This is a genomic window from Luxibacter massiliensis, assembly GCF_900604355.1.
GTDB classification, from domain to species: domain Bacteria; phylum Bacillota; class Clostridia; order Lachnospirales; family Lachnospiraceae; genus Luxibacter; species Luxibacter massiliensis.
In genome coordinates this window covers 2,533,601-2,591,271 of sequence record NZ_UWOE01000001.1, presented here as the reverse complement: position 1 = coordinate 2,591,271, position 57,671 = coordinate 2,533,601, and the positions used below count along the sequence as shown (strand labels likewise).

The following is a 57,671-nucleotide window of genomic DNA, read 5'->3' as shown; positions in this document are numbered from 1 at the left end:
AGTTCCATAAGCTGGATATTAAAGATATACCTGCACCCCATAAAATAAAAGCCAGGCTGGATGAATATGTGGTGGGACAGGAATATGCTAAGAAGGCCATGTCAGTAGCCGTGTATAACCATTATAAAAGAGTGGCCACAGATACAATGGATGATATTGAGATTGAGAAATCCAATATGCTTATGATAGGGCCCACAGGAAGCGGTAAAACATATTTGGTCAAGACGTTGGCTAGATTGTTGGATGTACCCCTTGCCATTACAGATGCGACCTCCTTAACAGAGGCAGGCTACATAGGAGATGATATTGAAAGTGTGGTTTCTAAACTGCTGGCTGCGGCAGACAATGATGTGGAGAGAGCCGAGCAGGGAATTATCTTTATAGATGAAATCGATAAGATTGCCAAGAAGAAGAACTCCAGCCAGAGAGATGTGAGCGGTGAATCCGTGCAGCAGGGCCTTTTAAAGCTGCTGGAGGGCAGCGAGGTGGAAGTGCCTGTAGGGGCGAACAGTAAGAATGCCATGGTACCCCTGACTACTGTTAATACAAAGAACATATTGTTTATATGCGGAGGGGCGTTCCCTGACCTGGAGGAGATAATAAAGGAAAGGCTTTCTAAAAAGACCTCTATGGGTTTTAATTCAGAGCTAAAGGATAAGTATCAGAATGATAAAGAAATCTTATCCCAGGTAACAGTGGAGGATCTCAGGACTTTTGGCATGATACCGGAATTCATTGGACGGCTGCCGATTATCTTTACCTTACAGGGACTTGATAAGGACATGCTGGTGAAGATTCTGAAAGAGCCAAGAAATGCAATCCTAAAGCAGTACAAAAAGCTGCTGGCCTTAGATGAGGTCAACTTGGAATTTGACGGCGGGGCATTGGAGGCCATTGCGGAAAAGGCAATGAAGAAAGATACTGGAGCCAGGGCGCTCCGTGCAATTATTGAAGAGTTTATGCTGGATATTATGTATGAAATTCCCAAAGATGACGGCATTGGACAAGTGACAATAACAAGAGAATATATTGAAGGGACAGGCGGCCCCCTCATTGAGCTGAGAGGCCAGGAGGTACCGCGCCTGCCGTCCTGATAATATGGCAGCAGTTAGGCTTGTAAAGGCCGGACTGCTGCTTTATAATTACCCAGGAAATCCAACAGAATTTCCTGGGTAATTATAAAGCACTCCGTGCTGGATTGCACTGGCAGAGTGGGATTATATCGCTCATGGAACCCGCCGCAGGCGGAGAATCCTGCTGTTGCGGAATTCTTTCTTACTTATTGATGGCCTCTTCTTTCCGGCAGTCTTTTTCTTTGACAAGATTTTGTCAAAAATAGAGTGAAATGCTTGTAAATTTTAGTAGGTAGGTGTATTCTGATAATTGTTTGAATAGCCAGACTAAGGAAAGAGGAGCGGGACGGATATGGACAGTTATAGTTATTTATTGGATTTGGCAATCATTTTACTATCTACAAAGGTGCTGGGACTCTTGACAAAGAAAGTACAGATGCCCCAGGTGGTGGGGGCACTTTTAGCAGGGTTAATTCTGGGCCCGGCAGGGGCGGGGATTCTCAGCGAGACTTCATTCTTACATGAAGTGGCAGAGATTGGTGTTATAGTCCTGATGTTCTGCGCAGGCATGGAGACAGATATTAAGGAGCTGAAGGCCAGTGGTAAGGCATCTTTTGTGATTGCACTTTGTGGCGTGATTGTGCCTCTTGCCGGGGGATATGGGGCGGCATACTTTTTTAACAGGCCGGATATGATTGCCTCAGATGCCGGCGCCAGCGTGTTTCTGCAGAATATTTTTATCGGTGTTATTTTGACGGCCACATCTGTGAGTATCACGGTGGAGACACTTAAAGAATTGGGGAAGCTGAAAACGCGTTCAGGGAATGCAATACTTGGGGCTGCTATTATAGATGATATTCTTGGGATTATTGCCTTAACAATTGTGACCAGTATGGCGGATTCGTCAGTCAAGATAGGGACCGTCATGCTCAAAATCTTAGGCTTCTTTGCATTTGCAGGGGTGGTCGGGTTTTTGTTTTACAGATTGTATAAAAACTGGGTGGACACAGCAAAAAAGGAACTGCACCGCCACACAATTATCGCATTTGTTTTCTGCCTGCTGATGTCTTATATCGCAGAAGTAGTATTTGGTGTGGCGGATATCACAGGTGCCTTTATAGCCGGATTAATTATTTCTAATGTCAGACGTTCTACTTATTTGCAAAGCAAATTTGACACTATTTCATATTTGCTTTTGTCGCCAGTATTTTTTGCCAGTATTGGCCTGAAAGTTGTATTGCCTGAAATGTCCTCAGCCATTATTTGGTTTTCCGTGGTTCTGACTATTGTAGCTATTCTGACGAAAGTGGTGGGGTGCGGAGTTGGAGCAAAGCTGTGTAAATATCAAAACTATCAGGCTAAACGTATCGGCGTGGGAATGATCTCCAGGGGTGAGGTGGCGCTGATCGTGGCAAGTAAAGGGGCTGCCCTGGGACTGCTTAGTTCAGCTTTCTTAGGCCCTGTCATTATTGTCGTAGTAATGACCACAATTATCACCCCTGTCATGCTGAAATTGGTGTTTAAACAGGGAACCGCAGCAACTGCAGAGCAGTTAGTGCCTGAGGGCGAGAGGGTTACAAGTTATTACGAGAATGCAAATGAAATACGGGGGGAAGGGCGCTGACGCAGGCTGGTTTCCCAGGTTTAAAGTGCTTCAGAAATTTCTGGATTCTTCGAAGGTGTTATACAAGTTTAGCTGCCCGTATCCCCATTCTCTGTTTGGGAAAGTCATAGATGGAGGGCGGACAGCTCCCAGAATAAACAGGCTTTTAATCTGATATGCATCTATGCCGGGGGTTCCCAGCTGGTAGATTACCCATTCCATGAGAAGGGCTGCTGCGCCTGATGTAATACCAGCGGAGATACTGGAGCCTGAGCGTATGGCAAACCGGCCTCCTGGCAAGGCCCCTTTGACTTGGATGCCAGGAGCGGTTATATCAGGGTTAATCTGTTCATCCCGCGTATAACCCCTCCCCGAACTTAGGGCAATGCCGTTATTGCTTCCATCATAGTAGGAAACTACAATCGTACTTTTTGTGTTAGAGGGATTCATCAGTGTGTAGTAGGGATTAGAGTTCAGAAAGTAAACTTCCCCGTCCAAAAATTCGGTCTGGGGCAGCCAGATATGGTACAGGCCGCTGATGACGCGGATGGGTTCGATGACTAGTTTCCATATTCCCGGAGCCGGGTCACTGAAGCGGAAGAAAACCAATTCTGAAGTGCTGCGCTCCACAATAAAACGGTAGTTGACGGTGACTTTAGTTTTTTCAAATATAAAGTTAAATACGGATTCCGTATCAGAATTTATTGGGATTCTGGAGGTGGTTTCACCTGATGGAGAAATAATAGACAGGGAAAGGATATTTGGAATATCTGCCCACAGCTCCATAGTAAAACCATCTATATTTTCCCCCACCCTGACTTCCACTGTATCCGTGCTGGAAGACGTGTTGATTTCATGGGAGTAGTGATGTCTCTGATCTGCCTCATTGCCCACACCTATTACGGGAATGCGGTTGGCAGCAGTGCTGTAGCGCTCCAGTACTGTAGGAAGGGGCAGCATGCCGGTATGGCCCCCCATATTTGTCCCCAGGGCCATGCATATAACAAGAGGCAAATTATGTTGGGCAGCCAGTTCATTGAGGTAACAAAGTCCAAGGAGAATGTCTGTTTCCTGGTAACAGGGGACGGAATTTGGAATGTAATAATAGTCCCTGAGATATTGCTTTGCCTGCTTAAGGCGTACAACTGCCAGGGTTGATTCTGGGGCGGCCCCAAGGAAGTCTTCTTCTGGCACTCCACTTCCTGCTGCTATGCTGGCCAGGAAAGTACCGTGCCCGATATCATCCTGGGTGGGGATGAGCGCAGCCGGATTTTCAAGCTTCAGTGCATCATTCAGCATATCCATCGTATACTCACTCCCGTAGGAGAACCCCTGGGGCGGTTCCCCGGATTGAATGGTCTGATCCCAGATACCTGCAATTCGTGTAGTGCCGTCAATGTTCCGAAAAATAGAGTTCTCGTAGTCAATACCTGTGTCAATAAATCCGATCATCACGTTTTTTCCCTTGAGCTGCAGAGTAGGATAGTTCTGTATGGGCAGAATCCCAGCCTGATTCAGTGATTCCATACTCAGGAGAGAATAGCATCTGGGGATAGAACTGTAATAAAACCGGTTCAGGCTGACAGGGTCGGCCATAACTTTTGAAATATAAATACAGCGGTATCCGTAGTCTGCATATTGTTCACATAGCTGATCGTCTGAAATGCCATTGAGTGTAAATGGCCTTGTGTCAGAGACAATGAAGTCCCGATAATCTTCTGATAAAATCCGTTCTTTACATATATTAGAATCCATAAAAATATCCATTTTATTTTTTATAATCAGTATATGAATCCAATGAAAGATTTATAATATATCTTAAATAAAAAGGAAAGCGGTTGAAGTTGGCAGTTAATGGGGTATAATAGATATAAAATGTGAAGGGAGACACAGGCATGAAAACATTTTTTGAGGACTTAGGCAGAAAAATCGGAGAGACTGCCGAGACAGTAACAAATAGGGCAAGTGAGGCCGTTGAAGTACAGAGGATCAGGAACCAAATCAGAAGTCTTGAGAGAGGAAATGAAAGGGATTACATGGATTTGGGCAGGATTGTTTATCGGTACTACAAAGACGGCGGAGATGTGGGCGAAGAGGCAGAAAGCTATTGCCAGGCTGTGAAAGACAGGAAAGAGACTATTCTTGAGTATGAAAAGGAGGCAGCGGAGATTAAGGGAAATACAAGATGTAAAGATTGCGGGCAGTCCGTTGCAAAGGATATGGTTTACTGTCCATACTGCGGCACAAAGGTAACTGAGGGCCAGGGTGACGGGAGCTTTTCAAAGGAGGCTAGGAAAATGGCGGAAGATATGGAGGGACATGTCAGGGAAACAGCCGAGGCAGTGGCTGACACGGTAAAGGAGAAAGCTGGGGATGTGGCTGAGAAGGCACAGGAAGCAGCAGGTAAAATGAAGGATAGGACTGAGGAGGCTGCCAGCAGGGTAATAGATAAGACAGAAGAAGCAGCTGACAGAATGTGGGATAAAACTGCCAGTGCAGCGGATACTGTGAGGGATAAAGCAGCAGAGACAGCAGATATGATGAGAGACAGGGTTTCGGGAGCAGCAGATACGGTAAAGGAGAAAGCAGCAGAAACAGCAGACACTATGAAAGAAAAGACGGCAGACCTGGCGGAATCTATGAAAGAAAAGGCAGCTGACGCGGCAGAGACAGTAAAAGAAAAAGCAGAAAAACTGGAAGAGAAAATGAAAGGGTTTACGCAGGAGTAGGGGGACTATTATGGCAATACTGATTTTAATGAGCCTGACACTTTGTCTCACCCTGCTTGATATTGTGATTAAATCGCTGATAGAAGGGGCAATAGAAGAGGGGGAAGAGCGAAGGATACTCGGCGGCCGGGCCATGATCCGCAAAGTATATAACAAAGGGATGACTCTGAATCTGCTGGAAGGGCGTCCTGAGACTGTCAGGCTTCTGTCTGCCCTTGTGACGATGGTCATTACTATTTATCAGTTGTTTACCTTGATGAGAAGAGGGATGCGGCTTAAAAAGGCAGGCTTGTCCCTGATGACTGCAGGGGCCTGGAGCAATACATTTGACAGATGGGTGAGAGGATATGTAATCGATTATGTAGGGTTTAAGACTAAATGGGAAAAAATCACGCGAATTACGTATAATTTCGGTGATTTTTTCATTGTGGCAGGAAGCATACTTATGATGCTTTCCTCTATCTTTAAATCTGGGAGAAAAAGTCGCTGATTTGTCCTGCAATAATAGATATAAGCTGAGTTCTGGCTTCTATACTGGCCCAGCCAATATGTGGGGTGATGAAAAGGTTGGGGTTATCTATGAGATCAAGCAGCGGCGAGTCCTCTGACATTGGTTCCACGGCAAGCACGTCCAGGCCTGCAGCCGCGATCCAGTGATGCTTAAGTGCGGCTGCAAGTGCATCCTCTGCAACAATCTGTCCCCGGCCCAGATTCAGAAAGATTGTGTGTGGCCGCATTTGCCGGAAAGCCTGCTCATCCAGAAGGTTTTCAGTAAATTTATTGAGCGGTGCGTGGACGGAGATTATGTCTGAGCTGGCCAGCAGATCATGAAAACTGACCTGGTCATAGCCTGGCTGAGGAGGGGCGCCTGAGGGAGAACAATAGATGACCCGCGCACCAAACATCCTGGCAATATCAGCCACCCTGCGGCCAATGCTGCCCAGGCCAATAATCCCCCAGGTCATGGAGTTAAGCTGGTGGAATACCTGTTCAAAATGTGTGAAAAAGGTGTCGTTTACATAGCGCCTGCTTTTAACATACTGATCATAGTAAGGGAGTTTTTCCAAAAGATAAAAAAGCATGGCGAAGGTATGCTGGGCCACAGATTGTGTAGAATAACCGGCAACATTCCTCCAGGCGATGCCCCTTTCCTCTAAGTATTTTTTGTCTAAATTGTTAGTCCCGGTGGCGGTGACACAGACAAGTTTTAATTGGCCGGCAGTATGGATAGTCTGTTCATTTATCTGAACCTTGTTCAGGATGACCACATCAGCATCCCGCACCCGTTCGGGCACATCCTTGGCAGAGGAAAAGGGGTATTTAATTACTTCCCCCAGTTTGTCGAAGGGGGATAAGTCAAGATCCTCCCCTATAGTTTTAGCATCCAAAAATACAATTTTCATAGCATCCTCCTTTCCGTTTCCAGGTTTCAGGCTGGTTATGGTTTTATTATTCCTCAGTTTATGGGGGAAGTCAATAGGAGGCTGGCGGAAGTGGGGAATTATTGTATTTTTATATTTCAGTTGGGAAGAAAATGTGGTATGATAAGTACGGAAATTTTAAAAGGCTAGGGAGGACAAATGATTCAGGATATTGCACCCCATGTGTACAGAAATGAATATAATCCAGTGCCGCCCGATCGGACAAGTATTGCGCTGTATTATGAAAATCATACAGCACTTGTGAAAAAGACACGGCAGGGAATAGAGTTTCCTGTATTTAAGGACCTGGAGCATCTGAATGAGGATATTTACGATCATTATACATATCTGTTTTCCATAGATGGAGAAAGATACTATCTTGTGAAAGATATAAACAGAGAACCTATATCCTTATTTTCACTGGAGAATATAGAGATCTTCCGGACAGCCAAACCTCAATACCGGGCCTTTGCTGGCATCACAGGATACCAGCTGTATAATTGGTATAAAAACCGCCGGTACTGTGGCAGGTGTGGTTCTGTGATGAAGCCGGACACGAAGGAGAGGATGCTGTTCTGCGAAAAGTGCCGTAATATGGAATACCCCAAGATCTGTCCAGCCGTAATTATCGGGGTTTTGGACGGCAACCGTATTCTGATGTCAAAATATGCAGGAAGAGTTTATAAAAAATATGCCCTTCTTGCAGGCTTTGTGGAAGTTGGGGAGACTGTGGAAGAAACCGTGAAGAGGGAAGTCATGGAAGAGGTTGGCCTGAAGGTGAAGAATGTCCGTTATTACAAGAGCCAGCCGTGGTCGTTCAGCGATACAGTGCTTATGGGTTTCTATTGTGACTTAGACGGCGGAGATAAAATTACACTGGATGAGGATGAGCTGGCGCTGGCAGAATGGTTTGACAGGGAAGATATTCCTGTAGAGCCGGCAAGTGACAGCCTGACAAATGAAATGATTATCAAATTTAAAAATGGTGAAATTTAGGAGGTAAAAACATGAGAGCAGAATTTGACGAGAGCCTTGTAACAGGGAATGAGATGATCGATACCCAGCATAAAGAGCTTATTGACAAGATTAATAAACTTCTTGACAGCTGTGAGACTAATAAGGACAAGCTGGTTGCGGTAAAGACGCTGGATTATCTTGCGGACTATACAGATTTCCATTTTAAGGCGGAGGAAGGCCTGCAGGCAGAAATCCAGTACCCTGGCATCAAGGAGCATAAGGCTGAACATGAGCATTTGAGAAATGTAGTCAATGAATTATATGAGATGCTGGAGGAAGAGGAAGGGCCTTCAGACGCTTTTGTTGAGCAGGTGAATAAGAATGTGATTGAATGGCTTTATAGGCATATCAAAGGCTTTGACCGTTCTGTTGCAGAATATAAATTTATGAATGACAGCAGTGAACGCCTGTAGGCACGGCCAGCCTGCTATGGACGGCGGCAGTAATGCCGATATTTTTGCCCAGTAGAAATATATTGTCCGGGTGTTGACAAAAGTAAAGAAATGGAATACACTGATTAAAGAAGAGCACATGCGAATTATATTTTATAATTTGTAGGTGTTCTTTTTATGTTTAATTGGGAAAATATTAGAGAGAGGAGATAAAGAATGAAAACAATTAATCTGAAAAAACTGGCATATGACATTATGATAGACATTCTTGGAGGACTGCTGATTGGGGCGGGGATTTATAATTTCGCAGTGAATGCTGAGTTTCCTTTGGCAGGAATCTCAGGTATAGCCTTAATTTTTTATCATTTGTTCCAACTGCCTATTGGATGGGTGACGATGATTCTAAATGTACCCATTGCCATCGGCTGCTATAAAACACTGGGGAAAGAATTTTTTATCAGATCTGTGCGTACTGTGATTATTACCTCCCTGATTATAGACTATGTAGTCCCGCTGTTTCCTGTATATACAGGCGACAGGATGCTGGCGGCTATATGTACGGGGATTTTCTCAGGACTTGGATATGCCTTGATCTTTATGAATAATTCCTCGACCGGGGGGATGGATTTTATTACCGTGGCCATTAAAGTGAAAAACCCCCATCTGAGCCTTGGGAAAATTGTCTTTATAACAGATGCGATTATAGTTACTATAGGCGGCGTCATGTTTGGGGATGTGGACGCCACTATTTATGGATTCATCATTACCTATTTGCTGACTGTTGTGATTGATAAGATTATGTATGGTATTGATGCAGGCAAGATGACATTGATTGTCACAGAAAAAGGAAAGGAAGTAGCAGAAAAAATCGATCAATATTCAGGCAGAGGCTCTACTTTGCTGAAAGGCCAGGGAAGCTATTCAGGCATTGAAAAAGAGGTGGTTATGTGTGCCTGCAATAATAAACAGATGTATACGATACGAAAACTTGTGAAGGAGATAGATCCCCTTGCATTCACGGTGATAATGGAATCCAATGAGGTGGTTGGGGAAGGATTCAAAGAAGAATAGGACAGCTTGTCTAAAAATATATTCTATGGTATATTATTGTCAGATTATAGGGAAATCTGAAAGGAATATATGGTGTTATGAGATGGTCGGGAAAAGTCAAGGTTAGTTCTGTCTTTCTGGCAGTAGTTCTGGGAATGTTTCCAGTACAAGGGGTCCATGCACAGCGGGCCCTGGACGTGGCGCGGGACAGGGGGTATCAGCTGGAGGAGCGGTATCAGCCTGCAGGATCTATTATAACAGAATTCCATACAGGGCAGATTCTATGGCAGGAGGCAGCGCAGAAAGCCTGGCCTCCTGCCAGCATGACTAAGCTTATGACGGTTCTGGTAGCTTATGATGCAATGGCAGAAGGGAAGTTTGCTTTAGATACGCAGGTAGAGGTGACGGCAAAATATGTAGACATTGCAGGCAGATATGCTCTAAGTAATAATAAGATGACTTTAGGTACGTCTTATACGGTCTCAGAATTAATTGATTTAATTATTGTACCGTCTTCGGCTGCAGCTACCTATATGCTGGCAGATTTAATAGAACCGGATCCTGACAAATTTGTAGGCCTGATGAATCAAAAAGCTAAATCTCTGGGAATGTCACAGACAAAATACTATAATTGTGTGGGGGTTAGGAATGATCTTCTTCAGCCTTACCAACCCGCCCAAATACCTATTAACAGTGATAATGTAACATCACCGGAAGATTATGCGCTGCTTTGCAGTTATTTTGTGAAAACTTATCCGGATATTCTGAACCACACCAAATATCCCAAAATTGTTGTGAAAGAGGGTACCCCTTATGAGGAGAAGTTTGATTCCTATCAGATCTCTTTGGAGGGCGCCAAATATGGGCTGAAAGGTACAGACGGCTTAAAAACAGGATCCAGCGATACCGCGGGTTTTAATTATTCATCCACTGCACAGAGAGGAGATACCCGGCTTATAGAGGTAGTTATGGGGGTATCTTATTGGGAGGACCAGACGGGAGAGGAGATCCGCCACCTTGTGGGCAATGCCATTATGGAGCAGGCCTTTGAAAAATACGAATATCGGTTAGTGCTAGAAGAAGGAAAGCATACAATTGGGGGAAAGGAAATTGTCACAGAAACGGATTTTTGGGACTGTGTACCTAAAAAGGTGAAAAAGATACCTTTTAACTTAAAAGATGGGAAGGTTTGTGTGGATCTTGAAAGGGAGTATCTTCCGGGATATGAGGCGCCCTCTGTGCCGTATCAGGCAGCTGGGACAGCCATTCCGGGAGGCAGGATTGCAGGGACAATCCTGAAAATAACTGCAGGTATTTTTATAGCAGCAGTGCTTGCCGTAGCAGTAAGAATAGGATATGTATACTACAAAAAGCAGCAGAGAAAGAGGAGGAGAAGAAAACACCAGGAGCGATCGCCCGGGCGGGGCCAAAAACATTTTCAATAATCTCATAGCAGGAGTATATTGTATAAACAGCCTGTAATATTCTGGCTGGCCATTGGCTTGTGGGATACAAAAAACTGCCGCGAAATGCGTGTTTCGTTAAACTCTGCATTTTGCGGCAGTTTTAAATTTGATTTTATTTCTGAGAGCAGCCAGCCAAGCGGACATGTAAACATGTCTATTGGGTGACTGCGGCGAGGGCCTAATATCCCGGTGCTTGCATCGCTGCTAGTTTGACATCCCTTATGCTTGCATCGGGGTCTTTGGGCCTGAATAAATTTTAATGAGTTCCAGTATAATTTTTACGGCCAAGTCCATTCCTTCCGCTGTTATATGCTCATATGGGCCGTGGTATCCGTGGCCGCCTGTGCCCAGATTCGGGCAGGGAAGTCCTTTGAAACTTAATTGTGCCCCATCTGTACCTCCGCGTATAGGGAGGATTAAGGGGGCGATGCCCGCTTTTCTGCAGGCTTTTTCAGCGTTTTTAATAAGATGCTGGCAGTCTTTTATAATTTCAGCCATATTGCGGTATTGTTGTGTGATAGTAAGACGGACAGTTCCCGGGCCCCATTTCTCGTTCAGAAGTTTTTCGATATGGCTTAGAGTCTGCTGACGGACTTCAAATGCAGCGGCATCGTGATCCCGGATAATATAGTTGAGCTCTGCATGTCCTACATCCCCATTCATATTTACAAGATGGTAAAAACCTTCATAATCTTCGGTATTCCTGGGTGTATCGCCAGAGGGCAGCATAGAATTGATTTCCATGGCCACGAGGCTGGCGTTTACCATGGTATTTTTACTGGAGCCAGGGTGCACGCTTACCCCTTCAATTTCAAAGACAGCCTTGCAGGCGTTAAAATTTTCGTATTGTATTTCTCCTTCTGTATCGCCGTCCAGAGTATAGGCATAGTCTGCTCCAAATCTTTCCACATCAAAATGTGCCGCCCCGGCGCCAATCTCTTCATCAGGAGTAAAAGCAATGGATAGCGGGCCATGGGGAATGTTTTCTTTATCCAGATATTCGACCATAGTCAGGATCTCTGCAATCCCAGCCTTATCGTCTGCCCCCAGTATGGTTGTCCCGTCACTGGTGATCAATGTGCGGCCTTTCAGGCTGGGCAGATGTGGGAAAGCGGATGTGGTGATTGTACGTCCGCTTGTGCCGAGGGCAAAATCCTTCCCATCGTAATTTTTAGTGACAATAGGTTTTATGTCGCAGCCGCAGAAATCAGATACGGTATCCATGTGGGCGATAAAGCCAAGTTTAGTTTTATCTTCATAACCTGGGGTCGCTGGGATATGGGCATAGACATAACACTGCCCGTCTACTGCTGCATCGGATACCCCCAGATCTTTTAGCTCCTGTACAAGCAAATGTGCCAATTCAAACTGGCATTGGGAGGATGGTACACTCTGGCTGTTTTCGTCGCTGGGTGTGCGGACAACAACATACTTTAATAATCTTTCATAAGCTCTCATAATGACATATCTCCTTTTATGTGATTGTTATATTATTATAACACCTTTGAGAAAGAATATAAAATTGAATAAAATGAATACATAACCAGAAAAACAAAGAAAATTGTAGAAAATGTTCAAAAAATCATACATTTCATTGACAAATTAGTGTATTATGCTATATAGTGAAAATACTAAAAGTTAAGATCAGGGGGATACAATATGAGAAATTTTTTGGCGAAACAAAAGTTGACAACCAAAATTGCAATGGCTCTTTCGAGCCTATTGGTGGTTGTCTTTGCTATTTTGATTATATCAGTGGCAGTGACAACTAAGACTAATATTCAGAAATTGTCCAATGAAGAATTGACTGCCATATCGGAGAAGAATGCGGCTGACGTACAGTCTATTTTTGATCTGGTAGATATTGTTGGAAGTGGAGCACAGGACTATATATTGCGGGAATACGAGAAAGCCGGCAGCGCCGGGCAGAATCAGTCAGGGGCGGCGTTTTACAGTCCTATATATGGCGTACAGTATTCACAGTCCAGTTATGAAGTAGAGTTATATTTAAAGGAAAATTTCCGCAGTGCGGTTGCCGGAAATGAAAATGTCAATAGTATAGTAGCTGCTTTTGAGCCTTATGCTTATGACAGTGCAATACAAGATTTTTCTGTCATTTCGGCAAAAAATGTAAATAATAGTGAGCCGTATAGTTATGGAGCCCATTCACAGTATTCTGGAGAACCCTTTTATACCATGGCGAAGGAGGCCGGGGATATTGTTGTAACGCCGCCTGTGGAGTTTGAGGGAAACAAAGTAATTTCCATATCGTATCCTATTATTTATAATAATGAATTTAAAGGCGCTATTGCGGCAGATATTAACGTCGAGACGTTTGGAAATAAAATATCGGACATTACACAGTACTCCAGCATCTACTATGCTGTGATTTCCAGCGACGGAGTTGTCATATTTAACAGCAAAGATTCCGACAGGGTGGGAGAGAATTCACAGGATAACTTTACAGCAGAAGTCTATGCCCAAATAGAAGAGAATATGGCTGGCGGAGAGGCTTTTTCCATAGACAGCACTGCCGATGGAACAGATTTTACAAGATTCTATGCTCCTATCCAGGCGGGAAATGAAACCTGGTGGGCCGTCACAGTAATAGAAAAAAGTGAATTAAATGCTGCCGTACGCAATACATTAATTTTATTAATCGGAATTTCTGTTGCAGCCTTTATTGTCATCGTTTTAATTACGATCACCATCTTACATAAGACTTTAAAACCCATCCAGACAGTAGTGGGAGCGGCAGAACAGATAGCACAAGGCCATTTTGATATTCAGCTTGAGGCAACCTCCCAGGATGAAATCGGTGTTTTGACATCTACATTTGAAAAAACAGCCTATACACTTAGGAACATTGTTGAGGATATATCTTCTGTCCTTGACAGTGTTGCAAAGCAAAACCTGAATGTTTCTACGTCTGCCGAGTATGTAGGAGAACTGAGCCAAATAGGGACTTCTATGGAACAGATAATGAATAATCTGAATTATGTCCTCAATGAAATCCATCAGTGTGCAGAACAGGTTTCTTCTGGAGCGGATCAAGTTTCTTCAGGGGCCCAGGCTCTTGCCCAGGGTTCCACGGAGCAGGCAAGCTCGGTAGAAGAATTGGCGGCAACAGTCAATGAGATGTCACAGCAGATTTCGGTTATGTCCTCCTACACCCAGGAAGCCAGCAGCGAGGCGGAAGAAGTGGGGAATGAAATGGAAAAAAGCAGTGAAAAGATGCAGGATATGGTTCAGGCAATGTCCAGAATCAGCGATACTTCCAAGCAGATTGAAAAAATTATTGGCACTATAGAAGATATTGCTTTCCAGACAAATATATTGGCATTGAATGCAGCCGTGGAAGCTGCAAGGGCTGGTACGGCAGGAAAAGGATTTGCGGTTGTGGCTGATGAAGTCCGTAATCTTGCAAGCAAGTCAGCAGAAGCTTCCAAAAATACTACATCTCTTATTGAAGATTCCATTACTGCTGTCCGAGATGGGATCCGTTTGACAGATGAAACATCAAAGGCGCTTGTATTTGCCGTGAATGGTGCTGAGAGTGTTGTTAAGAAGATTAATGAAGTTTCCAGTTCGTTTGAAGAGCAGGTTGTTGCTGCAAAACAAATCAAACAGGCGATAGACCAAATTTCTAGTGTTGTGCAGACCAATTCTGCCACATCCCAAGAAAGTGCGGCAGCCAGCGAAGAACTTTCAGCGCAGGCACAGAATTTGAAATCTCTTATAGATGGTTTTGAACTGCGGAATTAGACTTATATATAGAATCAGTATAAAAGGCAGGGGATTTCTGCAGAATACTTTAGGGTGTAAACAAAGCATTTCTAGTATATAAAACAGAATAAGATCATAAAGGGGCTGATGTACAGTAGATTGACATCAGTCCCTTTTTTGATAGGATAAAAGGATTGGCCTCCCTGTGGTGTTGGGGAGTGGCTGATTGCTTCGTTCATCGGCCACAATGAACTTACGGATATTCCCCTGGACGATTCTATATATACCGCTGTGAGCGCGTATAATGTCTGTATGCCACGTTATGACCGTAAAAGACTGTATTTTCCATATATAGTTAAAAATCTTGGAAAAATGTGGAATATAGAGCATATAGGAACGCACATTCCAAACAGTGAGGGTATGGAATATCCCGTCAAATATTACCTGATAAAAGGCAACAGTCCGCCGCTTACTTCCCCCTATTTCTCTGTTTTCATAGAGGGGTGGAAAAATTTTCCGAAAAAATTATTTAAAAATTAGCACTCACCTCTTGACTCTGCTAACAATAAGTGATATTGTTATATAAGAAATAGAACAAACGACATTGAATGATTATAGGAGGTGTCTGCTATGAACATAAACAAATTTACACAAAATTCACTTCAGGCTGTACAGAACTGCGAGAAAATCGCTTATGATTATGGCAATCAGGAGATTGCCCAGGAGCATCTTTTATATGCCCTGTCAGCTCAGGAGGACAGCCTGATTCTAAAACTTCTTGAAAAGATGGATATTCAGGGCACTTTATTTATAAACCGGGTGGAGGAAGCGTTGTCGAAGCGGCCTAAGGTTCAGGGCGGGCAGGTGTTTGTCGGCCAGGATCTGAACAATGTCCTGATTCATGCTGAGGATGAGGCAAAACAGATGGGGGATGAGTATGTTTCAGTTGAACATTTATTTCTCTCTTTACTGAAATATGCGAGCCGTGATTTAAAGAACCTGTATAAGGAGTTTGGCATTAACAGAAATAGTTTTCTTAAAGCGCTGTCTACGGTGAGGGGAAACCAGAGGGTGACCAGTGACAACCCGGAAGCTACTTATGATACTTTGAATAAATATGGGCAGGATCTGGTGGAGCGTGCCAGAGACCAAAAGCTGGATCCGGTCATAGGCAGGGATGAAGAAATCAGAAATATTATTCGGATTTTGTCGAGAAAGACAAAGAACAACCCTGTCTTAATTGGGGAGCCAGGTGTCGGAAAGACTGCTGTGGCAGAAGGGTTGGCACAGAGGATTGTCAGAGGCGACGTGCCTGAAGGACTGAAGGATAAAACTGTTTTTTCTTTGGATATGGGCGCCCTAGTGGCAGGGGCAAAATATAGAGGAGAGTTTGAGGAGCGTCTCAAGGCTGTGCTGGAAGAGGTAAAAAACAACGACGGCAGAATTATACTTTTTATTGATGAACTGCATACGATTGTGGGGGCAGGTAAAACAGACGGCGCCATGGATGCCGGCAATATGCTGAAACCTATGCTGGCAAGGGGAGAGCTGCACTGTATTGGAGCTACCACTTTGGACGAATACCGTCAATATATTGAGAAGGATGCTGCCCTGGAGAGAAGGTTCCAGCCAGTGATGGTGGAAGAACCTACAGTAGAAGACGCCATTTCTATTTTGCGGGGGTTAAAAGAGCGGTATGAGGTATTTCACGGTGTAAAAATTACAGACAGTGCACTGGTGGCCGCGGCAACTTTATCTAACAGGTATATATCCGACCGTTTTCTGCCTGACAAGGCCATTGACCTGGTAGATGAGGCGTGCGCCTTAATTAAGACCGAGCTGGACTCTATGCCTACTGAAATGGATGAGCTTAGACGGCGGATTATGCAGTTGGAAATTGAAGAAGAAGCGCTTAAAAAGGAGCAGGACCGCTTGAGCAGGGAGAGGCTTGAGCATCTGCAGGAGGAGCTTGCCGGTTTAAGAGAGGACTACACGGGCAAAAAGGCACAGTGGGACAATGAAAAAGCATCTGTGGAGCGTGTCCAGAAGATAAGGGAAGATATTGAGCAGGTGAATAAGAATATTCAGAAAGCACAGAGGGAATATGACCTGAACAGAGCGGCTGAATTACAATATGGGCGGCTTCCCCAGTTACAGAAGCAATTGGAGGCAGAAGAGAGCAAGGTTAATGAGAAGGAACTGACACTGGTACATGAAGCTGTGACAGACGAGGAAATAGCCAGGATTATTTCCCGGTGGACAGGAATACCAGTTGCGAAACTGAATGAAAGTGAGAGAAGCAAGACACTGCATTTGGGCGAGGAACTCCACAGAAGAGTCATTGGGCAGGAGGAAGGGGTAGAGCTTGTCACGGAAGCAATTATCCGTTCTAAAGCTGGTATTAAAGACCCTACTAAGCCGATTGGTTCTTTCCTGTTCCTTGGACCTACCGGAGTGGGAAAGACAGAGCTTGCAAAGGCGCTGGCGGAAAGTCTGTTTGATGATGAGAATAATATGGTGCGGATTGATATGAGTGAATATATGGAGAAGTATTCTGTTTCCAGGCTAATCGGAGCGCCTCCGGGATATGTAGGGTATGATGAGGGAGGGCAGCTTACAGAGGCTGTCAGGAGAAAGCCGTATTCGGTGGTATTGTTTGATGAAATAGAAAAGGCACATCCAGATGTATTCAATGTACTGCTGCAGGTATTGGATGATGGACGCATCACAGATTCTCAAGGCCGTACAGTGGATTTCAAGAATACGATTCTGATCATGACCTCCAATATTGGAGCCAACTATCTTTTGGAGGGGATAAAGGAGGACGGCAGCCTGGAGCAATCCAGCCAGGATATGGCCATGAATGAGCTGAGGGGGCATTTTAGGCCGGAGTTTCTGAACCGTCTGGATGAAATCATTATGTTTAAACCGTTGACGAAACAAGATATTTATGCAATTATTGATTTGTTAGTAACAGATGTCAACAAACGGCTTGCCGATAAGGAACTGGCTGTTGAACTGACAGAAGCGGCGAAGGACTATGTGGTTGAGGGAGGCTATGACCCGATGTATGGGGCGCGTCCGCTGAAAAGATATTTGCAGAAGAATGTGGAAACTCTTGCTGCCAGATTAATTCTGGCAGGCAATGTGGGCAGGGAGGACATTATTCTGATTGATGTTATTGACGGAAAATTGAAGGCAAGTGTGAAAGGGCAGCTGATTTCATGACACCCGTTATTTTTCATGTTGATGTAAATTCCGCCTATTTGAGCTGGACGGCAGTGGAACAATTAAAAAAGGGCGCAAAACAGGATTTAAGGGAGATTCCGTCTATTATAGGCGGAGATCAGAAAGCGCGGCGCGGTGTGGTGCTGGCAAAATCTGTTCCCGCCAAAAAATATGGCATTCGCACAGGGGAACCTGTTGCGAATGCCTTTCGTAAGTGTCCCCACTTGGTGACGGCGCCTCCAGACCATACAATGTACAGGGAAAAGAGTGCCAGGCTTATGGAATACCTGGGTACATTTACGGAGAAGATTGAACAAGTCAGCGTGGATGAGTGCTATATGGATTTTACACAGATAGCCGTACAGTATCCATCCCCTGTGGATGTCGCACTAAAAATAAAGAATGAGATTAAAGAACTGTTCGGGTTCACAGTAAATATTGGCATATCTTCTAATAAACTTTTGGCAAAAATGGCCTCAGATTTTGAAAAGCCAGACAAGGTACATACCTTATTTCCCCAGGAGATAAGCAGGAAAATGTGGCCTCTGCCTGTGGGTGAGTTATATATGGCGGGACGTTCCAGCGTGGAGACTCTAAAGAAATTAGAAATTAACACCATCGGGGACCTGGCCCAGGCCAATCCAGGCCTTTTAGTCCTTCACCTAAAAAGCCATGGGCAGATGCTGTGGGAATTTGCCAATGGTATCGACCACTCCAGTGTACAGTCTGAGCAGGCAGAAGCGAAAGGAATTGGAAATTCTACAACTTTGTCTGAGGATTTGGCGACATACGAGGAGGCTGAGAAAGTTTTCGCAGGACTTGCAGAAAGTGTGGGACGCCGCCTGGCCGAAGCCGGACAGAAGGCCCGGATGGTAAGTATGGAAATTAAATATTATGACTTTAGGTGTATTTCTCATCAGATGCAGCTGCCAGGGCCCTCCAATGACAGAGATGAAATATTGCAGGCAGCGTGCCAGCTTTTTAAGGAGGCATGGAGCGGCGAGCCAGTCCGCCTGCTGGGCATAAGGACTGCGAAACTTGTGGATGAATCAGAACCTGAGCAGCTTTCTATCTTTGATGTGGAAATGCCCCCGCTGGTGGATGAGAAGCATAAGAAGCTGAATGAGGCTATGGAGAGTATTCGGAAGAGATTCGGGCAGGAGGCTGTGGTCAGAGGCAGTATGCTGAAAACGAGGTACAAAGATGAAGAATAAGAATTATAATATGGAGTTAATCAGGACAGTGTCTTTTGTGATGGTTATTATAATTCATGTCACAAACTATTACTGCCGGGCATTTACTAATATCAAAACAGGAGAATATCTATTTTCCTTAACCCTGGATGTTGTTTCCAGGGTTAGTGTGCCCTGCTTTTTTATGCTGAGTGGAGCCCTTCTGCTGGGGAGGGAGGAATCTCTGAAAAAGAATGGAAGCCGTCTGTTCCGCTTTCTGGCTGTTTTGGTATTCTGGAGCATCGTGTATTATTTCTTTAATGTGTATTATATGGGGACGGATGTGGATCTGAAGGAAATACTTTTTGTGCCTGCTGAACCGCACCTCTGGTATTTATATGCAACTATTCCGATATATTTTGTGCTCCCATTTTTCCAAGTTATGTGCCGGGGCATGGATGAAAAGCTGGATCGGGCGTTTTTGGCCATGGCAAGTATTGCAGGAGTATTTCTGTATTTTTCTTCTCTGATCCAGGAAGAAGCATATTATGATGTCCCTATCATTGGCGACAGAATATATACATTTTACTTTTTTATGGGTTACTTTATTTTGAAATATGAGAAAAGAATCACCTGGAGCAGTCGCAGGCTGTTTTTGATATTCATAGGGAGCACAGCCTTAAATGTGATACTTACAGCTTTCATAAGTTATGTGTCGGGGGATCATTTTGAGAGGCTTATGGAATACGGATGTCCTCTTGTGGCCATAAGCGGACTCTCCTTTTTTACCTGGATAATTCGGATGGGGAAAGGGAGGATAGAGTTTGGCCCCAGGGCAAAAAGATGGATTGACACATGGTGCAGATGTTCATTTGGGATCTACCTGATACATATCCTATTTTTAGATAATTTCAAAAAATATGTAAAACCTTGGGATTTGACAGCATGGGCGGCAGTACCGCTGCTCACAGCGGGGATTCTCGGCGTGTCCTTTTTATGCATATATCTGCTCCAAAAGCTTCCTTTTGGAAAATATATATCTTAGGCAGACTATGTTTTAGAAAGTTTTCACAATAGAAATTTTGCAACACGTAACTGTTTATGGTATTCTATATAGATAAGTATTTCCAGTTGGGAGGAATTTATATGAAGCTGAGTCAGTTATTAGAACGTTTGGAATATACAGTGTTACAGGGAAGTGATGAGACAGAGATAAGCACTCTGGCTAATGATTCCCGCAAGGTACAGAAGGGTTCTGTTTTTGTGTGTATCAGCGGCGCAGCTGTGGACGGACATACCTTTATACAGGATGTGGCGGACAGAGGGGCTGCTGCGGTGGTTGTAGAGCGGGAGACGGAAGTTCCTGAGAATATAACAGTCATCAAGGTGGAAGATACCCGGTATGGACTGGCATTGATGTCGGCAGCCTATTTTGGATATCCGGCAGACAAAATGGATATTATTGGCATTACTGGAACCAAGGGGAAAACGACCACAACCTATTTGATTAAATCAATTTTGGAGGAAGTGGGGAAAAAGGTGGGGTTGATCGGGACAATTGAGGCGGTGATCGGAGATGAAAGGATTCCTGCAGCTAACACCACTCCTGAGTCCTATACCATCCACGAGTATTTTGCCAGAATGGTGGAGGCTGGATGTGATACGGTTGTAATGGAAGTATCTTCCCAAGGGCTGATGCTGCACCGGACGGCGGGGATACCTTTTGAAATCGGTATATTTACGAACCTAGGCAGAGATCATATCGGGCCGAATGAACATGCAGACTTTGAGGACTATAAGAGATGTAAGGGCCTCTTATTCAAGCAGTGCAGGAGAGGGATCGCCAATGTGGATGACCCATATTTTGCGGACATATTTTCCAAGGCGACCTGCGAGACAGAGACTTTTGGATTCTCCAAGAAAGCAGACCTGCGGGCAGAGGATACTCATCTAGTGTCGAGGCCGGGATACTTGGGAGTTGCTTACCATGCAGCTGGAGTGATGGACTTTGATGTGGAAATCGATATTCCAGGTAAATTCAGTGTATATAATTCCCTCACGGCCATAGCCGTGTGCAGGCATTTTAAAGTACCTGCAGAGAAGATCCAGAAAGCGTTAAAGGCTGCCAAAGTTAAGGGCAGGATTGAGATGGTGAAAGTATCAGATGAATTTACGCTTATGATAGATTACGCCCATAATGCTATGAGCCTAGAAAGTCTTCTGGCTACACTGAAGGAATACAATCCCAAGCGCCTAGTCTGCCTTTTTGGGTGTGGCGGGAACCGCTCAAAAGAGAGGCGGTACGAGATGGGGGAAGTATCCGGACGGCTGGCGGACCTGACCATCATTACATCTGACAATCCCAGGTTTGAGGAGCCTCAGGCTATTATAGATGACATCAAGAAGGGCATTGCCAGGACAGCCGGAAAGTATGTGGAGATCTGCGACCGCAAGGAGGCCATCAGGTATGCCATTGGCCACGGACAGCCGGGGGACGTGATTGTTCTTGCAGGAAAAGGGCATGAGGATTATCAGGAAATTAAAGGCGTAAAGTACCCTATGGATGAGAGAGTATTGATACAGGAGGTTTTAGAAGAATTAAAGTAGGTGGCGGCATTACATGTATGCAGAAATTATTGTAGATATTACCCATGAAAAATTAGACAGGATATTTGAATACAGAATCCCCTCCCATCTGGAAGGGGAACTTTCTGTAGGTATGGAAGTGCTGGTCCCTTTTGGCAATGGGAACCGCAGAATAAAAGGGTATGTAACTGGAATTTCCGAGGCCTGTGAGTATGAAGAGTCGAAAATAAAAGATATCGCAGATATCTTAAGGGACAGCGTGGAAATAGAGGGCAGGCTCATTGCCCTGGCTGCCTGGATGAAGGAGCAGTATGGAGGCACTATGATACAGGCATTAAAGACTGTGCTGCCCATAAAACAAAAGGAAAATGCAAAGATTAAGAAACGTATCCGGCTTTTGCTGGACGAGGAGGCAGGCAGGCGGCAGTTAGATATATACTTGAAAAAGAATGAGAAGGCCCGCGCCAGGCTTCTGGCAGCGCTCTTAGAAGATCCTGTACTGGATTATGGACTTTTGTCCCAGAAACTTAATATTACAATGAACGTAGTGCGGGCGCTGGAGGGGCAGGGAGTTGCCGCCCTGGAAGAAGAAACTGTATACAGGAATCCGGTCAGCGGCAAAAAAGAAGAGAAGAATATCACTTATACCAGGGAGCAGCAGCAGGTGATACAGGCATTTTGGGATGACTACAGCGGCCAAAGAATGGGGACCTATTTGCTGCACGGTGTCACAGGCAGCGGCAAAACAGAAGTTTATATAGAGCTGATTAAACGGGTGGTATCTGAAGGGAAGCAGGCCATTGTCCTGATTCCAGAGATCGCACTGACTTATCAGACTGTTATGCGTTTTTACCGGAACTTTGGCGACAGGGTGTCGATTATGAATTCCCGATTGTCCAAAGGAGAGCGGTATGACCAAATGATGCGGGCAAAGAGCAAAAAGGTGGACGTGATGATAGGGCCCCGCTCGGCTTTATTTACTCCTTTTCCGAACCTGGGCCTCATTGTGATTGACGAGGAGCATGAGCCAACTTATAAAAGCGAGCAGGTACCAAGATACCATGCCAGGGAAACCGCTGTGGCCAGAGCTGAGATGGAGGGCGCCAGTGTGATACTAGGGTCTGCCACGCCGTCGCTGGAGGCAATGTACCGGGCAAGGAAGGGGGAATACCGGCTCCTTGAGATGCGGTGCCGTTCGGGAGACCAGGGGATGGCTAAGGTATATATAGCAGATTTGCGGGAGGAGCTTAAGGAGGGGAATAGATCTATTTTAAGCCGCAGGCTCAAGGAGCTTATGGAAGGCAGGCTAAAGAGGCAAGAGCAGGTGATGCTGTTTTTAAACCGGCGGGGGTATGCAGGCTTTGTATCCTGCCGGGAATGCGGCCATGTAATAAAATGTCCACATTGTGATGTTTCCCTTTCTTTCCACAAGAATGGAAGGTTGGTCTGCCATTATTGCGGGTATGAAGAACTAAGGAAGCAGGAATGCCCCGCGTGCGGGTCACGCCATATCGGGGAATTCAGGGCAGGCACCCAGCAAATAGAAGAACTTGTAAAACAGCAGTTTCCACAAGCCAGGGTCCTGCGCATGGATATGGATACCACAAAGCAGAAAAACGGGCATGAGAAGATCTTGTCTGCCTTTGCGAATGAGGAGGCAGATATTCTGGTGGGTACCCAGATGATTGTAAAGGGCCATGACTTTCCCAATGTCACACTTGTGGGCGTGCTGGCTGCTGATATGTCATTATATGCAGATGATTACCGAGCCGGGGAGAGGACATTTCAGTTACTTACCCAAGCTGTTGGACGGGCGGGCAGAGGTGAGAAGGAAGGGGAGGCAGTGATCCAGACATATAGTCCTGAACATTATGGGATTGTGACAGCGGCATGTCAGGACTACGAGGCCTTTTACCAGGAGGAAATCAGGTACCGTGAGCTTATGGGGTATCCTCCGGCAGAGAACTTGCTGGCAATCCTTGTAAGCTGCGCAGATGAGCAGTTATTAGAGACGGGCTGCAGATATTTAAGGGAATACACTGCCAGGGTGAAGCCAAATAGGGAGCTGGAGGTAATCGGCCCGGCAGCCCCGGGGATCGGTAAAGTAAATGATGTCTATCGGAAAGTGCTGTATCTAAAGGCAAAGCAGTATGGGTTACTTGTGAGAATGAAGAATTATTTAGAACAATATATTGAGGTAAATGAAGGATTCAGGAAGATGCGGATTCAATTTGATTTTAATCCCATGAATATTTTTTGACAGGTATAGCAGAGAGATAAGTGGAACAAAATAACATGACATATGGAGGGCGTTATGGCAATCAGAGAAATCAGGGAGATTGGAGACGAGATTTTAACAAAGAAGTGTAAAAAGGTTACGGAGGTGACGCCGCGGACCACAATGCTTATAGATGACATGCTGGATACAATGTATGAAATGCACGGTGTGGGACTGGCAGCCCCCCAGGTGGGAGTGCTCAAAAATATTGTTGTTATAGATGTGGGAGAAGGCCCTATCGTGCTGATCAACCCGGAGATTATTGAGACAGACGGGGAGCAGACAGGAGAAGAGGGGTGCTTAAGTGTCCCAGGAAAATGGGGGATTGTTACAAGGCCAGCTTATGTGAAAGTACGTGCGCTGAATGAAGATATGGAGGAGTTTGAAGCAGAAGGCGAGGGACTGCTGGCCAGGGCATTCTGCCATGAGATTGACCATCTGTATGGGGATTTATATGTGGATAAGACAGAAGATGGACTTCATGATGTGACTGCTGAGGAGGAAGAGGAGTAAGGTTATGAAAATAATATTTATGGGAACACCGGATTTCGCCGTGGGAACTCTGGAGGCACTTGCTGACGCAGGCCATGAGATATGCTTGGCCGTGACGCAGCCGGACAAACCCAAAGGCAGAGGAAAGGAAATGCAGTTTACACCTGTGAAGGAAGCGGCACAAAAAAGGGGCATTCCAGTTTATCAGCCAATAAAGGTCAGAAAGCCGGAATGTGTGGAAGAACTGGGAAAATATGAAGCCGATGTGATTGTGGTGGTAGCGTTTGGCCAGATCCTGCCAAAAGAGATACTGGAAATGGCGCCTTATGGCTGTATCAATGTACATGCATCGCTGCTGCCTAAATATAGAGGGGCGGCGCCTATACAGTGGTCTATTATCCAGGGAGAGAAAGTTACAGGAGTAACTACAATGCAGATGGATGAAGGACTGGATACTGGGGATATGATTCTCAAGACAGAAGTTCCCATTACTGCCCAGGAAACTGGCGAAAGCCTCCACGATAAGCTGGCACAGGCCGGTGCGCTATTGTGTGTAAAAACTCTGGAAGCCTTGGAAAATAAAACGGCAGTATTCGAGAAGCAGGGAGACAGCCCTACACCTTATGCAAAGATGCTGGACAAGAAAATGGGAAACATAGACTGGAGCTGCCCGGCAGATGCGATAGAACGTCTGGTGAGGGGATTAAATTCCTGGCCCGGCACTTATACCTATTGGGGAGACAAGGTGCTGAAAATATGGGAAGCCAGGGCCTGCCCCCAGGAGCAAAAGATTCATCCGGCAGAGCCTGGCACTGTGCTGGCGGCCGAGAAGGACAGCCTTGCTGTACAGACAGGGGAGGGAATCCTTTACATCAGGCAGCTTCAGATACCAGGAAAGAAAAGAATGGAGACAAGTTCATTTTTGAGGGGATATCATATAGAGACAGGCACGGTATTTACCGGCAGTTTGACTTAAAAGCCTGAAGGCCGGTATAGGCAGCCGCCGGCTGCCATGTGCCATTTCGGAAAATGGAGGGAGTATTATGTTTTATTATTACTATGACCCAACGTACCTGCTGGTTTTGATCGGCGCCCTAATCTGTATATTGGCTTCGGCCAGAGTAAACAGCGTATTTAGACGGTATTCCCAGGTACGCAGCCATGCAGGCATGACAGGGCGTGAGGCGGCGGAAAAGATCCTGCGGGCCAATGGGATATATGATGTACGGGTACAGCATATATCTGGGAACCTGACAGACCACTACGACCCGCGCAATAAGACCCTGAGCCTCTCGGATGCTACGTACCAGTCTGCTTCTGTGGCGGCAATCGGAGTGGCGGCCCACGAGTGCGGGCACGCAGTCCAGCATCATGTGGGGTATGCACCGCTGAAAATCAGGGGAGCTCTTGTGCCAGTCGCAAACTTTGGCTCTATGGCAGCCTGGCCACTGATTATCATTGGCCTGCTTATCAATAGTAATGGGGCCATGATTCTTATAAATCTGGGAATCCTTCTGTTTTCGGCAGCTGTACTGTTCCAGATCGTCACGCTTCCGGTGGAGTTTAATGCGTCCAGCCGGGCGGTGCAGGTTCTGGAGAATACAGGGATGCTTTACCCGGAGGAAATACAGGCCACAAAAAAGGTGCTGGGCGCCGCGGCGTTGACCTATGTGGCCAGCGCTGCGTCCATGATTCTTCAGCTTCTGCGGCTTCTGCTTATAAGCGGGCGCAGAAACCGTGATTAAGTGAGGGGATATACTATGACAAAACCATTGAGTGAGCGGGAGATTGTACTGGGAATATTGCTGGAAGTGACTGAACAAGATATCTATAGCCATATAGTCCTGGGGAATGTACTGAACAAATACCAATACCTAGATAAGAAAGAGCGGGCTTTTATTACGAGAGTGACGGAAGGTACTCTGGAACATATGGTAGAGATAGACTATATCCTTGATCAGTTTTCCCGGGTAAAGGTAAAGAAAATGAAACCGGTGATCAGGAACATTCTCAGAAGTGCAGTTTACCAGCTCAAATATATGGATACCGTACCTGACAGTGCAGTCTGTAATGAGTCGGTAAAATTGGCTGCAAAGAAAGGCTTTGGTACGCTGAAAGGTTTTGTGAACGGTGTGCTGAGGAATACCGCAAGGCATTTGGGGGAAGTGGCATATCCAAGGGATCCGCTGCAGGAATTGTCCGTCAGATATTCTATGCCGGAGTGGATACTAAGGCACTGGCTGGCCGCCTATGACCGGGGGACAGTTGAGGCAATGCTGAAGGAATTCCAGAAAGAGAAGCCTGTGACAATCCGGTGTAATGTCAGCATGATACAGCCGAAAGAGCTTAAGGAAAGGCTTGAGGGAGAGGGCGCCACCGTTCAGGAACACCCGTATCTCCCCTATGGGTTTTATATTTCAGGCTACGACCACCTGGGGGAATTGAGTTGTTTCCAGGAGGGACTGTTTACCGTCCAGGACATCAGCTCTATGCTGGTGGGCGAAATTGCCTCCCCAAAAAAGGGGGACTATATTATTGATGTATGTGCGGCGCCTGGAGGAAAGGCCCTTCACCTGGCTGACAAATTGGAGGGCACTGGATATGTGGAGGCCAGGGATTTAAGTGCATATAAAGTGGCGTTGATTGAGGATAATCTGTCCCGCATGAACATGAAAAATGTGGCTGCCCTGACATGGGATGCATGTGTTTTAGATGAGGCCTCTGTGGGGAAAGCAGATATTGTAATAGCAGACCTGCCCTGCTCAGGATTGGGGGTGCTTGGTAAGAAAACGGATTTAAAATACCGCATGACAGAGGCGCAGGCAGGCAAGCTGGCCATCCTCCAACAAAAGATTTTGGATGTGGTTTGGCGTTATGTAAAGCCAGGGGGGATGTTAATCTATAGTACCTGCACTGTCCATGCCCCGGAGAACCAGGAAAATGTCCGTTGGTTCCTGGAGTCCCATCCCCATTTCTGTTTGGCCGATATAGGGAAGAAGCTGTATGGGGCCCTTAAAGAAGAGGCAGAAGTGAACGGATATATTCAGCTGCTGCCAGGAATCCATGAGAGTGACGGGTTCTTTATAGCAGGATTTAGACGTAAAACCTGTCCATAGGCAACACAGAGACGCAGTTTATGGGCGCTAATCAGACGGACGCTTATTGCCGGGGAGGGCAGTACTATAGGAGAAAGAGGCGGCCGATAAACCAGAAGGGCACGTTAAAGAGGGATAGAGGTAAATGAAGAAGGATATTTGTGCATATACATATGAACAGCTGCAAAAAGAAATGGAGGAAATTGGGGAGAAGCGTTTCCGGGCCAAACAGATATATGATTGGCTGCATGTAAAGCAGGCGGAAGATTTTTGTATGATGAGCAATCTGCCCAAGGGACTTCGCAGTAAACTGGATGAAAATTATGAAATTCTTCCTGTTACGCTTCTCAGAAAGCAGGAATCTAGGTTGGATGGGACAAGTAAATTCCTTTTCCAGCTATATGACCAGAATGTGGTGGAGAGTGTCCTTATGCGCTATAAGCACGGAAATTCAGTCTGCATTTCCTCTCAGGTGGGGTGCAGGATGGGATGCCGTTTCTGTGCCTCCACAATTGGCGGGCTGGTTCGAAACCTTTCCCCTTCAGAAATGCTGGGGCAGGTATACCAGGTACAGAAACTTACGGATGAGCGGGTGGACAATGTCGTTGTTATGGGCACTGGGGAGCCTCTTGACAATTATGATAATTTTGTCAGATTTGTGCACCTTCTCACGGATGAACATGGCCTCCACATTAGCCAGAGGAACGTGACCGTTTCCACCTGTGGGATTGTGCCGGGGATTCTGAAACTGGCAGGGGAACAGCTCCAGATCACGCTGGCCCTATCCCTCCACGGCGCCACCCAGGATAAAAGAAAGCAGCTGATGCCAGTCGCAGATAGGTATGAGTTTGGGGAAGTCCTGTCTGCCTGTGATGTGTATTTTAAGCGCACAGGGAGGAGGATTACTTTTGAGTACAGCCTGGTACATGGAGTGAACGATACGGATGAGGATGCCAGAGAACTGGCAGATATCCTGAGGCACAGAAATTGTCATCTGAACCTGATACCTGTGAACCCAATACAGGAGCGTGATTTTAAACGGCCGAGCAGGAAAAATGCGCAGAATTTCAAAAATAAACTTGAAAAAAGCGGAATAAATGTTACTATAAGAAGGGAAATGGGTGCAGATATCGATGGTGCCTGTGGGCAGCTCAGACGACGTTATGTGCAGACAAACAAAGAATAAAGGAGATATGCTATGAGGACATTTTCCATGACCGACGTTGGTATGGTAAGACAAATAAATCAAGATTATGTCTATACGACAGATAATCCGTTAGGGCCTCTCCCAAATCTGTTTGTAGTAGCTGACGGCATGGGCGGACATCAGGCAGGCGATTATGCTTCAAAATATACGGTGGAAGTTTTAAAAAGAGAGTTGAAGAAGAGCCATGAGGAGGATGTGGAAAAGGCGCTTGTGGCTGCAATAAAAACAGCAAACCGGGAGATTATCAAAAAGGCATCCCAGGATTCCCACCTAAAGGGGATGGGAACCACAGTGGTGGCAGCTACGGTAGTCAACCAGATGATGTATTTTGCGAATGTAGGGGACAGCAGGCTGTATTTGATTAACCAGGGGATTATACAGCTGACAAAGGACCACTCCCTTGTGGAAGAGATGGTACGTCTGGGGGGGATTAAGCCGGAGGAGGCGAAGCATCACCCAGATAAGAACATTATTACAAGGGCCATTGGGGCAAAGGATAGTGTGGATGTAGATTTCTATGAGCACCGCCTGAAGAAGGGGGACATCATCTTGATGTGTACAGACGGACTCAGCAATATGGTGGAGGATGAAGAATTGTTCCATATTGTGCAGGGGGGCAGAGATATTGTGGAGGCTGCCCAATCCCTGGTAGAAACAGCGAAGGAGAACGGAGGTACGGATAATATAGGGATTGTACTGGTGGAGCCGTTCGCGGATGAGGTGAGTATATGTTAAAAGAAGGGATATTTTTAGGGAAACGGTATGAGATACTTAGCCGTGTCGGTTCAGGGGGGATGGCGGATGTCTATAAGGGGAAAGACCATAAGCTGAACCGGTATGTGGCAATCAAAGTACTAAAAAGTGATTTCCGCAGTGATGAGATATTTATCCAGAAATTTTTAAGTGAGGCCCAGGCAGCCGCCGGGCTGATGCACCCGAATGTGGTGAATGTGTATGATGTAGGCCAGGACCGGGGCCTCTATTATATGGTCATGGAGCTGGTTGAGGGCATTACATTAAAGGAATATATTGAAAAGAAGGGCAGGCTGACTGCAAAGGAGACCATCAGTATTTCCATACAGATGGTAACTGGCATTCAGGCGGCCCATAATCAGCATATTGTCCACCGTGATATTAAACCCCAGAATATTATTATTTCCAAAGAAGGGAAAGTAAAAGTAACAGATTTTGGCATTGCCAGGGCCACTACATCTACAAATACAATTAGCGCCAGTGTAATGGGGTCTGTGCACTATACATCTCCTGAGCAGGCCAGAGGCGGTATTGTAGATGAGAAGAGCGATATTTATTCAGCCGGCATAACAATGTATGAGATGGTAACAGGGCATGTTCCTTTTGATGGGGATTCTACAGTATCTGTTGCAATCAAGCACCTCCAGGAGGAGATTGTTTCCCCGGCAGAAGAAGTTCCGGATATCCCCTATAGCCTTGAATGTATCATCATGAAATGTACGAAAAAGAATCCGGAGTCCAGATATCCTGACTGCCAGTCTTTGATCCTGGATTTAAAGAGATCTCTTGTGGATCCAGACGGTGATTTTGTGAATATGCCCCTGCCCCTGTATGGCGGCGATCCGGATGAGACTGTGCTGATGAATACTGAGGAGATGGAGCGTATTCAGGAGCGGGAATATAATTCCGGGGGATACGGTGATGAGCTGGATGAGTACGATGACTATGACGATGATGAGTATGGCTATGACAGCGATGAATACGACAGTGACGATGAGTACGGCCATGACGGCATAAATGGAGAAGTGGAACCCAGCACGAAAAAAATTATGAAAATACTCATGATTGTGGCTGCGGTGCTGATCGCCTTTGCTGTCCTTTTTATGGTGGGCAAGGCGGCCGGATTTTTTAAAGGCGGATCTGGGTTAAGCCAGACAAAGACAGAGAGTCAAGTAAGCGTGCCAGATCTGGTAGGCATGACCGAGGAGGAAGCGAAGGCGGAACTGGATAAAAAGAAATTGGGTTATTATGTTTCTGGCCGGGAAGCGTCAGATAAATATGAAAAGGGCATCATTATCCGGCAGGAGACTGAAGCTAATAAAAAAGTGGACAAAAACACACAGATTAATGTGGTAGTCAGCACAGGCGTGGAAGAAAAGACTGTCCAGGTTCCCGATGTGACTGGATGGAGTGAATCGGAGGCACAGCAGGCTTTGGAGAACAGTGGACTGGTGGTGGATTCCCAGGCCGAGTACAGCGACAGTGTGCAGGAAGGGTCCGTTATCTCAACCGACCCAGGAGCCGGGGCAGAGGTAAAAGAGGGTACAAAGGTGAAAATGATTGTCAGCTTGGGAGCTGAAAAAGCAGCTGTTCCGGATCTGGTTGGGAAGAGCGCCGCTGACGCCGATGCCGCCCTCGTGGCTGCCGGGTTGGTAAGTGGAAACGTAACAGAGGAATATAGTGATAAATACGAAGCAGGCATTGTCATATCCCAAAGTACGAAGGCCAATAATAAAGTGGCTAAAAATACAGCGGTAGATTATGTGGTAAGTAAGGGGCAGATGGCAAAGGTGCCAAACCTGACTAATAAGACTATGGATGATGCAATCCAGGCTTTGACAGATGCAGGACTAAATGCAGGGAATATTACGGAAGAGCCAAACAGCAGTGTTATGGCCGGCTATGTTGTATCACAGTCTGCTTCTCCCGGAAGCGAGCTGGAGAAAGGCGCATATGTGGATTTTGTGTTAAGCACAGGGCCGGAACAGACGGAGGCCCCTGCCGTACCGGATGACGGACAGGGCGGCGAGGGAACCGGCGGCACAGAGGTAGACGGACTGGAAGGCTATTAAGATATGCAGGGAAAGATAATAAAAGGAATTGCCGGATTCTACTACGTACATGTAGTAGAATCCGGTGTTTATGAGTGTAAGGCCAAGGGTGTGTTCCGCAGGGATAAGATCAAGCCTCTTGTGGGGGATGATGTCAGGATAGAAATTTTGGACGAGACAGAAAAAGCAGGGAACATTGTAGATATCCTTCCCAGGAAAAATGAATTAGTGCGGCCTGCCGTTGCCAATATCGACCAGGCCCTTGTGGTGTTTGCAGTTGCAGACCCAAAACCTCACCTGAACCTGCTGGACCGTTTTCTAATCATGATGGAAAGCCGTGATATCCCTGTAGTACTATGCTTTAATAAAAAGGATGCTGCAGGGGATGAGGACGTAAGCCGGCTTGAAGAGATTTACAGGCCTTGTGTATCCCAAATTTTATTTACCAGCGCACTTACAGGAGAACATATAGATACGCTGGGGGAGGCCCTGTCCCACAGGACAACTGCTATCGCAGGCCCCTCTGGGGTGGGGAAGTCCTCCTTGATTAATCTTCTGCAGTCAGAGGTTCAGATGGAGACAGGCGCCATAAGCCGGAAAATTGCCCGGGGAAAGCATACTACAAGACATTCGGAGCTGATTGCGGTTGATGAAGTTTCCTATATCATGGACACGCCTGGGTTTAGCTCCCTGTATGTGGGTGAAATTGAGAAGAATGAACTAAAATATTACTTTAGGGAATTTACTGAATATGAGGGGAAGTGTAAATTCAGTGGATGTGACCATATACATGAGCCAGGATGTGCCGTAAAAGAGGCAGTAGAACAAGGCGCTATCCATAAGGCAAGATATGGGCACTATCTGGAAATATATCGGGAATTACAGGAAAAGAAGAGGTATTGACATATGAAGAAGATATTAGCGCCATCTATATTATCAGCAGATTTTAAGGTATTAGGAGAGCAGATCCGCATGACCGCAGACAAGGGGGCAAAATACCTGCATTTTGATGTGATGGACGGAATGTTTGTGCCCAGTATTTCTTTTGGGATGCCTGTCCTTAAGTCTATACGAGGGGGCACCTCCCAGGTAATGGATGTGCATCTCATGGTCATGGATCCCATCCGCTATGTGGATGCATTTCATGAGGCTGGGGCGGATATACTTACTGTCCATCTGGAGGCCTGCCAGGATATGCAGGCAGTCTTGGACAAGATCCATGCCTCTGGCATGAAAGCAGGTGTTTCCGTAAAGCCGGGTACTGCTATAGAATCTCTTTCTCCGATCCTGGAGCAGGCGGACATGTTCTTGATAATGTGCGTGGAGCCAGGTTTTGGGGGACAGGCATTTATACCAGAGTCATTGGACAGAATTAAAAACCTTAGGGCCATGCTGGATGAAAAAGGGTTAAAAACCGATATTGAGGTGGATGGCGGGATATACCTGACAAATGTGCGGGAAGTGATTGACGCAGGCGCAAATATTATTGTTGCAGGCTCTGCTGTCTTTAACGGAAGCATTTCTAAAAATGTTACAGGCTTTATGGAGATTTTCAAAGAATATGAATAGACGTACAGTGATTGTCAGCGGCGGCCTCCTCGAGGAGGACTTTGCTGTCAGTATATTAAAAGATGAAAAAACAGAGTTTATCATTGGGGTGGATAAAGGACTGGAATTCCTCTACAAGCACAGGATACTTCCTGATTATATTGTAGGGGATTTTGACAGTGCGCCCAAAGAGGTAGTCACATATTACAGAGAAGAGACGCGGGTGCCCGTCAGGGAATTTAACCCCGTCAAGGACGCATCGGACACCGAAATTGCCCTCAGGCTTTGTCTGGATCTGCACAGGAGGGATATTCTGATTCTGGGGGGGACGGGGACAAGGCTGGACCATGTGTGGGCCAATATACAGAGCCTTAAGATTGCGCTGGACGCAGGCGCCGATGCAAGACTCTTGGACAAGCATAATCAGATACGGCTTTTAGACCATGATACAGTACTGAAAAAAGAGGAGGCATGGGGCCCTTATTTTTCTGTGTTCCCCCTTGGAAGTTCTGTGGAGGGTTTTTGCATCAGAGGGGCAAAATACCCTTTGAACCACCATCTGCTGACACCCTATGACAGCCTCTGTGTGAGTAACGAGATAGAGGGGGAGGAGGCCGTGATCTCTTTCCCATATGGGGTAGTCATATTGATGGAGACAAGGGACTGACAGGGGATTCTAAGACAAAGCAGATTGCCGGACATACTTAGAAAATAAGATTGATGATATACTGTAAAGCAGATAATTTTGAGGGAGGTAGATAGGAAAATGAAATTGGGCATAGTGGGATTACCGAATGTTGGGAAAAGTACATTGTTTAATTCACTTACAAAGGCAGGGGCAGAGTCTGCCAACTATCCTTTCTGTACAATTGACCCGAATGTAGGAGTGGTGACAGTGCCGGATAAGCGCCTTGATGTTTTGGGTGAAATGTACCATACAAAGAAAATCGTGCCCGCGGCTATCGAATTTGTAGATATAGCCGGGTTGGTAAAGGGAGCGTCAAAAGGGGAAGGGTTGGGAAACCAGTTTTTGGCCAATATACGAGAAGTGGATGCTATCGTGCATGTGGTCAGATGTTTTGAGGACAGCAATATTGTACATGTAGATGGGAGCATTGACCCGCTGCGGGATATTGAAACTATTAATCTGGAATTAATTTTTTCTGATCTGGAAATTTTGGAGCGGAGAATTGCGAAAACAGCCAAGGTGGCCAGAAATGATAAGGGGGCTGCAAAGGAGCTTGATTTGTTGGGCCGCATTAAGGCACACCTGGAAGAAAATAAAATGGCAAAGAGCTTTGAGACAGAGGACGAAGATGAACAAGCTTGGATGGAAAGTTATAATCTGCTGACAGCAAAACCGGTTATTTTTGCAGCCAATGTGACAGAGGATGAGTTGGCTGACGATGGCGCAGGCAATCCGGGAGTCCAGGCTGTACGGGAATATGCAGCGCAGGAGGACTGCGAGGTGTTTGTAGTCTGCGCCCAGATTGAGCAGGAGATCGCAGAGCTGGATGAAGATGAAAAAAGAATGTTTTTGGAAGATTTAGGATTAGAAGAGTCAGGACTGGAAAAGCTAATAAAAGCCAGCTACCATCTTCTTGGCTTAATCAGCTACCTTACGGCAGGTGAACCGGAAGTACGGGCATGGACAATCACAATGGGGACAAAGGCACCCCAGGCCGCTGGAAAGATTCACTCTGATTTTGAGAGAGGCTTTATCAGGGCAGAGGTTGTAAGCTATGATGACCTGATGGAGTGCGGGTCTCATGGGGCGGCAAAGGAGAAAGGGCTGGTCAGGCTGGAAGGAAAAGAGTATGTGGTGCAGGATGGAGATATTATCCTATTCCGGTTTAATGTATAGCAGCAGCTACAGTATGTCCGGCCAGCAGAACTGTATGGGAAGGAGCATGGGACATGCATTATAATATTAATTTTCCTCATCTTGGAATCCATTTTGAACATGTGGGGAAGGCTGTTTCAGTATTTGGCTTTGACATCGCATTTTATGGGATCATCATAGGCACTGCCATACTGATAGGATTTTTGATTGCCACCGCGGAGGCAAAAAGAACCCGGCAGAACCCGGAGGATTATCTGGATATGGGGATTATAGGCGTGATTGCGGGGATCGCAGGCGCCAGGTTATACTATGTCATTTTCTCGTGGGATATGTACAAGGACAATTTGCTAGATATCTTGAATTTAAGAGAAGGGGGACTGGCCATTTATGGCGGTGTAATCGGGGCCGTGGTGACGGTGCTTATTTTTGCCAGGATCCGGCATCTGAATGCCCCCCAGATTTTTGATACCATTGCCCTGGCGCTAGTAAATGGCCAGATGATTGGGCGCTGGGGGAATTTTTTCAACAGGGAGGCTTTCGGCGGATATACGGACAGCCTTGCGGCTATGCAGCTGCCCCTGGATGCAGTCAGGAGCAGTGACGTGACAGAGGCAATGCGTGCTAATGTGCAGGTGGTGGACGGAGTAAGTTATATCCAAGTGCATCCCACATTCCTGTATGAGTCGGTCTGGTGCTGTATTTTATTTATTATATTGCTTATTTACAGGCGGCATAAGAAATACGAGGGAGAAATCTTCCTGATTTATCTGTTTGGGTACGGCCTGGGACGGGTCTGGATAGAAGGACTCAGGACAGACCAGCTTTTGCTGCCAGTGGCAGGGTTCCCTGTATCCCAATTACTGGCTGGTATTATTGTTATTGTAACCGGTGGACTGCTGATCTATCTGAAAAAGAACCATAAAAGGATGCCGTTTTTAAAAACTGGCAGGAGATATGAACCATTGCCTGATAAGCCGGTGGGGAAGAAGCGGCCCAGGGCGAAGGACAGGCTGTTTAAATAGGTAAATGGGGACTGCGCACAGGCAGTCCCCATTTGAATTTGTAAACGATTCTGACAATGGAGTGCAAAGGGGTCAGACCCCTTTGAATTTCCTCCAGGGGAACTTTGCGGATCCTGGCTTATGTACTGGAAAATAAACAAAAAATAAGACAGGCTCTATGGACTTTTGTCATTTTTGGCGATATAATGAAATCACATGTGAAAAATTAACTTTTACAATGTAATTTTAAGGAGGAACAAGAAATGGCAAGAAAAATGAAGACCATGGATGGTAATCAGGCCGCGGCCCACGTGTCCTATGCGTATACGGAAGTTGCAGCTATTTACCCTATTACACCATCATCCGTTATGCCGGAGCACGTGGATGAATGGGCCACCGAAGGCAGGGAGAATATTTTCGGGCAGACTGTTCAGGTAACAGAGATGCAGTCTGAGGCAGGTGCTGCGGGAGCTGTACATGGTTCCTTATCAGCCGGGGCTATGACAACAACATTTACAGCATCCCAGGGATTGCTTTTGATGATCCCTAACTTATATAAAGTAGCAGGTGAACAGTTACCGGGAGTATTCAATGTATCAGCCCGTGCAATCGCAAGCCATGCACTGTCAATCTTCGGAGATCATTCAGACGTATATGCATGTCGTCAGACAGGCGCTGCCATGCTTTGTGAATCAAGTGTCCAGGAAGTTATGGACTTGACAGCTGTTGCACACTGTGCAGCTGTGGAAGGCAAGATTCCATTTATTAACTTCTTCGACGGTTTCAGGACATCCCATGAGATTCAGAAGATCGAGACATGGGATTATGATGATCTGAAAGATCTGGTGAACATGGACGCTATTGACGAGTTCCGTGCACATGCCCTGAACCCAAATCATCCATGCCAGAGAGGTTCCGCCCAGAACCCTGATATTTTCTTCCAGGCAAGAGAGGCATGTAATCCCTATTATGATGCCCTGCCAGGAATTGTTCAGGATTACATGGACAAAGTTAATGCTAAGATCGGTACAGATTATAAATTATTTAACTACTATGGTGCAGAGGATGCGGAGCGTGTTATTATCGCTATGGGTTCTGTCTGTGATACTATTGAGGAGACAATTGATTATCTGCTGGCAGCAGGCGAGAAGGTCGGCGTTGTTAAGGTACGCCTGTACAGGCCTTTCAGCGCTGAAGCTTTAATTAATGCAATTCCTGAGACAGCTAAGACTATTACTGTGCTTGACAGGACAAAAGAGCCGGGTGCCCTGGGAGAGCCGTTATACTTGGATGTTGTAGCTGCATTAAAAGGAACAAAATTCGATGCAGTGCCTGTACTTACAGGACGTTATGGATTAGGATCTAAGGATACCACACCAGCCCAGATCGTTGCTGTATTTAAGAATACAGAAAAACAGAAATTTACAATCGGTATTGAAGATGATGTGACAAATCTGTCATTAGATGCAGGTGCTCCGCTTGTTACGACTCCAGAAGGGACAATCAACTGTAAGTTCTGGGGACTGGGCGCCGACGGTACTGTAGGGGCCAACAAGAATTCTATCAAGATTATCGGTGACAATACAGATATGTATGCCCAGGCTTATTTTGATTATGACTCAAAGAAGTCAGGCGGTGTAACAATGTCCCATTTACGTTTTGGTAAGGAGCCAATCAAGTCCACATACCTGATCAGGCAGGCAAACTTTGTTGCATGCCACAATCCATCTTATGTTGACAAGTACAACATGGTTCAGGAACTAGTGGATGGAGGAACTTTCCTTTTGAACTGTCCTTGGGATATGGAAGGACTGGAAAAGCATCTGCCAGGACAGGTAAAAGCATTTATTGCTAACCACAATATTAAGTTCTACACCATCGACGGTATTAAGATAGGTAAGGAAATCGGATTGGGCGGACGTATCAATACAGTTCTGCAGTCTGCATTCTTTAAACTCGCAGCTATCATTCCAGAAGAGGAAGCAATCGACCTGATGAAGAAGGCAGCAAAAGCTACTTATGGAAGAAAAGGCGATAAGATTGTACAGATGAATTATGATGCAATCGATGCTGGCGCAAAGCAGGTTGTTGAAGTGGCAGTTCCTGACAGCTGGAAAGATGCAGAGGATCAGGGCCTGACAACGCCTCATGTTGATGAAAACGGAAGAAAAGATGTTGTTGATTTTGTTAAGAATATCCAGGCGAAAGTAAATGCGCAGGAAGGTAATACACTTCCCGTATCTGCGTTTACAGAATATGTAGATGGATCCACACCATCAGGATCTTCTGCATACGAGAAACGTGGTATTGCAGTAGATATTCCTGTATGGCAGCCAGAAAATTGTATCCAGTGTAACCGCTGTGCATATGTATGTCCTCACGCTGTTATCCGTCCGGTAGCTCTGACAGAGGAGGAAGCAGCTAAGGTTCCAGAAGGAATGAGCACAATCGATATGATGGGTATGCCGAACATGAAATTCTCCATCACAGTATCTGCTTATGATTGTACAGGCTGTGGTTCATGTGCAAATGTGTGTCCTGGAAAGAAGGGTGAGAAAGCTCTTATTATGGGTAACCTGGAAGCAAATGCAGGAGCACAGGAGTTCTTCAATTATGGAACAGAGATTCCTGTGAAGCCGGAAGTAGTTGCTAAGTTTAAAGAGACAACTGTGAAAGGAAGCCAGTTCAAACAGCCTCTGCTTGAATTCTCAGGAGCATGTGCAGGCTGTGGAGAAACTCCTTATGCAAAATTGATTACGCAGTTATATGGAGATAGGATGTATATCGCCAATGCAACAGGATGTTCCTCTATCTGGGGTAACTCCTCACCGTCTACGCCATATACAGTAACACCAGAAGGCAAGGGCCCGGCATGGTGTAATTCCCTGTTTGAGGATAATGCGGAGTTTGGCTATGGTATGCTTCTTGCACAAAATACAATCAGAGAGAGACTGAAAGGCAAAGTAGAGAAGCTGTCTGAGAGTGCAGAGAACGCCGATGTGAAGGCAGCTGCCCAGGAGTATCTGGATACATTTGCAGTAGGCGCAACCAACGGGACAGCTACAGATAAGCTGGTAGCCGCTTTAGAGGCTTGCGGCTGTGATTCTGAGGACAGAAAAGAACTGTTAAAGGGCAGAGATTTCCTGGCTAAGAAATCCCAGTGGATCTTTGGCGGTGACGGTTGGGCTTATGATATTGGGTTCGGCGGCGTTGACCATGTGCTGGCCAGCGGGCAGGATATCAATATTATGGTATTTGATACAGAAGTTTACTCCAATACAGGCGGACAGTCTTCCAAAGCTACTAAGACAGGCGCTACTGCACAGTTCGCAGCAGGTGGAAAAGAAATTAAGAAGAAAGACCTGGCAGGAATCGCTATGAGTTATGGGTATGTATACGTGGCACAGATCGCCATGGGTGCTGACTTCAACCAGACTGTGAAGGCTATTACAGAGGCAGAGGCTTATCCAGGGCCATCACTTATTATTGCTTATGCACCATGTATTAACCATGGAATTAAGAAGGGTATGAGCAAGGCTCAGACAGAAGAGCAGCTTGCAGTTGAATGCGGTTACTGGAATAACTTTAGATTCAATCCTGCAGCAGAGGGCAATAAGTTCTCCTTGGACAGCAAAGAGCCTAAAGCTGAAGATTATCAGGCATTCCTTGACGGAGAAGTTCGTTATAATGCCCTGAAGAGAGCGAATCCAGAGAAGGCAGAGAAGTTGTTTGCACAGAACGAGCAGGAAGCTATGGAAAGATATGCTTATCTGAAGAAATTAGTGACTCTTTACGGAGAGGAATAAGAAGTTTCCAGGAGGATTTCTGGAATAAAGAATATAAGTGGCAAGTATGCGGCATCCCTTGCGGGGGATGCCGCTTTTATAATTACATAGGGAATTCTTTTGAATTTCCTGTGTAATTATAAAGTACTCCGTGCCAGACTGCACTGGGATGTTGTGGGAGGGATTATATGGCTCATGCCGCCCGCCGCAGGCGGAGAATCCTGCTATAGCAGTTAAATTATATTTGCTGTACTAGGAAGGAAATAACTACAGGCCAGGGCATACGCTGTGGATAGGGAAAAGACAAGAAACCTTATACTCAGAAAGAACAGGGAAATACCGTTGCTTTTAAGAAAGAATAAATTTATAATATATAAAAAGGCAGGGATTCGACAGGGAGGGCGGCATGAGTCAGTTTCATGATTTAGTTGAGGAAAACCCAGTGATTGCAGCGGTGAAGGATATGGACGGCCTTGAAAAAAGCTGCCGTCTGGAGGATATCAAAGTGATTTTTATTTTGTTCGGGGATATCTGTACAATTGGAGAAATCGTAGAACAGATTAAAGTTGCCGGAAAAACAGCCATGGTACATATAGACCTGGTAGGAGGACTTAACACAAAGGAAATTACTGTTGATTTTATTAAAAATAGTACCAAAGCTGATGGAATTATCACAACCAGGCCCATATTGGCACAGAGGGCAAAAGAAATGTCCATGTATGCTGTGCTCCGTTTCTTTGTTATTGATTCCATGGCTCTGAAGAATATTGAGGGCCTGCACATGCCAAGGGGCATCAGGCCGGATTTTATTGAAGTGCTTCCGGGGGCCATGCCTAAAATTATACGCAGGATTTGTTCCAGCAGCCCTATCCCGGTGATTGCAGGGGGATTAATCTCTGACAGGGAGGATGTGACAGGGGCGCTGGATGCCGGCGCTGTGGCGGTATCCGCAACAAATCAGGATGTCTGGGAAATGTAAATAAGGAGGGAAAGCGATATGGCAAGGTATGTAATGGCACTGGATTCGGGTACCACCAGCAACAGGTGTATTCTTTTTAATGAAAAAGGGGAAATGTGCAGTATGGCACAGAAGGAGTTTACGCAATATTTCCCAAAGCCTGGATGGGTAGAGCATAACGCGGAGGAAATCTGGTCTACGCAGCTGGAAGTGGCCAGGCAGGCTATGGCCAATATCCATGCTACTGCAGCGGATATTGCTGCCATAGGGATAACGAACCAGAGGGAGACAACGGTTGTCTGGGACAGGGAGTCGGGAGAACCGGTGTACCATGCCATTGTCTGGCAGTGCAGGAGGACATCTGAGTACTGCGATGGTTTGAAGCGTAAAGGCTTAACAGATAAGTTCAGGAGTAAGACGGGCCTTGTGATTGATGCATATTTTTCTGGTACAAAGGTAAAATGGATCCTGGATCATGTGGAGGGAGCCAGAGAGAAGGCGCAGAGGGGAGAACTTTTATTTGGGACTATTGAGACATGGCTGATATGGAAGCTGACAAAGGGGGCCGTCCATGTGACGGACTATTCAAATGCCTCCAGGACCATGATGTTTAATATCAATACCTTACAGTGGGATAAGGAAATATTGGATGAGCTGGGAATCCCGCATTCCATGCTGCCCGAAGTGAAACCATCCAGCTATGTTTATGGTGAAGCTGATACAGGTTTTTTCGGTGCGCCTATTCCTATTGCCGGTGCAGCGGGGGATCAGCAGTCTGCTTTGTTTGGACAGACTTGTTTCCATAAGGGGGAAGCAAAAAATACATATGGCACAGGCTGTTTTCTGTTGATGAATACAGGTGAAAAGCCGGTATATTCTGGGAATGGACTTGTGACAACCATAGCCTGGGGCATAGAGGGAAAGGTAACATATGCGCTGGAAGGGTCTATATTTGTGGCCGGGGCGGCCATTCAGTGGCTGAGGGATGAGATGGGACTGATAGATTCATCGGAGATATCTGAGTATATGGCCCAAAAGGTAGAGGACACTAACGGCTGTTATGTAGTACCTGCATTTACTGGGTTGGGGGCGCCCTATTGGGATCAGTATGCCAGAGGGACGATTGTAGGGCTGACCCGGGGAGTAAATAAGTACCATGTTATACGTGCCACATTGGAATCTTTGGCCTATCAGGTAAATGACGTGCTGGAGGCCATGAAGGCTGATGCAGGGCTTGCCCTGTCAGCTTTAAAGGTAGACGGAGGCGCCAGTGCTAATAATTTTCTGATGCAGACACAAGCGAATTTGAGCAATGCACCTGTCAACCGGCCCCAGTGTGTGGAGACGACCGCCATGGGGGCGGCCTATCTGGCAGGGATTGCTGTGGGGTACTGGGGCAGTAAGGAGGAGGTAGTGGCCAATTGGGCCATTGACAGAACTTTTAAACCAGAGATAGAAGCAAAAGTAAGGGATAGTATGCTGAAAGGGTGGAAAAGGGCAGTGCAGTATGCCCACGGCTGGGCAAAAAAGGAGCCAGACAGATAAAAGGTTGTATTTTTCAGGAAAGAACTATATAATAGTTATATAGCTAGAGCATTGCAGTAAACATGTTGTTAGAGACGAGTTTATAGTATGCTTAAATAGTATTTATGTGAATATATGCCGATGAGAACAGAGCCAGGCAAAAGACATATCATGAGGATATGCTTATTTGTCTGGCTCTGTTATTTTGTCTGATACTTTTGGGCATGTAAGCGCCCCCCGGGGCCTGTACTAAGGATACGCGGATATGCATCTGCCTGTAAGGGTATGCGACGGAGGGTTTTTAGGGCAAAAGAATGTGAATAGCCAGAAAGTCGTAATAAGTTGTAAAAAATGTATTACTGTATGGAAGCTGGACAGATTCAGGAGGCCCTAAAGGAGAGCGCTCGTATAAAGGGAGGGGATACAGAGTATACCTTATTGAACATTAGTAGTTCAATAAGTATAACCTTATTGGACGGAGTCCACCCGTCCGAAGGACATGTATTAGGGGATGCCCTGTGGGTATACCTTATTGGACGGAGTCCACCCGTCCGAAGGACATGTATTAGGGGATGCCCTGTGGGTATACCTTATTGGACGGAGTCCACCTGTCCGAAGGACATGTATTAGGGGATGCCCTGTGGGTATACCTTATTGGACGAAGTCCGCCTGTCCGAAGGACATGTATTAGGGGATGCCCTGTGGGTATAGGATTCTATGAATGAGGTAAAGGATAGGCTGTATTTAGAATATAAATCAAAAAAATAGGAGGCATTGCAATGTATGATGTAATGATTGTGGGGGCCGGAGTATCAGGGACGGCTGTGGCCAGGGAATTGTCACGCTACAAAGTTAAAGCCTGTGTATTGGAGAAGATGGAGGATGTATGCTGTGGGACATCAAAGGCGAACAGTGGAATCGTCCATGCGGGTTATGATGCGGTAAGCGGTTCCTTGAAGGCAAAATTAAATGTGGAGGGAAACCAGATGATGGAACAGCTCTCTAGAGATCTGGATTTTCCTTTCCTAAGAACAGGATCTCTTATGATGTGCAGGGATGAAAAAGAAATACCTGTATTGGAGAGATTAAAAAGGCAGGGTGAAGTAAATCATGTGAAGGGCCTTGAAATCCTAAGTGCCAAAGAGGTTTTTAAGCTGGAACCCAATGCTTCAAAGGATGTGGTGGCCGCCTTGTATGCTCCTACGGCAGGTATAGTCTGCCCCTTTGGACTGAATATTGCACTGGCTGAAAATGCCTGTGAGAATGGAGTGGAATTTTATTTTAATACTGAAGTAAAGAACATTGCCAGGAAGGCGGATGTGTTTATTCTAAAGACCAGCAGGGGAGATTTCACTGGAAGATGTATTGTAAATGCGGCGGGAGTTTATGCAGATCAAATTCATAATCTGGTGTGCGGCAATCGTATGCGGATCATACCCAGAAGAGGTGAATATTTTCTCCTGGACAAATGTGCGGGAGGCCACGTTTCCAGAACAGTATTCACTCTGCCGGGGAAACTGGGAAAGGGAATACTTGTGACGCCTACAGTACACGGGAACCTTTTGGCAGGGCCTACAGCCATGGATATTGAAGATAAAGAGGGAACCAATACAACTTATGAAGGACTTGCCGAAATTAGTAAAATGGTAGGAAAAAATATAAAAGACCTGCCCCTAAGGAAGGTAATTACCAGTTTTGCAGGATTGCGGGCACATGAGGAAGGCCATGACTTTATAATCTGTGAAGCGCCGGATGTGCCGGGATTTTTTGACTGTGCCGGGATAGAATCTCCAGGACTGACAAGTGCACCAGCCATAGGGAAAATGATGGCAGGACTAATCAGGGAGAAGCTGGGACTTCAGAAAAATCCAGGATTTAAAGGTGAGAGAAAAGGTGTTTTGAATGCGGCCCAGCTTTCAATAGAAGAGAGAAATGCCTTAATAGCCAGTCAGCCTGCATATGGCAACATCATTTGCCGATGCGAGATGATCTCTGAGGGTGAGATACTCGACGCAGTAAGGCGTCCCCTGGGGGCACGTTCGCTGGACGGCGTAAAGCGCAGGACAAGAGCCGGAATGGGGAGATGCCAGTCGGGATTTTGTGCACCTAGAACGATGGAAATATTAGAACGTGAGCTGGGGACGGAGAATATTACTAAGTCTGGGGGAAATTCAAATATGACGGTTGGAAAGAATAAAGAATTTTTGGAAGATTTTTCTACGGGAATTTGCTGAGAAGGGGGGAGGACAACAGATGGAACAGTATGAAATTGTAGTAGTGGGAGGAGGGCCTGCGGGACTTGCTGCGGCCATTTCCGCAAGAAATGCTGGGGTGGACAGGGTTTTGGTTCTGGAGAGGGATAAAGACTTAGGCGGGATTTTAAATCAATGTATACATAATGGATTTGGACTGCATATATTCCAGGAGGAACTGACAGGGCCGGAATATGCGGCCAGGTTTATTGGCCAGATAAAACAATTGGGAATAGAGTGCCGTAAGGATACTATAGTGGCGGATATCAGCAAAGAAAAAGTGATTACTGCCATAAACCAGAAGAGGGGCATATACCAGATCCAAGCCAAGGCAATAATTTTAGCAATGGGCTGCAGAGAGCGCCCCAGAGGTGCTTTGAATATTCCTGGCTACAGGCCTGCAGGGATATATTCAGCCGGAACCGCACAGCGGCTGGTAAATATGGAGGGGCGTATGCCAGGAAAAATAGTTGTGATTCTGGGATCTGGGGATATTGGACTGATTATGGCCAGAAGAATGACCCTGGAGGGGGCCAAGGTGAAGGCCGTGGCAGAACTGATGCCTTTTTCAGGTGGATTGAAGAGAAATATTGTACAGTGCCTGGATGATTATGGAATCCCTTTAAAGCTGAGCCATACTGTGGTAAATATTAAAGGGAAAGAAAGAGTAGAAGGGGTGGTGCTGGCAGAGGTGGATGACAGGGGAGTCCCTATACCAGGCACTCAGGAGGAATATGAATGTGACACCTTACTTTTGTCTGTAGGACTAATACCAGAAAATGAGCTGTCAGGGCAGATGGGAGTGGAGCTAAATAGCGCCACTTCAGGGCCAGATGTAAATGAAAGCCTGGAGACAAATCTGGAAGGAGTTTTTGCCTGTGGTAATGTGCTCCATGTCCATGACTTGGTAGATTATGTTTCAGAAGAAGGGAAAGAGGCAGGTGAAAATGCGGCTGCGTATATTTTAAATAGAGAAACGGAGAAAAAAGTCCAACAGGGACAGAGCTGTGTAGGCGCTGGGAAGACTGGAATCAAAGTCATAGCATCAGACGGGGTACGGTATACAGTTCCCTCTGTCATACGCCCGGCGTACATGAAAAAAGAGTTGACTGTCAGATTCCGCGTAAATCGGGTATATAAAAATTGTTATATATCAGCTTTTATAGGAGAAAAAAGGATAGTACATAAAAAGAGGCCTGCCGCTGCTCCCGGGGAAATGGAAGAAATAAAAGTGAAACGAGAATGGCTCTGGGGGGCAGAAGAACCAACATTAAGGATCCAGATAGAGGAGGGGTAGAAAGTGGAAAGAAAAGAACTAACTTGTATCAGATGCCCAAAAGGGTGCGCCCTGGCTGTAGATATAAGTGGCAGAGAGATCCTGTCAGTATCCGGGAATGGATGTCCCCAGGGGGAAAACTATGCCAGAAAGGAAATCACAAACCCCACCCGTACAGTGACCACTACAGTAAAAGTCAGGGGAGGCCGGGACAAAATGGTATCAGTCAGAACCCGGGGTGATATCCCTAGACAGAAAATCTTCCAGTGCATGAGAGAATTGAAAGACAAAGAAATGGCTGCTCCAGTACATATTGGAGATATCGTGGCAGAGAATATTGCCGGGACGGGGGTGGATGTTGTGGCAACCCGGGAGGTTTTGAGGACGTAGCCTTTTGTGATTTTGTTACGTCCTATATTGTATCTAGTGGTGTACCAAATTGTCAGCAGACGTGTACCTTTTCTAAAATGAAGGCTAAATTCATTGAAAGCCGCCCCTTTAATTGTGTTTATGAAGATGGTATAATAGGGGCATTGAATAAAAAGTGAGGTGTAATATGAGTATTTATGATTTGGATGCATATGAAGTGGTGCAGCAACAGGAGCTGGCAGATATTAAATCAAAAGGATATCTTTTGAAGCATAGAAAAAGTGGCGCTCGGGTTTTACTCATGGAAAATGATGATGACAACAAGGTGTTTGCAGTTGGATTTCGGACGCCGCCTTCAGACAGCACAGGGGTACCTCATATTATGGAGCACTCAGTCCTATGTGGATCAAAGGACTTTCCTGTTAAGGATCCGTTTGTGGAACTGGTCAAAGGCTCATTGAATACATTTTTAAATGCAATGACTTATCCAGATAAGACAGTCTATCCAGTTGCGAGCTGTAATGATAAGGATTTCCAGAATTTGATGCATGTCTACATGGATGCAGTTTTTTATCCAAACATCTATCAGCATGATGAAATTTTTCGTCAGGAGGGTTGGAGTTATAAGCTGGACGAGGCAAATGGGAAGCTGGAGTATAATGGAGTCGTTTATAATGAGATGAAGGGAGCGTTTTCCTCACCAGATGGGGTTCTGGATAGGATGATTTTGAATTCATTATTTCCTGATACTTCTTATGCATATGAATCTGGTGGGGATCCTGAGGTAATTCCTGAATTGACGTATGAACAGTTTTTGGATTTCCACAAAAAATATTATCATCCGACCAACAGTTATATTTATCTATATGGGGATCTGGATATGGAAGAAAAACTAAGGTGGTTGGATGAAAAATATCTCAGAAAATTTGATGAAATCTCAATAAATTCTGAAATAAAATATCAGGCACCGTTTGAAAAGGCCAGAGAAATTCAGATGGAGTATTCTATATCCAGTGAGGAGACGGAGAAAGACAATACCTATTTATCCTATAATAAAGTAATTGGGACAAGCCTGGATGAAAAGCTGTATTTGGCTTTTCAGGTGCTTGATTATGCTCTGCTGTCTGCTCCGGGCGCTCCGCTTAAAAAGGCGCTTACTGATGCGGGGATTGGAAAGGATATTTCGGGTTCATACGATAATGGTATTTATCAGCCTATTTTTTCTATTATTGCTAAAAATGCGAATCTTGAACAAAAGGAGGAATTTCTTAAAATTATTGAAGATACCTTGTCCAATATTGTGAAGAATGGTATGGATAAGAAGGCATTGGAGGCAGGGATTAATTACTACGAATTCCGTTTCCGTGAAGCAGATTTTGGCAGTTATCCCAAGGGACTGATGTACGGACTCCAATTGTTTGACAGCTGGCTCTATGATGAGGAGAAGCCATTTATCCATATGCAGGCACTGCCAGTATTTGAATTTTTAAAGACTCAGATTCAAACGGGTTATTATGAGGAGTTAGTCCAAAAATATCTTTTGGACAATACCCATGCCTCTATAGTTATTGTGAAACCTGAAAAAGGACGGACGGTCCGTCTTGATAAAGAGCTGGACGAAAGGCTCCAGAAGTATAAAGCAAGTTTAAGGACAGATGAAATATATAAGTTAGTAAATGACACAAAAGAACTTTTGAGGTATCAGGAAGAAGAATCTGCAAAAGAGGATTTAGAGAAAATACCGGTTCTTAGCAGAGAGGACATTTCAAAAGAAATTGCACCAATATATAATGAAGAAAAAGATGTCAGCGGCATAAAAATGATACATCATAACGTGGAGACTAATGGGATCGGCTATGTCACACTTATGTTTGATTTATCTGGGATTCCTGAGAACAAGCTGGCATATGTTGGTATCCTTCAGGCTGTATTGGGTTTGATTGATACGACACATTATGGCTATGGTGAGTTGTTTAATGAAATAAATATGCATACAGGTGGAATTGGAACATCACTGGAATTATATGCAGACGTAACAAAGGTAAAAGAAAAAGAATTTCGTGCTACATTTGAAATGAAAGGAAAGGCTCTGTATCCTAAATTTAGTATACTTTTTGATATGATGAAAGAGATTTTAATGGAGTCGAAGCTTGGGGACGAGAAGCGCTTAAAGGAAATACTGTCTATGCTAAAATCCAGGCTTCAGATGAGTTTCCTTTCATCAGGTCATACTACGGCTGCATTAAGGGCATTGTCTTACGATTCGCCATTGGCAAAGTTTAAGGATGATACAGATGGGATTGGTTATTATCAAATTGTGAAAGAAATCGAAGAAAACTTCGAAGAGAAGAAATCGGAGTTGATTTCGAATTTACAGGAAATCGCAGATAGCATTTTCCGTGCTGATAATATAATGATAAGCTATACTTCATCCGAAGAAGGGATAGCACCTATCAATAAAGAGCTTGAGAAATTAAAAGAAAGTCTCCATAAAGTAAAAAGGAAAGAAGAGACTCCTTGTATTATTCATTGCCAGAAAAGAAATGAAGGCTTTAAGACCTCTTCTAAGGTTCAATATGTAGCCCGCGTAGGTAATTTTATTGACTATGGGGCTTCCTATAGAGGGGCACTGCAAATATTGAAGGTAATTTTAAGCTACGATTATTTATGGCAGAATGTAAGAGTCAAGGGTGGGGCATACGGATGTATGAGCAGTTTTAACAGGATTGGGGAGGGATATTTTATTTCTTACCGCGATCCTAATCTGGAGAACACTATGAAAATATATGAAGGTATACCGGACTATTTAAGGAACTTTACAGTGGATGAGCGCGACATGAATAAATATATTATTGGTACAATAAGTAATATCGATCGCCCTATGACCCCTTCTGCTAAAGGGGACCGTTCCATGAATCTGTATATGAACCGTGTATCGGCCGAGATGATAGAAAATGAGAGGATGGATATATTAAAGGCAGAGCAGAAAGATATCCGCGCTTTGGCGGAAGTTGTGGAGGCAGTGCTGGCGGCAGGGCAGATGTGCGTTATTGGCAGTGAAGAGAAAATAGAGAAGCAAAAAGAGATGTTCGCGGAAGTAAAAACATTGTTTTAGTTCATTAGGGACGTAACCTTTTGCACTTTTGTTACGTCCCTAATTTAAATTAGTGGTGTACCTAAATGGAGGTAAGGGGATGAAAGAGAATTTTAAATCAGGCTTTGTTACTTTAATTGGCCGGCCAAATGTGGGGAAGTCTACGCTTATGAATTATCTGATTGGCCAGAAAATTGCAATTACATCAAACAAACCACAGACGACCAGAAACCGTATCCAGACTGTCCTTACACTTGATGAGGGACAGATTATTTTTGTGGATACCCCCGGCATACATAAGGCCAAGAATAAGCTGGGAGAATTTATGGTGAATGTAGCAGAGAAGACTTTGGACGAGGTGGATGTGGTTCTATGGCTGGTGGAGCCGTCTACATTTATTGGGACTGGTGAGCGGCATATAATCGAGCAGCTGAAAAGGAGCAGGACACCAGTGATTCTTGTGATTAATAAGATTGATATGGTTAAGCGGGAAGAAGTCTTGGTGTTTATAGATGCCTATAGGAAGGAATATGAATTTGCTGAGATTGTACCGGTTTCAGCAAGAAATGGAGATAATACGGATGAACTTGTCAAAGTAATCCTGCAATATCTTCCATGTGGACCACAATTTTACGATGAAGACACAGTTACAGACCAGCCTGAACGTCAGATTGTAGCAGAGTTGATACGTGAAAAAGCGCTGCATTGCCTGCAGGAGGAGATTCCCCATGGCATAGCCGTCGCAATAGATAGGATGAAAATGCAAAAGAAAGTGATGCATATTGATGCAACTATTATATGCGAAAGAGATTCCCATAAAGGGATTATTATAGGCAAACAGGGGGGGATGCTTAAAAAAATTGGCAGTACGGCCCGGTATGAAATTGAGCGGTTCATGGACTGTAAGGTAAACCTTAAAATATGGGTAAAGGTGCAAAAGAACTGGCGGGACAGCGATTTTATAATGAAAAATTTTGGTTATCAGAGTGACAGATAAGAAGAAAGAATGGCTGTCAAGGCATTTTGAGTAAAATGTGCTGGCAGATTTTACGAGGTATACTGCTGTTTGAATCGGAGATGCTAATATTAAGACAGAAGAAGAGGTGATCCGATGGAACAAAAATACTGGGAGCAGTTTATGGTTACGGGGACAATTAAAGACTACTTGTCCTATAAGATGGGAAAATATGGGGATGGAGAAATGCATTCCAAGGAAAACGATATTGGGGTAGGTTATTGTGAATCAGATAGTGATGACAGGGATGGTTCTGTCTACAACCCCTATTGGGGAATATGACAGGCGGGTTGTAATATTGACAAAAGAACAAGGGAAAATTGCTGCGTTTGCCAAGGGTTCACGAAGGCCTAACAGTCCATTGGTGGGCGCTGTAAATCCCTTTTCGTTCGGAGAGTTTACAATGTATGAAGGCCGGTCATCGTATACTATACAGTCTGCCAGTATATCTAATTATTTTTCAGAACTTAGAGAAGATATTATTGGGGCATACTATGGGTTTTATTTTCTAGAGTTTGCTAATTATTATGCTAAGGAGTTTAATGATGAGCGTGAGATGCTAAAATTACTGTATCAGTCGCTCAGGGCCCTTAGTAATCCCCATATCCCCAATAAGCTGGTACAATACATATTTGAGCTGCGGGCATACTGTATAAATGGGGAAGGGCCTCAGGTGTTTCAATGTGTGGTTTGTGCAGACAAAACGAGAGCGGTGGTTTTTAGTGTAAAAAAGGGTGGCCTGGTTTGCTGTGAATGCGACAGTGATGTAATAGACGGCATATGTCTGGATCAGTCTGCCTTATATAGCATGCAATATATTGAAAGTAGTAAAATAGAGAGATTATATACATTTAAGGTGACAGATAGAGTGCTTGAACAGCTGGCAGAGGTAATGGAAAGATACAGGGATGTTTATATAGAAAAAAGGTTTAAATCCCTGGAAATTTTGGAAACATTAGAAGGAGTCTGAACATTGTCTAGAAAGTGTAGTTGATGCTGCCAACTAGAATTAATCTGGGAATTGCTTGAAAAAAAGGACTAGAGCAGTTATAATATTAAACAATTAATATGTTTGAGAGAGGATCAGTAATATGGTAGAAAAAACAATGGATAAGATTGTAGCTCTTGCTAAATCAAGGGGGTTTGTATACCCGGGTTCTGAGATATATGGCGGACTTGCAAATACTTGGGATTATGGGAACTTAGGTGTGGAGTTAAAAAACAATGTCAAAAGGGCCTGGTGGCAGAAATTTGTGCAGGAGTCTCCATATAATGTAGGGGTTGATTGTGCTATACTAATGAATCCTCAGACATGGGTTGCCTCCGGCCATCTGGGAGGGTTTTCGGATCCATTAATGGACTGCCGTGAATGCCATGAGCGGTTCAGGGCAGATAAATTAATCGAAGATTATTGTTCAGAAAATCAGATTGCAATAGAGGGTACTGTAGATGCATGGCCCCAGGAACAGATGACAGCATTTATTGAAGAACATGGAATTAAGTGCCCTTCTTGCGGGAAGCATAATTTTACTGATATCCGTCAGTTTAATCTGATGTTTAAGACCTTCCAGGGGGTTACTGAAGATGCCAGAAATACTGTATATTTGCGTCCGGAGACAGCGCAGGGGATATTTGTGAATTTTAAAAATGTCCAAAGGACATCCAGAAAAAAAGTACCATTTGGAATTGCTCAGATTGGTAAATCATTCCGCAATGAGATTACTCCCGGGAATTTTACTTTCCGTACAAGGGAATTTGAGCAAATGGAATTAGAATTTTTCTGCGAGCCAGGAACTGATCTAGAGTGGTTTGCATATTGGAAAAAATACTGTCTGGATTGGCTGAGTTCACTTGGATTAAAAGAGAACGAGGTCAGATACCGGGATCATGATAAAGAAGAACTTTCATTCTATAGTAAAGCGACAACAGATGTAGAGTTTTTATTCCCATTCGGCTGGGGTGAGCTTTGGGGTATTGCGGATAGAACAGACTATGATTTGACGCAGCACCAGGAGGTATCTAAACAGGATATGTCCTATTTTGATGACGAGAAGAAGGAAAAATATATTCCATACGTAATTGAACCATCCCTGGGAGCCGATCGAATGGTACTGGCATTCTTATGCAGTGCATATGACGAGGAGGAATTAGAAGGCGGAGATATGCGGACTGTCCTACATTTCCATCCAGCATTGGCTCCAGTTAAAGTAGGGGTGCTCCCCTTGTCTAAAAAGTTAAATGAAGGCGCAGAAAAAGTATTCACAGAACTTTCTAAATTTTATAATTGTGAATTTGACGACCGTGGAAATATTGGAAAACGTTATCGCCGCCAGGATGAGATTGGAACACCATTCTGTGTGACATATGATTTTGAATCAGAAGAAGATGGGGCGGTAACAGTACGTGATAGAGACAGCATGGAACAAGAACGGGTAAAAATAGAAGACCTGAAGTCCTACTTTGAAGAAAAAATTAGGTTTTAAGTAATTTAGGACGTAGCCTTTTTAAAAAGTCTACGTCCTAAATTAAAAACAGTGGTGTCCCAAAATGAAATTTGACCTGTACCGTTAATGAAGGGCAGGTGAGGCAATGCCGATACAAAAACGGCAGGAAAGCAGTACAAAATTTTATCATGTAACTGCTAGAGGTATTAATAAAGAGCATATCTTTAATCAAATCAGAGAGCGTTATTTTTTCTTAAAAATTTTAAAGAAGTATCTTGAAAAATATGATGTCAGAATTTATGCATATTGCATAATGTCAAATCATATTCATCTTTTAATTCAATCAGAATTAGAGGTTTTATCCCTATTTATGGCTAGAGTATTAGCTGAATATGCAGAATATTATAATTATAAACATATAAGAAATGGGCATGTGTTTCAGAATCGGTTTGGAAGTGAATGTATTGAGAGTGAAAAGTATTTTTGGAATTGTATTCGATATATACATTTAAATCCTGTCAAGGCCGGAGTGTCAAAAAATATATCTACATATAGATTTAGCAGCATTAATGAGTATAGTGATAGAAAAACAGATATCATTCATACAAATGCAATATATATGTGGGATAAAAAATTTCCTGAAATAAGAATGGGCATGGCGTTTCATGAAGAGGATGTATTGCAGGTCTTTATAGATACATATGAGGACAAGCAAAGGCAAATGCAGGAATTAGCAGTTATTATCTTGAAAAATATGAGCAAAGAAGAGAGTGTCCACAGAACAGTTGAAATATTAGAAGATAAAAGCTTGCGATATAAATATGTTTGTAAATTAATGGCCGTATTAAATATTTCTAAGAATAGGGCACAGAAATTGTACAAATATGTTAAAGAGAGTATAATGAGTACGTGATTACCAAAAAGGTACAGGTCAAGTTTCATTTTGGTACACCACTAAATGTAATTTAGGACGTAATACTTTTGTAGAAGGTTACGTCCCCAAAGACACAAGGAGGGCATTATGGACAAAACTTTATGGGAACTTTATTCGGAACCTCAGCTTACTGAGCTGGATTGTATTGCTACAGGTTATAAGAAATTTCTGGACGCTGCTAAGACAGAGCGGGAGTGTGTATCTGAAATTATCTGCCAGGCTGAGGCAGCAGGATACCGTAATCTTTCAGATGCTGAAGGCGTAAAGCCGGGAGATAAGGTGTATGCCTCCTGGATGGGGAAATCTGTCGCATTGTTTAATATTGGGCAGAGACCTTTGGAAGAGGGGATGAATATTTTAGGTGCGCATGTGGATTCACCGCGGATGGATTTGAAGCAGAATCCATTGTATGAGGAAAGTGGATTTGCGTATTTTGACACCCATTATTATGGAGGGATTAAGAAATACCAATGGGTGACTCTTCCCTTGGCTCTTCACGGTGTGGTCATAAAAAAGGATCATTCTAAGATAGAGATTTCTATTGGAGAGAAGGAAGACGACCCGGTATTTGTGGTGACAGATTTGTTGATTCATTTATCCGGTAAACAGATGGACAAAAAGGCCTCTGTAGTTGTTGAGGGGGAAAATCTGGATATTTTGATTGGCAGCAAACCTTTGAAGGAGGTGGAAAAGGATGCTGTTTCGGGGCAGATTCTGCAGATTTTGAAAGAGTCTTATGGAATAGAGAAGGAAGATCTAATGTCTGCGGAACTGGAAGTTGTTCCTGCTGGAAAAGCCAGGGATTGTGGGATAGACAGGAGCATGATTATGGCCTATGGGCAGGATGACCGCGTTTGTGTGTACACTTCTCTGGCAGCTATGCTGGAAACTCCAGATGTGGCATATACCTCGTGCTGTATTTTTGTAGATAAAGAGGAGATTGGAAGTGTGGGCGCAACAGGAATGCACTCCAGGTTTTTTGAAAATGCTGTAGCGGATCTGATGGATAAAATGGGAAGTTTCTCGGAGTTAAAGCTAAGGCACACCCTGGCAAATTCGAGAATGATTTCTTCAGATGTAGGAGCAGCGTATGATCCGATGTACACAGAAGTATATGATAAGAAATCGTCGTCTTTCTTTGGAAATGGATTAGTGATTAAAAAGCATACTGGAGCCAGAGGGAAAAGCGGATCTAATGATGCGAATGCAGAATATATCGCTAAATTGAGAGAGGTGTTTGATGATAATAATGTGGCCTTTCAAATGACAGAGATGGGAAAAATAGACGCAGGTGGCGGAGGTACTATTGCATACATACTTGCACAGTTTGGTATGGAAGTTATTGACGGAGGGGTAGCGGTCTTATGCATGCATGCGCCCTGGGAAGTTTCCAGCAAAGCTGATGTATATGAGGCATATAGAGGATATTGTGCATTTTTAAAGGATATGCGTTAGTGCGTGGAAAATTAATTTTTGTAATACAAAGTTTCATTTGGCAGAATAATTGCTGTTTATTTGGCTAAAGAAACTGTAGTTTCTAAGCGTCTGTAAATATTATATCAATTTAGGACATAAGATATAGTTATCTTCTATAAGGCATAGCCGAAAGGATGATAAAGAGAGATGAAGAGTAAGTTACTTATTAGTGGCTTGCTCTTTGTTTTTGCCGTATACAGCTTAGTGGATATCTTATTGGATATTAGCAGTTCAATAGGCGTAACTTTATTATATTGACAAGTGCCCAATATTAAACCTTAAAGAGTTCCACATAATACATGCTCTTCACATAGAGTCACCCCGGATGTACACCTTGCTGGACGAAGCATGTCTGTACGTGAGGATCTGCAGTGTGGGATGATACCCTTTGGGTATAGATAAATGGCCGGTAATATGGTACAATCCAGGAGCAAAGATAAAAACGCAACGTAAGAAGAACTTTTTTACAGAGCCGGTAGGTAGCCCGGCCGCACCGTCGGGTGTAAGTAACCCTCCCTCCTTAGGGTCGTCCATTCTTTGTTCATTACAAGTATTTAAGGAGGAATTGTCATGGACAAAGTATCAAGCAGATTAACAGTATATTTTGAGGAGCCGTTCTGGGCAGGGGTTTTTGAACACGTATCTGAGGGGAGGCTGTCCGTTTGTAAGGTTATATTTGGTGCGGAGCCAAAAGATTATGAGGTACATGAGTTTGTTCTGAAAAATTACGATCGGCTGAATTTTAGTCCGGCTGTGGGGGTTGATGTGAAGGGAGCTATCCGTAATCCGAAGCGGATGCAGCGGGAAGTACGGAAATATGTACAAAATACCGGCCTAGGTACTAAATCGCAACAAGCCTTGAAATTACAGCAGGAGCAGCTGAGAATTAGGCGAAAGACTGTGAACCGGAGAAAGAGAGAAGCGGAAAAACAACGTCAGTTTAAGCTGAAACAGCAGAAAAGAAAGGAAAAGCACAGGGGCAGATAGCTGCCGAAGCGTCCAAAAAGTTTATACTTATCGGACTACTAATGATCAATAAGGCATACCCAAAGGGCATCCCCTAACACATGTCCTTCGGACGGGCGGACTGGGTCCGATAAGGTATACCCAAAGGGCATCCCCTAACACAGTCCTTCGGACGGATGGTTATGCCCAACGAATGATACCCGAAGGGTGTCCCATGCGGGGATGAGACATGGGATGCCCTTTGGGCATGGATTATAAGAGTCTGTTCATATATGGAAGCCTGCCCAAAAGAATCTGAAGAAGATAAAGGGTGCCTGTGCGCAGGGAATAAGTAATTGAGTAATTCCCCTCGAGAAAAGTATGAAACATAAAGTCATAGGATAAAGATAGATGCATATAGAATTTACATAGAATGTACCGTATAATTGTAATTCTCATAACAAAAAAGCCAATGGAGGTAAGAGAGTGTTAGCAGATTATCATGTCCACACCGAATATAGCGATGATTCAGTCTATTGTATGGAAGATGTCGTAATAGATGCTGTCAGGCTCGGCCTGGATGAAATATGTTTTACGGATCATGTTGATTACGGGGTAAAGTATGACCGGTTCAGTGGGCAAAAAATTAAATATCGAAAGGGAGAACCATTGGCAAATGTAAATTATCCTCAGTATGTGGAAGCGATAAAAGAAATGCAGCATCGTTATGGAAATAAAATCTGTATTCGTATGGGACTTGAGTTTGGGATCCAGACACATACAATTCCAATGTTTAACGCCCTGTATCATCGATACCCCTTTGACTTTATTATTTTGTCAATTCATCAGGTTGATAATCAGGAACTCTGGACACAAGATTTTCAGAGGGGGAAAACCCAGAAGGAATATAATGAAAAGTATTATGAGGAGATGCTGGCAGTTATACAGGAGTATAAAAACTATAGTGTATTAGGGCATATGGATTTAATTGCCCGCTATGATGAAAAAGGTGTTTATCCATTTCATAAAATACAGCCGCTGCTAGAAAAAATTTTAAAAATTGTCATAGCGGATGGAAAAGGAATCGAGGTAAATACTTCCTCCCATAGATATGGCTTATCTGATACAACACCATCAATAGAGATTCTGAAATTGTATAGAGAGCTTGGCGGCAGGATAATTACCATAGGCAGTGACAGCCATAAGCGGGAACATTTAGGGAAATACATAAAAGAAACACAGGAATTACTGAGGGGGCTGGGATATAAACAATTCTGTGTTTATGAGAGTATGGCGCCAATATTTTGTGAATTGTGAAAAAGAGCCATAAATAAACATGACAGTAGCTAGGTAATAAAAACAGGATGTATAGTTTTGGAAAAATCCACCATAATATTTGTTAAAAATAAATCTTGGCCAATTCTGGCCTGAATGAAAAATGAGGAGCAGAAAGTATTATGGAGAGAAGAAATGCTTGGAACTATTATAGTCCTGAAGAAAAAAAACGTGTCGAGGATATTTGCCGTGCATACTGCCACTTTCTGGATTGCAGCAAGACAGAGCGCGAATGTGCGTCTGCGGCGCTGAAGCTGGCAAGGGCCCAGGGATACCGTGACCTAGATATGGTACGTAAAGAACAGGCGGCTTTAAAGCCTGGGGATAAAGTATACGCTTGCTATATGGATAAAGCAGTAGTTTTGTTTCAGATTGGGTCAGAACCCTTTGAAAGAGGCATGAATATCCTCGGGGCACATATAGATTCTCCCAGAATTGATGTGAAGCAGGTTCCGCTGTATGAGGAACAGGGACAGGCGTATTTAGACACACATTATTATGGGGGCGTGAAGAAATACCAGTGGTTGGCCATG

45 protein-coding genes (2 of these 45 running past the window's edge) are annotated in these 57,671 nt (G+C 44.6%); 42 read left to right on the top strand and 3 right to left on the bottom strand.

The features are described 5' to 3' along the window. Positions 1-1,094 carry the 3' portion of an ATP-dependent Clp protease ATP-binding subunit ClpX gene (clpX, locus tag EFA47_RS11890; RefSeq protein ID WP_122644520.1) on the top strand. The gene continues 376 nt to the left of window position 1, outside the view, so only the last 1,094 of its 1,470 coding nucleotides appear in the window; its start codon lies off the left edge, out of view; it ends in the stop codon at positions 1,092-1,094. A gap of 331 nt (positions 1,095-1,425) precedes the next feature. Next, positions 1,426-2,697, top strand: coding sequence for a cation:proton antiporter (locus EFA47_RS11885; protein WP_122643477.1), 1,272 nt, complete (start codon positions 1,426-1,428; stop codon positions 2,695-2,697). Between the two features lie 30 nt (positions 2,698-2,727). On the opposite strand, the gene EFA47_RS11880 is transcribed toward EFA47_RS11885, so the two are convergent. Then, a complete protein-coding gene (locus EFA47_RS11880; protein ID WP_122643476.1) occupies positions 2,728-4,431 on the bottom strand; it encodes a S8 family peptidase in 1,704 nt (567 codons plus the stop codon). 140 nt (positions 4,432-4,571) lie between these two features. Between EFA47_RS11880 and EFA47_RS11875 the strand changes: the two genes are divergently transcribed. Together EFA47_RS11875 and EFA47_RS11870 are read left to right on the top strand one after the other, a co-directional pair. Continuing rightward, complete coding sequence (locus EFA47_RS11875; protein ID WP_122643475.1) at positions 4,572-5,405, top strand: zinc-ribbon domain-containing protein; 834 nt, start codon at positions 4,572-4,574, stop codon at positions 5,403-5,405. A 10-nt stretch (positions 5,406-5,415) separates the two neighbouring features. Then, positions 5,416-5,895 carry a signal peptidase II gene (locus EFA47_RS11870; RefSeq protein WP_122643474.1) on the top strand — a complete coding sequence of 160 codons (480 nt, stop codon included), beginning with the start codon at positions 5,416-5,418 and terminating at the stop codon, positions 5,893-5,895. Here EFA47_RS11870 and EFA47_RS11865 read toward each other — a convergent pair. Beyond that, positions 5,870-6,808: a D-2-hydroxyacid dehydrogenase gene (locus EFA47_RS11865; RefSeq protein ID WP_122643473.1), complete on the bottom strand. Its 939-nt coding sequence runs from the start codon at positions 6,806-6,808 to the stop codon at positions 5,870-5,872. The two genes, EFA47_RS11870 and EFA47_RS11865, sit on opposite strands and share 26 nt — an antisense overlap. A 177-nt stretch (positions 6,809-6,985) precedes the next feature. Between EFA47_RS11865 and nudC the strand changes: the two genes are divergently transcribed. From nudC to EFA47_RS11845, 4 genes are all read left to right on the top strand, one after another. Further along, positions 6,986-7,822: an NAD(+) diphosphatase gene (nudC, locus tag EFA47_RS11860; protein WP_122643472.1), complete on the top strand. Its 837-nt coding sequence runs from the start codon at positions 6,986-6,988 to the stop codon at positions 7,820-7,822. A gap of 11 nt (positions 7,823-7,833) precedes the next feature. Continuing rightward, entirely contained in the window at positions 7,834-8,256 is a 423-nt protein-coding gene (locus tag EFA47_RS11855; protein WP_122643471.1) for a bacteriohemerythrin, read from the top strand. A 195-nt stretch (positions 8,257-8,451) separates the two neighbouring features. Beyond that, a complete protein-coding gene (locus tag EFA47_RS11850) occupies positions 8,452-9,306 on the top strand; it encodes a YitT family protein (RefSeq protein WP_122643470.1) in 855 nt (284 codons plus the stop codon). A gap of 77 nt (positions 9,307-9,383) precedes the next feature. Next, complete coding sequence (locus EFA47_RS11845; RefSeq protein WP_122643469.1) at positions 9,384-10,730, top strand: DUF1958 domain-containing protein; 1,347 nt, start codon at positions 9,384-9,386, stop codon at positions 10,728-10,730. Between the two features lie 240 nt (positions 10,731-10,970). Here the strand turns inward: EFA47_RS11845 and pepT are convergent, their stop codons facing one another. Continuing rightward, a complete protein-coding gene (gene pepT / locus EFA47_RS11840; RefSeq protein ID WP_122643468.1) occupies positions 10,971-12,209 on the bottom strand; it encodes a peptidase T in 1,239 nt (412 codons plus the stop codon). A gap of 201 nt (positions 12,210-12,410) precedes the next feature. Between pepT and EFA47_RS11835 the strand changes: the two genes are divergently transcribed. From EFA47_RS11835 to EFA47_RS11665, 34 genes are all read left to right on the top strand, one after another. Further along, the gene (locus tag EFA47_RS11835) at positions 12,411-14,516 is read left to right on the top strand and encodes a methyl-accepting chemotaxis protein (RefSeq protein WP_122643467.1); all 2,106 of its coding nucleotides are present in this window, start codon (positions 12,411-12,413) and stop codon (positions 14,514-14,516) included. Between the two features lie 591 nt (positions 14,517-15,107). Continuing rightward, complete coding sequence (clpB, locus tag EFA47_RS11825) at positions 15,108-17,705, top strand: ATP-dependent chaperone ClpB (protein WP_122643465.1); 2,598 nt, start codon at positions 15,108-15,110, stop codon at positions 17,703-17,705. Further along, positions 17,702-18,919 carry a Y-family DNA polymerase gene (locus EFA47_RS11820; protein ID WP_122643464.1) on the top strand — a complete coding sequence of 406 codons (1,218 nt, stop codon included), beginning with the start codon at positions 17,702-17,704 and terminating at the stop codon, positions 18,917-18,919. Before clpB ends, EFA47_RS11820 begins: the two co-directional genes overlap by 4 nt. Next, the gene (locus EFA47_RS11815) at positions 18,909-19,922 is read left to right on the top strand and encodes an acyltransferase (RefSeq protein WP_122643463.1); all 1,014 of its coding nucleotides are present in this window, start codon (positions 18,909-18,911) and stop codon (positions 19,920-19,922) included. The genes EFA47_RS11820 and EFA47_RS11815 overlap by 11 nt, the downstream gene beginning before the upstream one ends. A gap of 101 nt (positions 19,923-20,023) precedes the next feature. Then, a complete protein-coding gene (locus tag EFA47_RS11810) occupies positions 20,024-21,484 on the top strand; it encodes a UDP-N-acetylmuramoyl-L-alanyl-D-glutamate--2,6-diaminopimelate ligase (protein WP_122643462.1) in 1,461 nt (486 codons plus the stop codon). 13 nt (positions 21,485-21,497) lie between these two features. Beyond that, positions 21,498-23,723 (top strand): replication restart helicase PriA, encoded by a 2,226-nt coding sequence (priA, locus tag EFA47_RS11805; protein ID WP_122643461.1) that lies wholly within the window; start codon positions 21,498-21,500, stop codon positions 23,721-23,723. 54 nt (positions 23,724-23,777) lie between these two features. Then, positions 23,778-24,254, top strand: a complete 477-nt coding sequence (gene def, locus EFA47_RS11800; protein ID WP_122643460.1) for a peptide deformylase — start codon at positions 23,778-23,780, stop codon at positions 24,252-24,254. Between the two features lie 4 nt (positions 24,255-24,258). Beyond that, positions 24,259-25,209 (top strand): methionyl-tRNA formyltransferase, encoded by a 951-nt coding sequence (gene fmt / locus EFA47_RS11795; protein WP_122643459.1) that lies wholly within the window; start codon positions 24,259-24,261, stop codon positions 25,207-25,209. A gap of 67 nt (positions 25,210-25,276) precedes the next feature. Beyond that, positions 25,277-25,978 (top strand): zinc metallopeptidase, encoded by a 702-nt coding sequence (locus EFA47_RS11790; protein WP_122643458.1) that lies wholly within the window; start codon positions 25,277-25,279, stop codon positions 25,976-25,978. 15 nt (positions 25,979-25,993) lie between these two features. Then, entirely contained in the window at positions 25,994-27,349 is a 1,356-nt protein-coding gene (rsmB, locus tag EFA47_RS11785) for a 16S rRNA (cytosine(967)-C(5))-methyltransferase RsmB (RefSeq protein WP_122643457.1), read from the top strand. Between the two features lie 124 nt (positions 27,350-27,473). Next, on the top strand, positions 27,474-28,514 hold the full coding sequence (gene rlmN / locus EFA47_RS11780) for a 23S rRNA (adenine(2503)-C(2))-methyltransferase RlmN (RefSeq protein WP_122643456.1): 1,041 nt from the start codon (positions 27,474-27,476) through the stop codon (positions 28,512-28,514). Positions 28,515-28,526: 12 nt separating this feature from the next. Next, positions 28,527-29,270, top strand: coding sequence for a Stp1/IreP family PP2C-type Ser/Thr phosphatase (locus EFA47_RS11775; protein ID WP_122643455.1), 744 nt, complete (start codon positions 28,527-28,529; stop codon positions 29,268-29,270). Then, a complete protein-coding gene (pknB, locus tag EFA47_RS11770) occupies positions 29,264-31,360 on the top strand; it encodes a Stk1 family PASTA domain-containing Ser/Thr kinase (protein ID WP_122643454.1) in 2,097 nt (698 codons plus the stop codon). Before EFA47_RS11775 ends, pknB begins: the two co-directional genes overlap by 7 nt. A 3-nt stretch (positions 31,361-31,363) precedes the next feature. Further along, complete coding sequence (gene rsgA / locus EFA47_RS11765) at positions 31,364-32,242, top strand: ribosome small subunit-dependent GTPase A (RefSeq protein ID WP_122643453.1); 879 nt, start codon at positions 31,364-31,366, stop codon at positions 32,240-32,242. A 3-nt stretch (positions 32,243-32,245) separates the two neighbouring features. Next, positions 32,246-32,908, top strand: a complete 663-nt coding sequence (gene rpe, locus EFA47_RS11760; protein WP_122643452.1) for a ribulose-phosphate 3-epimerase — start codon at positions 32,246-32,248, stop codon at positions 32,906-32,908. Then, positions 32,901-33,554 (top strand): thiamine diphosphokinase, encoded by a 654-nt coding sequence (locus EFA47_RS11755; RefSeq protein WP_122643451.1) that lies wholly within the window; start codon positions 32,901-32,903, stop codon positions 33,552-33,554. Before rpe ends, EFA47_RS11755 begins: the two co-directional genes overlap by 8 nt. A gap of 99 nt (positions 33,555-33,653) precedes the next feature. Then, positions 33,654-34,751: a redox-regulated ATPase YchF gene (gene ychF, locus EFA47_RS11750; protein WP_122643450.1), complete on the top strand. Its 1,098-nt coding sequence runs from the start codon at positions 33,654-33,656 to the stop codon at positions 34,749-34,751. Positions 34,752-34,804: 53 nt separating this feature from the next. Then, positions 34,805-35,752, top strand: a complete 948-nt coding sequence (gene lgt, locus EFA47_RS11745; protein ID WP_122643449.1) for a prolipoprotein diacylglyceryl transferase — start codon at positions 34,805-34,807, stop codon at positions 35,750-35,752. 242 nt (positions 35,753-35,994) lie between these two features. Continuing rightward, the gene (nifJ, locus tag EFA47_RS11740) at positions 35,995-39,537 is read left to right on the top strand and encodes a pyruvate:ferredoxin (flavodoxin) oxidoreductase (protein WP_122643448.1); all 3,543 of its coding nucleotides are present in this window, start codon (positions 35,995-35,997) and stop codon (positions 39,535-39,537) included. A 385-nt stretch (positions 39,538-39,922) separates the two neighbouring features. Then, positions 39,923-40,495 carry a glycerol-3-phosphate responsive antiterminator gene (locus EFA47_RS11735; RefSeq protein WP_122643447.1) on the top strand — a complete coding sequence of 191 codons (573 nt, stop codon included), beginning with the start codon at positions 39,923-39,925 and terminating at the stop codon, positions 40,493-40,495. An 18-nt stretch (positions 40,496-40,513) separates the two neighbouring features. Continuing rightward, entirely contained in the window at positions 40,514-42,019 is a 1,506-nt protein-coding gene (gene glpK / locus EFA47_RS11730; protein ID WP_122643446.1) for a glycerol kinase GlpK, read from the top strand. 758 nt (positions 42,020-42,777) lie between these two features. Further along, positions 42,778-44,232 carry an NAD(P)/FAD-dependent oxidoreductase gene (locus tag EFA47_RS11725; protein ID WP_122643445.1) on the top strand — a complete coding sequence of 485 codons (1,455 nt, stop codon included), beginning with the start codon at positions 42,778-42,780 and terminating at the stop codon, positions 44,230-44,232. 19 nt (positions 44,233-44,251) lie between these two features. After that, positions 44,252-45,547, top strand: a complete 1,296-nt coding sequence (locus EFA47_RS11720) for an NAD(P)/FAD-dependent oxidoreductase (protein ID WP_122643444.1) — start codon at positions 44,252-44,254, stop codon at positions 45,545-45,547. A 3-nt stretch (positions 45,548-45,550) separates the two neighbouring features. Then, positions 45,551-45,916: a DUF1667 domain-containing protein gene (locus tag EFA47_RS11715; RefSeq protein WP_122643443.1), complete on the top strand. Its 366-nt coding sequence runs from the start codon at positions 45,551-45,553 to the stop codon at positions 45,914-45,916. Between the two features lie 166 nt (positions 45,917-46,082). Beyond that, positions 46,083-49,010 carry an insulinase family protein gene (locus EFA47_RS11710; RefSeq protein WP_122643442.1) on the top strand — a complete coding sequence of 976 codons (2,928 nt, stop codon included), beginning with the start codon at positions 46,083-46,085 and terminating at the stop codon, positions 49,008-49,010. A 79-nt stretch (positions 49,011-49,089) separates the two neighbouring features. Next, the gene (gene era, locus EFA47_RS11705) at positions 49,090-49,986 is read left to right on the top strand and encodes a GTPase Era (RefSeq protein ID WP_122643441.1); all 897 of its coding nucleotides are present in this window, start codon (positions 49,090-49,092) and stop codon (positions 49,984-49,986) included. A gap of 114 nt (positions 49,987-50,100) precedes the next feature. After that, positions 50,101-50,286: a hypothetical protein gene (locus EFA47_RS11700; RefSeq protein ID WP_122643440.1), complete on the top strand. Its 186-nt coding sequence runs from the start codon at positions 50,101-50,103 to the stop codon at positions 50,284-50,286. Beyond that, positions 50,228-50,974 (top strand): DNA repair protein RecO, encoded by a 747-nt coding sequence (recO, locus tag EFA47_RS11695; protein ID WP_235853257.1) that lies wholly within the window; start codon positions 50,228-50,230, stop codon positions 50,972-50,974. Before EFA47_RS11700 ends, recO begins: the two co-directional genes overlap by 59 nt. Before the next feature lie 121 nt (positions 50,975-51,095). Continuing rightward, complete coding sequence (locus tag EFA47_RS11690; RefSeq protein ID WP_122643438.1) at positions 51,096-52,487, top strand: glycine--tRNA ligase; 1,392 nt, start codon at positions 51,096-51,098, stop codon at positions 52,485-52,487. 106 nt (positions 52,488-52,593) lie between these two features. Continuing rightward, positions 52,594-53,361 carry an REP-associated tyrosine transposase gene (locus EFA47_RS11685; protein ID WP_122643437.1) on the top strand — a complete coding sequence of 256 codons (768 nt, stop codon included), beginning with the start codon at positions 52,594-52,596 and terminating at the stop codon, positions 53,359-53,361. A 108-nt stretch (positions 53,362-53,469) separates the two neighbouring features. Next, on the top strand, positions 53,470-54,837 hold the full coding sequence (locus EFA47_RS11680; protein WP_122643436.1) for an aminopeptidase: 1,368 nt from the start codon (positions 53,470-53,472) through the stop codon (positions 54,835-54,837). A gap of 591 nt (positions 54,838-55,428) precedes the next feature. Continuing rightward, positions 55,429-55,845 (top strand): YjdF family protein, encoded by a 417-nt coding sequence (locus tag EFA47_RS11675; RefSeq protein WP_122643435.1) that lies wholly within the window; start codon positions 55,429-55,431, stop codon positions 55,843-55,845. Positions 55,846-56,289: 444 nt separating this feature from the next. Further along, entirely contained in the window at positions 56,290-57,120 is an 831-nt protein-coding gene (locus EFA47_RS11670) for a histidinol-phosphatase HisJ family protein (RefSeq protein ID WP_122643434.1), read from the top strand. A 140-nt stretch (positions 57,121-57,260) separates the two neighbouring features. Further along, positions 57,261-57,671: the 5' end (the start) of an aminopeptidase gene (locus EFA47_RS11665; protein WP_122643433.1), read on the top strand. 1,020 nt of this gene lie beyond the right edge of the window; the window shows 411 of its 1,431 coding nt (coding positions 1-411); its start codon is at positions 57,261-57,263; the stop codon falls past the right edge of the window.

Coding starts and splice junctions, on each gene's coding strand:
- EFA47_RS11885 (WP_122643477.1), top strand. CDS start 1,426: ATGGACAGTTATAGTTATTTATTGGATTTGGCAATCATTTTACTATCT.
- EFA47_RS11880 (WP_122643476.1), bottom strand. CDS start 4,431: ATGGATTCTAATATATGTAAAGAACGGATTTTATCAGAAGATTATCGG.
- EFA47_RS11875 (WP_122643475.1), top strand. CDS start 4,572: ATGAAAACATTTTTTGAGGACTTAGGCAGAAAAATCGGAGAGACTGCC.
- EFA47_RS11870 (WP_122643474.1), top strand. CDS start 5,416: ATGGCAATACTGATTTTAATGAGCCTGACACTTTGTCTCACCCTGCTT.
- EFA47_RS11865 (WP_122643473.1), bottom strand. CDS start 6,808: ATGAAAATTGTATTTTTGGATGCTAAAACTATAGGGGAGGATCTTGAC.
- nudC (WP_122643472.1), top strand. CDS start 6,986: ATGATTCAGGATATTGCACCCCATGTGTACAGAAATGAATATAATCCA.
- EFA47_RS11855 (WP_122643471.1), top strand. CDS start 7,834: ATGAGAGCAGAATTTGACGAGAGCCTTGTAACAGGGAATGAGATGATC.
- EFA47_RS11850 (WP_122643470.1), top strand. CDS start 8,452: ATGAAAACAATTAATCTGAAAAAACTGGCATATGACATTATGATAGAC.
- EFA47_RS11845 (WP_122643469.1), top strand. CDS start 9,384: ATGAGATGGTCGGGAAAAGTCAAGGTTAGTTCTGTCTTTCTGGCAGTA.
- pepT (WP_122643468.1), bottom strand. CDS start 12,209: ATGAGAGCTTATGAAAGATTATTAAAGTATGTTGTTGTCCGCACACCC.
- EFA47_RS11835 (WP_122643467.1), top strand. CDS start 12,411: ATGAGAAATTTTTTGGCGAAACAAAAGTTGACAACCAAAATTGCAATG.
- clpB (WP_122643465.1), top strand. CDS start 15,108: ATGAACATAAACAAATTTACACAAAATTCACTTCAGGCTGTACAGAAC.
- EFA47_RS11820 (WP_122643464.1), top strand. CDS start 17,702: ATGACACCCGTTATTTTTCATGTTGATGTAAATTCCGCCTATTTGAGC.
- EFA47_RS11815 (WP_122643463.1), top strand. CDS start 18,909: ATGAAGAATAAGAATTATAATATGGAGTTAATCAGGACAGTGTCTTTT.
- EFA47_RS11810 (WP_122643462.1), top strand. CDS start 20,024: ATGAAGCTGAGTCAGTTATTAGAACGTTTGGAATATACAGTGTTACAG.
- priA (WP_122643461.1), top strand. CDS start 21,498: ATGTATGCAGAAATTATTGTAGATATTACCCATGAAAAATTAGACAGG.
- def (WP_122643460.1), top strand. CDS start 23,778: ATGGCAATCAGAGAAATCAGGGAGATTGGAGACGAGATTTTAACAAAG.
- fmt (WP_122643459.1), top strand. CDS start 24,259: ATGAAAATAATATTTATGGGAACACCGGATTTCGCCGTGGGAACTCTG.
- EFA47_RS11790 (WP_122643458.1), top strand. CDS start 25,277: ATGTTTTATTATTACTATGACCCAACGTACCTGCTGGTTTTGATCGGC.
- rsmB (WP_122643457.1), top strand. CDS start 25,994: ATGACAAAACCATTGAGTGAGCGGGAGATTGTACTGGGAATATTGCTG.
- rlmN (WP_122643456.1), top strand. CDS start 27,474: ATGAAGAAGGATATTTGTGCATATACATATGAACAGCTGCAAAAAGAA.
- EFA47_RS11775 (WP_122643455.1), top strand. CDS start 28,527: ATGAGGACATTTTCCATGACCGACGTTGGTATGGTAAGACAAATAAAT.
- pknB (WP_122643454.1), top strand. CDS start 29,264: ATGTTAAAAGAAGGGATATTTTTAGGGAAACGGTATGAGATACTTAGC.
- rsgA (WP_122643453.1), top strand. CDS start 31,364: ATGCAGGGAAAGATAATAAAAGGAATTGCCGGATTCTACTACGTACAT.
- rpe (WP_122643452.1), top strand. CDS start 32,246: ATGAAGAAGATATTAGCGCCATCTATATTATCAGCAGATTTTAAGGTA.
- EFA47_RS11755 (WP_122643451.1), top strand. CDS start 32,901: ATGAATAGACGTACAGTGATTGTCAGCGGCGGCCTCCTCGAGGAGGAC.
- ychF (WP_122643450.1), top strand. CDS start 33,654: ATGAAATTGGGCATAGTGGGATTACCGAATGTTGGGAAAAGTACATTG.
- lgt (WP_122643449.1), top strand. CDS start 34,805: ATGCATTATAATATTAATTTTCCTCATCTTGGAATCCATTTTGAACAT.
- nifJ (WP_122643448.1), top strand. CDS start 35,995: ATGGCAAGAAAAATGAAGACCATGGATGGTAATCAGGCCGCGGCCCAC.
- EFA47_RS11735 (WP_122643447.1), top strand. CDS start 39,923: ATGAGTCAGTTTCATGATTTAGTTGAGGAAAACCCAGTGATTGCAGCG.
- glpK (WP_122643446.1), top strand. CDS start 40,514: ATGGCAAGGTATGTAATGGCACTGGATTCGGGTACCACCAGCAACAGG.
- EFA47_RS11725 (WP_122643445.1), top strand. CDS start 42,778: ATGTATGATGTAATGATTGTGGGGGCCGGAGTATCAGGGACGGCTGTG.
- EFA47_RS11720 (WP_122643444.1), top strand. CDS start 44,252: ATGGAACAGTATGAAATTGTAGTAGTGGGAGGAGGGCCTGCGGGACTT.
- EFA47_RS11710 (WP_122643442.1), top strand. CDS start 46,083: ATGAGTATTTATGATTTGGATGCATATGAAGTGGTGCAGCAACAGGAG.
- era (WP_122643441.1), top strand. CDS start 49,090: ATGAAAGAGAATTTTAAATCAGGCTTTGTTACTTTAATTGGCCGGCCA.
- EFA47_RS11700 (WP_122643440.1), top strand. CDS start 50,101: ATGGAACAAAAATACTGGGAGCAGTTTATGGTTACGGGGACAATTAAA.
- EFA47_RS11690 (WP_122643438.1), top strand. CDS start 51,096: ATGGTAGAAAAAACAATGGATAAGATTGTAGCTCTTGCTAAATCAAGG.
- EFA47_RS11685 (WP_122643437.1), top strand. CDS start 52,594: ATGCCGATACAAAAACGGCAGGAAAGCAGTACAAAATTTTATCATGTA.
- EFA47_RS11680 (WP_122643436.1), top strand. CDS start 53,470: ATGGACAAAACTTTATGGGAACTTTATTCGGAACCTCAGCTTACTGAG.
- EFA47_RS11675 (WP_122643435.1), top strand. CDS start 55,429: ATGGACAAAGTATCAAGCAGATTAACAGTATATTTTGAGGAGCCGTTC.